We start from the raw sequence: 57,671 nt of genomic DNA, 5'->3' as shown, positions 1-57,671 counted from the left end.
TCAGTCGGAAGGGCGGGGAGCACGGCGTTCTCGGGCATCGTTACCCGCGACAGATCGATTGCGTCCTTCAGGTCCTCGTCGGTCGCGATGAGCTCGGAGAGCGTCACGATCTCATACCCCTCGGCAAGCAGGCGGTCCACGAGCTCGGAGACCGCTGCAGCGGTCTGCCCGGCCGTAGCCTCGTTATCGGTCAGAAGCACGATGTCGCCCGTGCCCACCGAATCCACCACGGTACTTGCCACTTCGCTCGAACCGGGCAGCAGCCAGTCGCCGGAGTCGACGTTCCACGAGACCACCGCGCTCACCAAATCCATCGCCTGCGTCCAGTTCTCGAGTGAGAACGAGGCGAAGGGTGCCCGCACCAAGCTCGTGCGCTTGCCCGTCGCCTGCTCGATGGCGTCGGCACCGCGCGTGATCTGGCTGCGTACCTCATCTGCCGAAAGCGTGGTCAAATCGGTATCACTATAGGTGTTGGAACCAATTTCGCAACCGGCGTCAACGATGGCTTTAGCCGCGGCGGGGTTCGCCTCGACGGCATCGCCTTCCAAAAAGAACGTCGCGCGCACGCTCTTCTCGGCCAGCACCGCTAAGATGTCCTGCGTGGCAGAGCTCGGCCCCTCGTCAAACGTCAGCGCGACGACCTTCTTGTTATCTGCGGGATAGACCGATGCGCGGGCGATTTCGCAGTTGACGACCTCCTGAACCACGCCTCGATCGGCCGTGATACCCGAGACCTTGCCCGTCCACACCTCGGAACGGCCGGGTATGCCCCATGTCTTGACGTACTCGATGGCACCGGTGCCGTCAATCGTGACGGTGGGGGCGATCTCGGTCGCCTGAACCTCGTGCTCCTCATAGACGTCGGCGCCATCAGCCACCGCGAGCGTCTCGCCGCCCGTGAGAAGCGTCGTTCCCCAAGCGTCCTCCGCAACCTCCTCGCCGTTCAGGGTCACGGTATAGCGCGCACCGCCCCCGCGCTCGAGCACGGAGTCGTCCACGGCGAGCAAATCGCCCGCATCGTAGGTATCGGCAAGCTCGTTGTCCTCGATAAACTGCGTGATGGAGGAGTTGATGCGCACGCTCGTCGGCTCATCGTTATAGGTAATCTCCACCGAGCGGTTGAGGTACCAGATGATGCTCGCCACAAAAAAGAGAAACGCGCAGCCGACCGCCAGAATCGCATAGGGCTTGCGTGTGTTGGGACCGCCCGCACGGAAACCCTGGCGTCGGCGGCCAAAGCCCTGGGAATGATTGAGGTAGGTAGCCCCCGGACGCCGCTGCGAGCGCGCGCGGCCGCGGGGCAGCTGGTAGCCGCCCTTGCCGGTGCGCATGGTGGGCCGGGGCGCTGAGTAGGAGGTTCGACGTTTAGGCAATGATTCTCCCCCTCGCCAACGTATGACGAGCCGTCTATGTCAGATGGGGAGGCCGCGCTCGCCAACCGACTTCCCCACCGGCGGATCAGGCGCCCTTCTTCTTTTTGGGGGGCGTTCCCGCCGCCTTCTTGAACTCCGTCGTAAAGGCCTTGAACATGCCCTTCGTTTTGCCGAGCTGCCGCCCGACGGCGCGCGTGCCCTTCTCGACGGCAACCGATCCGCGGTCATCGAGCACCTTCGCGCCCTCTTTGACCTTGGAGCTCACGGCGACCGTGACCTCGGCCGCCTTGGCAGCCGCGCCGCCCGAGACGTCGAGGTCCACCACGGCGTCGTCCACGATCATGCACCCCTCGCGATATCCCACGAGGTAGCGCGCGGGCATCTCAACGTTGCCCAGCAGCATGCTCGCGGTGGCGCTGCGGGTAAGGGCGTAGCTCTCCACCGCACCCGTTTTGGGGTTGAAGGCGGCATCGGCGCAATAGCCGAGGGCTTCGCCCGAGCGGGTGCGCACATCCATACCCGTCCAGATGAGGCAGTGGTCGATGTCGACACCCAGGCGCTTGCCCGCAGCCTTATCGAACGAGCCCTTCTCGTCCACGGCGCACAGCACGCCCTCAAACGGCTCGAGGGCATCGTAGGCAACAAAGACGTCGGGCAGCTTGACCATACCGGCGATCTCGGGGGGCGTCACCATAAAGCCCACAAGACGCGTGCCGTCCGGCGTGAACACGGGAAAATGAATCTTCCCCATCTTCTTGGGCCGAACGGGCACGCCATCCTTGTCGGTGCGCTTGCCTTGCGGCGGCACCCGGTAGAGCTTGACGCCCTGAAAGTCCTGAGCGCGCATTACGCCTCGGCAGCAGCCTCTGCCGCGGGAGCGACCTCGACCTCAACGTCCATCGCGGGCGTGACCGTACCCGAGGAGACGGCCTCGTTCAGGGTCTCGCGGAGCTGGTCCATGCGCTCGCGCGCAAGATCGACCTTGGCGCGAAGCTCATCGGTCTTGGCGTCGACCATGGGGCCGAAGTCGCTCATGGCCGTGCGAACCTGCTCGGTGCCCTGCTCGTAGAAATCACGCGCGTTATCCCACGCGTCGTTGGCCATATCGCTTGCCATCGCACGGGTCTCGGCGCCCGAGCGCGGCGCGACGAGAATGCCGATGATCGCGCCCGTCGCAGCACCGAGCGCCGCACCGACCACAAAGCTGAACGTCTTACCCATGTCGATCCCCTCCAGTGAGATTCTATGTACAGGTGGGCATCATTATACCCAGATTGCCGGCACCGCCGGAACGGCAGGCCCGTCTATTGCCAAGACAATTCGCGCAGACAAATCGCGCGCCTCGCAGCACGCCGAGCGGATCCGGGGGCGCTTCCAAGCCCCTATGCCGAATGCGATGCCGCGGCGGCGCCGCCAAACACCGCATCAGACGCCTCGTTGCCGGCCGCCTGCTCCATCGCCGCCTCGGTATCCACGACCGCACCGTCATCATCTGCCGGCGCGGCGTCGGAAACCTCCTCCGCGGCGGCGGGAACATCCGCCTCGCCGCGCAGGTTGCGGACAAGCTGGGTCAGCGCGCCGACCGTGCCCGCAAAATCGGGCGCCGGGGTGTCGGGATGCACAAACGCCCACTGCATCATAAACGCCGCCGACGAGAGCGCGCCCACCGTCAGGGCGTCGTCGGGGCAGCTGAGCTCGATATCGAAAAGCCGCGGGTCCTCCGCCACGCCCTTCGTGCGCCCGCACGAGATGGCGCCGGCGAGCCCGGTCTCGTTCATGATCTCCACCGTGAGGTGCTCGAGCAGATGGGCGATCTCGGTGTCGCCCATGCAATCCTGGAACTTCTCCCCCGCATCCCCATAGCAGGCATGCTGAGCGATGGCGGGCGCCAGATAGTACACGCGCGCCGTGGCCTCGATATCCTCAGACGTCCGCACGGGCATGCCGGGGTTCACCAGCACACGGGCGCGCAACTTGTCAGCGCTGACGTGGATCTTCATGATGTTGAACAGATCTGCCATGGCTCTCCGATCTATCGGCACCGGTTCGGGCGGCTGCGCGCGCGCCTCTTTCTCGTATTCTAACGGTCCCGCGAGCGCGCGTCGCCCTCGGCGGTACCCTCAACTTTCTCGTGAGCGTCACGCTGCTCCCGCTCGCCCTCTTTCGCCGTCTCGCCCGACGCGGGGGTGCGCTCTTCCTCTTCGGGCGCGATGACGCGAATGAGCGAGATGCGCTGGCCGCGCATGGACTGGACCTTGAACTTATAGCCCTCGACCGAGAAAATCTCGCCGATATCCGGCACCGAATCGCAGAAATCCATAATCCAGCCGGCGATGGTCTCGTAATCGTCGCTCTCCTCGATGGGCCAGCCCAGGTCGATGGCGTCGTCGCAGCTAAAGCGTCCGTCGACAAGCCACTCGCGGCGCGAGAGGCGCGTCAGGTACTTGTTGTCGGGGTCAAACTCGTCTTCGATCTCGCCCACGATCTCCTCGACGATATCCTCGACCGTGATGACACCCGCCGTGCCGCCGTACTCGTCCACCACGACGACCATCTGCTCGTGAGCGGTCTGCATCTCGGAGAGAAGCGGCAGGATGTCCTTCGTGTCCGGCACGAAGGTTGCGTCGCGCAGGCTCGTTGCCACCGGGCGCTTGCCCTCGCCGGAAAGCGCGATCTCGATCAGGTCCTTGATGTGCGCGATGCCCACCACGTTGTCGGGGTCCTCATGGAAGACGGGCACGCGCGAGAAGCCGGTCTTGCGCATGACGTCCATCACCGCCTCGATGGAGTCGGTGTCCTCGACCATCTCGACGTCCACGCGCGGGACCATGACCTCGCGCGCCACGGCGTCGCCGAGGTCGAAGATCTCGTGGATCATGCGCTTCTCCTCGTCGCGCATGCCGTCCTGCTCGGAGACCATGTACTTGATCTCCTCTTCAGAGACGTTCTGGCGGTCGTCGGCGCTCTTGATGCCGAGCACGGCGGAGATGCCGTTAGCCGATGCCTGCGTGAGCCAGACCAAGGGCTTCGCGATCTTGCGGAAGAACATGATGGGTCCGGCAACCGACTTCGCCATTCCCTCGGCGTCGGAGAGACCGATGCGCTTGGGCACCAGCTCACCGATCACAATCGAGAGGTAGGAGACGATTAGCGTGATGACGATGGGAGATGCCACGGGCGCGATGGCGCTCAGAGGGGCGATGCCAAACGACTCGACCCAACTGGTCAACGGATCGGAAAGCGTGTTGGACGAGACCGTTGCCGAGAAGAAGCCGACGAGGGTGATGGCGACCTGGATGGTGGCGAGAAAATCGGTAGAGTCGGCCGCGAGCTCCAGCGCCGCCGTCGCCCGTTTGTCGCCCTCCTCGGCGTCGTGCTCGAGGCTCGCGCGCTTCGCGGTGGTGAGGGCCATCTCCGACATGGAGAAATACCCGTTCATTACGGTGAGAAGGAGCGTGGCTACGATAGATATGGCAATGCCCATATGGCGAAATCAAACCTCCCAGGTTAGATGACAAGGATGCGCGCCGGTGGGCGCACGAAGCGGGTGGCGGGCAGCCACGGGATGCGGCGACCCGCGAGACTCGGATCAGATCACGTACAGAATCACCGCCATGAACTGAAATATGCTGCCCGCAAGCACCCAGAGGTGCCATACGCTGTGCATATAGCGGATGTGCTTCATGACGTAGAACGCGCAGCCGACGGTGTAGCAAAGACCGCCCACCGCGAGGAGGGCGAGCGCCACCGGATCGAGCACGGCGATAAGCTGCGGCAGGCGAAATACCACGAGCCAACCCATGAAGAGATAGATGAGGATGGTCACCCACCGCGGCTGACGCTGGCGTCCGATGATCTCGAACGAGATGCCCACGATGGCGAGGGCCCACACCACCACGAAGAGCGGAACACCGCCCACACGGGCGAGCGTGATGAGGCAAAACGGGGTGTAGGAGCCCGCAATGAGCAGGTAGATGCTACTGTGATCGATGATGCGGAACACGCGCTTGGCCGCCGGCACCTGGATGGCGTGGTACAGCGTCGATGCAAGGTACTCGAGAATGAGCGTCACGCCGAAGACGATGGCCGATGCGATGTGCGTCGGCTCCGCGCCGCCCAACGCCGCCTTTACGATAAGAAGGACGAGGCCGGCGATGGCGAGCAAAACGCCGATGCCGTGGGTGATGGCGTTGGCGATCTCCTCCCCCAGGGTGTAGAGAGGCAGCCCCGATGACGCCTCGTCCTTTGCCGGACGCGGGTACTTGGGGCAGGAGCGGCGACGTTTGCGGCACGTGGCGCAAACGTCATCTTCGGCAGGTGCGGGGGCGTCTCCCGCCACCGCCGCGGATGCGGGCGCGTCTGCCGCGCCCGAGGTACTTCGCGGTAAGGAGCTGTCGCCTGATGCGGACATATCGGTAAGCAATCCTCCCAAATTAGACTGCTCATAACTATAGCAGATAGCCGCCCGCTCCGCAGCAGGTCTCTATTCCGACCCGTGCGTCACGTTGCGAGCCGGACACACCAGACGGGTGGGCCGACAAACATACCGGGGCACGACGCATGCAAGCGGCGTCGTGCCCCGGCTCTTCAGCGCAAGAAGAAACGAACGTTATGCGTGGCGACGGAGGAACTCGGCGCCGGCGGCAAGCGTTGCCGCACCGGCGGCCGCAAAGGCCACCATACCGAGCGTCGCTGGGTCGCCGGTCTGGGGCGACCCGTTCTTGTCGGCCCCTTCGGCCCCTTTGGCCTTGGTGCCGGAACCCCCACGGTTACCATCGGTCTGAGAGGTTCCGCCCTGCGCGTTCCCGTCACCGGGCTGCACATCGCCCGGCTTCGCATCGGGGCCAGTCGTGTCGCCAGGCTGCTCGCCGTCGCCGCCCGGCTGCTCGCCGGTATCACCCGTCTGCTCCACGAACACGAGGTTGGCCCGGTCGGCGCCGCTGCAGTACCACGTGGTCCCGTCCGCCCTCAGCGTGCGGAACGTCAGGGTGAGGTCGGAGGCCGCGGCGTCGAGCGCCCACGCGCCGTCCCTGAGCGCCCAGTCGGGCACTTGGTAGGCGTCGGGCGTCGCGGTGTCCTTGAGGGTCACGTCGACCGCCCAGCAGCCATCCGCGGTCTGGTAGGGCGTGTCCACGCTTACGATGTTGTCGTCGGAAACGAGGTAGGTTTTGTTCTCGTACGCGGTGCCGTCGGCGTACTTCAGGTCGTAGGTCACGGTGCCGTAGACGAGCAGCTCGCTCTTGATGTCGAACGCGGGCGCGACGACGGGATCGAAGACGAGCGTTGCGGTGTCGAGGGGATCGGCGGTCCACGTGCCCTCCGCGCTGCGCGTCATCGTGAACGTGAGCGTCGAATCCTCCGTATTGAGACGGTACTCGTCATCGTACCAACCCGGCAGGGTGATGCCGTAGTCCTCGGGCGCGGTGAGAGCGTCGACCGTGAGATCGGCCTTCCAAGCACCATCCTTCAGGTAGGGGGTGCCCACAGAGAGGTTCCCGGGCTTGACCAGCGTGGTCACCGTGTAGCCTTCGCTGCCGTCGGCGTTGCGTAGCGTGTAGTACACGGTGCCCCACAGGCCGGCGACCTCATCCACCGCCGGTGCGGCGACCTCGTCGAACACGAGCTTCGCCTGGTTGCCGCCATCGCACCGCCACGAGTAATCGCCCAGCACGTTTTTCGTCCACACAAACGTTGCGACGAGCTTGGAGTCCTTGACGCTGAGCTCGCACGGCTTACCCTGGGTGGCGTAGTCGGGGATGTTGTACGCGCTCGGCTGGGCATCCGCCCTCAGCGCAAAAGCGGCGGGCGCCCGCAGACGCCCGCCGCAACGAAGGTCCTGCTTGGCAGCAGCCCCCTTATTTCACCTCGACGAGCTCGTACCGGCTCGTACCAAGACCGATCTTCTCGCCGTGCTCGATCATTGAGCGCCAGTTGGTGTCCGGATGCGTCAGGTTGAAGTGATCGTGCACGCAGCGCTCCGGCACGCCGCCCGCCCCCTCCAGCTTGGCGCGCATATCGGTGAGCTCGCTGTTGGGCAGCGCCGGCTGCGCGAGCGCCGCATCGATGCACGCCTGGTCGAGCGCCACCGGATCGAAGCTCGCGAACATACCGATGTCGCCCACGATGGGCGTATCGTTCTCGGGATGGCAGTCGCAATTGGGCGAGACATCGATGGCGAGTGAGATGTGGAACGCCGGTCTCCCCTGCACCACCGCCTTGGTGTATTCGGCGATCTTGTAGTTGAGGACCTCGACCGCCTGGTCGTAATCGGGCTCGATGGCATCTTGGTTGCACGCACCGATGCACCGGCCGCAGCCGACGCAGCGGTCGTGGTCGATAGAGGCCACGTGCACGGACCGGGTCCCGCCGTTGGCAAGCGTGCGCTCGCGCGTGCCCTCGAACGAAACGGCCCCGTGGGCACAGATGCGCTCGCATGCGCGGCAGCCGACGCACGCCTCCGTCTTCACGCTCGGCTTGCCCGCCGCGTGCTGCTCCATCTTGCCCGCGCGGCTACCGCCGCCCATGCCGATGTTCTTCATGCAGCCGCCGAAGCCCGCTTGCTCATGGCCCTTGAAATGCGTGAGCGAGATGACGATATCGGCGTCCATAAGGGCGCGGCCGATTTTGGCCTCCTGGACGTACTCGCCGCCCTCGACCGGCACCAGCGCCTCGTCGGTGCCCTTGAGGCCGTCGGCGATGATCACGTGGCATCCCGTGGCATACGGGGTGAACCCGTTCTGGTAGGCGCAATCGATGTGCTCGAGCGCGTTTTTGCGGCTGCCCACGTAGAGCGTGTTGCAGTCGGTAAGAAACGGCTTGCCTCCCAGCTCCTTCACCACGTCAGCCACCGCCCGCGCATAGTTCGGCCGCAAAAAGGATAGGTTGCCGAGCTCGCCGAAGTGGATCTTGATGGCAACGAACTTGTTCTCAAAATCGATCTGGCCGATACCGGCGCGGCGTATAAGCCGCTTCAGCTTATCGAGCTGGCTCTCGCGCGCGTACGTACGGAGATTCGTAAAGTAAACAGCAGACGGGGTCATCTCGCTCACCGTCGCTCCTTCCCCTCGGATTGGCGTCCCATAGATGGAAAGTATGACCGAATAGCGCACTCCAAAGAACGACAAGTCTCATTCAGGGCAGCACAGGATGCGTTCCTTCCGCAGCTCAGAGACATATGCACGCCAGGTTCTCCACAATCTCGCAAAAGTTTTCAAAAAAGTTCTTGACGAGCATCCCCCTACGTGCGAATATATCCCTTGCGCTGCGGCATTAGCTCAGCTGGATAGAGCGTTTGACTACGAATCAAAAGGTCGTAGGTTCGAATCCTACATGCCGCACCACAACGCATTTGAGGGAGGGCCGGTAAGGCCCTCTTTTCGTATCCATACCCCATCATCTGCACCGTTGCAACCCAAACCGGCTTATCGCACCACCGGATGCTCGTGCACCTCGTACGCGAGCTCGAGCCGCTTCAGGAGTCTGCGCACGCGCACCGCGGCATCGTAGCCGCAGAACTCCATTACGAGCACCTCGACGAGCTGCTCGGTCGTATCGACATGGAAATACTCCGCGAGGCCGCGCACCGCCTCGTGCCCCAGCACCGTATCGACGCGGTGCGGAGACTCCTCGAAGCACCATAGCGTCAGGTCTCCCTCGCTCTCTTGATGGATGACCATGCCCCCGTCTGTCAGCATGCGCGCCTCGATGCACAGCCGCTCCTCATCCGGTTCGCTCTCAAACAAGAGGGCACCTACCCCGATATCCTGCCGTCGCTCTCCCATCAATACCTCCTTTGATCTGCTGGCAACTGGTATAGGACTACCGTACCCGAAATACAAACATGTGTTCGTGTTTTTTTTGTTGACATTTCGTTTCTTTGTCCGCACGCCGTGGTAGGGACAGACGAGTACCATGGGATGCGCACGACCGCCCTCGTATGCAAAGGAACGCTTGGTATGACCTACCCCGTTTTCGACCTTCACTGCGACACCGCCGACCGGCTTGCCTGGCAGACGCTACCTGCCGCGCTACGCGAACAGTTGGGCAGCGATACGTACGGTCCCGGGGATGAGGCTGAGCCGGAGCGGATACGGGAGCTCGCCGAAAACCGCGGCCACCTCTCCCTCAGGGCCATAGGGGACCTTTCGTGGGCTCAGTGCTTCGCCTGCTACATCCCCGATGAGCTGACACCCGAGCAAGCGTGTGCGTTCTACCGCCATGTACGGGCCTACCTTGACGGTGAGCTCGCGCGCAACGACGGGCGCGCAACCGAGGCGCGGCGAGCCCAAGATATACGGCCCCGCCTCGCACCCGGGCGTATCGTGGCCGTCCGCACCATTGAGAACGCGACGCTTTTTGCGCACGATCTTTCCCTCATCGAGGAGCTCGCATGCTCCGGCGTCCTCATGGCATCGCTCAGCTGGAATGCGCCCGGTCCGCTCGCAAGCGGCCATGACGCCCCTGAGCGGGGGCTCACACCCCTCGGGCGCGCCGCGCTCGCCGAAATGGAGCGCGTGCATATGATCGTCGACGTGTCGCACCTCAACGACCGGTGCTTCGATGAAGTTGCCGCCCTTACAGAGCGCCCCTTCGTTGCCAGCCACTCCAACAGCCGCGCCGTCTGCGGGCACCGCCGCAACCTCACCGACGCGCAGTTTGGCGAGATACGCGATCGCGGCGGGCTCGTGGGCCTCAACTTCGCCGACATCTTCCTGGGTGACCGGGCACCGGACATCAAGCCGACCTTCGACGACATCTCGCGCCACATCGATCATTGGCTCGAGCTCGGAGGCGAGCACATCATCGCCCTCGGCAGTGACTTCGATGGATGCGACACCCCGCCCGTCATCGAGACGGCGGCGCAGATGCCCGCGTTCCAGCAGCGCCTCGAGAAGCGCTTTGGCGAGCGCGTGACCGCTCGCCTGTGCAGCGAGAACGCTCTCGCCTTCTTTGAGCGCTGGGGTCGCTAGGCGCGCTTCGGTAACAGCACCCTTCAACAGGAAAGGCCCCGGCGCCCTCCCTCCGAGACGATTGTGTAACGAGCGAAGCGCTCGTCTCGGAGGGAGGGCGCCGGGGCCCATCTGACCGATAGCGGGGCGCCTATGCGCCGATAACCTCCATGCCGCCCATATACGGACGCAGGACCTCGGGCACCGTGATGGTGCCGTCGGCATTCTGGTAGTTCTCCATGATGGCGGCCATGGTGCGCCCGGTGGGAAGACCCGAGCCGTTCAGCGTGTGCACGTAGCGCGTGCCCTTGAAGCTCTCGGGTTCGCGGTAGCGGATGTTGGCGCGACGTGCCTGGAAGTCACCGCAGTTGGAGCAGCTCGAGATCTCCTTGTAGCTGTTGTAACTCGGCAGCCACACCTCGATATCGTACGTCTGGCGCGCCGAGAAGCCGAGGTCGCCTGTGCAAAGGCTGATGACACGGTACGGCAGCCCCAGCTGCTGGAGGAGGTACTCGGCCTCAGCCGTCATGCTCTCGAGCTCGGCGTCGGACTCCTCCGGGCGCGCGAACTTGACCATCTCGACCTTGGTGAACTGGTGCTGGCGAATGATGCCGCGCGTATCGCGACCCGCCGAGCCCGCCTCCTCGCGGAAGCACGGGGTGCCGGCGGTGTAGCGCAGCGGCAGGTCGGCGCCGTCGAGAATCTCGCCCGCATGCAGGTTGGTGAGCGCGACCTCGGCCGTGGGGATGAGGAACTGGTCCTCACCCGTGTGGTAGGCGTCGTCCTCAAACTTGGGGAGCTGGCCGGTGCCGTACATGATCTCACGATTGACGATGACGGGCGGCGTGAACTCCGTAAAGCCGCGGGAGATATGGGTGTTCAAGAAGAAGTTCTCGAGCGCGCGGTCGAGCAGGGCGCCCGCGCCGGCGAGCACGGTAAAGCGCGCGCCGGAGAGCTTGGAACCGCGGTCGAAGTCGAGGATACCGAGGTCCGTCCCCAGATCCCAGTGCGCCTTGGGCTCAAAGCCCTCGGCGGCAAAGTCGCGGGGGACGCCCCAGCGACGGCGCTCGGGGTTCTCGGACTCATCCACACCCACCGGCGTAGCGGAGCCGGGGATGTTGGGCAGGTGCGCCATGAAGTCGGTGAGCTCGGCCTCCAGCGCGCTCCGGCGCTCGGCCAGGCCATCGATCTCGTCGTTGACCTTGCGGACGGCCTCCTTGGCGGCCTCCGCCTCGTCGCGCTTGCCCTCGCGCATGAGGGCGCCGATCTTCTTTGACTCGGCATTGCGCGTGGCCTGCAGCTCCTCAACCTGGGTGATGACAGAGCGGCGCTCCTCGTCGAGGGCGAAGAAGCGCTCCCGGTCCCACGAGGTCTGACGGTTTGCCATGGCCTCATCGACGGCATCGGGGTTCTCGCGAACAAATTTGATATCGAGCATGGTTCCTCCCGGTCATATGCTCCGAATTTCAGGCGGTACTTGCACGGAGCTTACGCACCATGCGCTCAGGCAAGTATATACTTATTGCATCGAGACCCCTAGGGAGAAGGCGAGAAGCAGACAAGACATGGACGGTATTTTTACCTTTCTCTTTTCCACTCGTGCCGGCCTGGCCGTGCTGTTCTTTGGCGGCATCGTCATCATCGGCATCATCGCGTTCGTAACCGAGAGGCGCACGCACCAGATGTACGTCGACCGCGGCCCGGCGAGCGAAGACGAGGACGGCTGGACCCTGTAGCCTCGCGCCGACGGGCGCCTCGGGCGCCCCGTTGCAGACGTTTGCCTTCGGGAGGGTGATCTTATGGCTTGGAAACCGCACTTCACAGACCCCGAACCTAACATCGACCCCTTTAACGCCCCCGACCCGGTCATGCCGGGTGGCGAGCCTGATTTTGAGATGTCGCGCGAGCAGCCTGACGCCGATGACGGCATCGGGCGCATGGCGCGTCGCAACGAGCGCAAGGAGCCCGGACACGGCAAGCACCGGCCCCAGCGGGCAAGACACGACCGAAGCAGCGATAGCGGCAGCGCCAAGCCCGCAGACGCGCCCGTCTCCCCCGTGCGGGAGGAAACGCCCCCCGAGCCGAAGGCGGCATCGACCGGACGAAGGGAACGCGGACAGCGAAAGCGTCGCATAGTCGAGCGCGGGGCACGCAAGACCGTGACCGGCGGAGGGCCGGAAAAGCGGCGGAACAGCTTTGGCTGCCTTATCGTCTTCATCCTCTTCTTCACGCTGAGCGGAGCCATCGGCGCCCTCTTTGAAGGCTGCTCGAGCTGCGTGGACAGCCTCTTTTCTGAAGACGATTACACCTACGAAGAGGACTACACCTACGAGGATTCCTACGACTACGACGGCGCGGCGTATGACACGGCGCGCGATGCACTGGATGAGGCTACCGAGAGCGCCACGATTGAGGAGCTCGAGTTCGCCCTCTCGGGCGGCGAACCCTATGTGGAGCGCGTTATGGCCGGCTTCTCGTACGGCTTCACCAACATCATGGGCTTTACCCCCGAGGAAGCCGGCATTGACGTGCGCCCCATCGCCGAGCGGGTGCTGGCGCGGGGAACCTACGACGTCGACAGCGTGTATGCCTTTGGCGACGCCACAGCGGACGGCTTTGCCTTTGAGTGCTCGTCGTACTTCTACATCACCATGCCCGACCTGATGGAGCTCGGCTACGATGCGGCCGACTTTTTGCGCGGCCTGAACGACGGCATCGAGGCAGCGGCAGACGTGACCGACAGCGACCGCGCGGAGCTCGAGACCTTCCTCACACAGGAGGTGGAGACGCTCACGCCGACGGAGATGTACGAATCCATGGAGTTTACGGCAACGGCCGATGCCGAGGGCGTGGTGACTGACGGTCCCGTGCTCGACTCCGACACGTGGCTCGCCAGCTTTGCCTCGCGCGTGGGCGCCTACGAGTATACGGATTAGCGGTCACTGACGTGGCGCGCCCCCTGCGGCAGGGCGCGCGCCACGGCACGGGCGACAACCACGCCGACCGCCATCTTAATCGCGTCGGGCACCACAAACGGCACCACGGCCACCGCAAGCGCCGCAGGCAGCGTGAGCGACCCCACGATCATAAGCTGCACCGTACCGAGCGCATATGAGATGAGCAGCAAGACGCCCCGCGAGAGCGTATCGCACACCGCCTGCGGCAGGCGCTCGATGCGGACGATGGCGGTTGCCGCCACCATGCCGATCAAGAAGCCCCAGAGAAAGCCTCCCGTAGGGCCCAAGATGACACCGAGCCCGCCCATCATGTTGGAGAAGACCGGCAGCCCCACAACGCCGAGTACGAGATAGGTCGCCACAGTGAGCACCGCCTCGCGCGGGGCGAGCACGCCGGGCAGCATGGCAAGCACCAAAGTCTGCAGCGTAAAGGGCACCGGCCCCAAGGGGATGCTCACCCAAGCGCTAACCGCGAGCAGGGCACAGCACAGACCGCACCGGGCAATACGTTGAGCCGACATGGCATCTCTCCTCATACAGCAAGCGGACCGGGCTTCGCCGGTCCGCTCAACGGATACACGTTACCGAGGGGCGCGCGCCTAGCGTTATGCCTGCGGCGGCACCGGCGGGACGTTCGCCTGGTCACCCGCCTCGCCCGCGGTAAGCATCTGCTCGAACATCGAGGCGCTCGCCTTGAAATCGGCCGGCAGCACCACCGTCGAGCTCTTACCCGTACGGGCGAACTCCGTCATCATCTCGCTCCACTGCGTGAACATGAAGAGCTGGTTGGCCTCGTCGTTGGAAACGCCCGTCTCCTGAATGGTCTCGAGCGAGTCCTTGATACCGACCGCGATGGCCTTGCGCTGGTTGGCGATGCCCTCGCCGGCCTTCTCCATGGCCTCGGCCTCGGCCTTCGCCTCGGTGACGCGACGGATGCGGTCCGCCTCGGCGAGGTCCTGCGCCGCCGCCTTGGTACGCTGCGCGGCGTTGATCTGGTTCATGGAGTCCTCGACCTCTGCCGGCAGCGCGATGCGAGTGATGAGGGTCGAGACCAGCGTGAAGCCGTAGGCCGCCATCTGCTCGGACACGGTGGCGTTCACGTCTTTGGCGATGTCGTCCTTCTTGGCAAAGACCTCATCGAGCGTATAGACCGGAATGGAGGAGCGCAGCGCGTCGGTGATGAAGTCGCGCATCTGGGCAACGGGCTGCTGCAGCATGTAGTAGCTCTTGTAGACGCCCGAGTCCGCCGGGCCGGTGCCCATGTCGTACGAGACGTGGTACTGAGCGGAAACCTCGAGCCCGATGGTCACGTTGTCCTCGGTCTTGGCGTCGATGTCAAAACCGTTCTTCATGGTGCGCAGGGAGACGGTAGCCGCCTTGCGGTCGATCACGGGAATCTTGGCGTGAAAGCCCGCACCCACGATCTTGTTGAACTTACCGAGTCGCTCGATGATGACGGCGTGCTGCTGCTTCACCACAAAGAGCGTATCGGTGAGCAGCGCGATGATCACCACAAGAACGATGATCAAACCAATCAACGTACCCAACATGATGACCTCCTCTGGGCCTGGGAATCGTTGCCGATAGCATAGCAGGTTTGCCCCTGCGCGTTGTTAACGGCGCGCAAGGAGCCGGTGAACGGAACGGCGAGGGCCCGGGGCGCTAGCCCTCGATGGCATCGATGGCCTGGATGAAGGCCGAGCGCAGGCCCGCGCGCTCGAGCGCGGCGACGCCCCGGATGGTCGTACCGCCCGGCGAGCATACGGCGTCCTTCATGGCACCCGGATGGTCGCCCGTCGCGAGCTGCAGCTTGGCGGTGCCGGCGATCATCTGGCTCACCATGCGGTACGCATCGGCGCGCGGGATACCGTATTTGACGGCGGCATCGCCCAGCGCCTCGATGACCATGGCGATGAACGCGGGGCCGCACCCACCCACCGTTCCGGCAACGGAGAGCAGGCGGCTCTCAACCGTGACAACGGTGCCGAGTGCCCCGAGCAGCTCCCAGACCAGCTCGTGCTCGGCAGGCGCGAGCGTATGGAGGCGCTCGCAGGCGATGACGCCCTCGCCGATGGCGACGGGCGTGTTGGGCACGGTCGAAAGATGGCGCGAACCCGGGAGCAGCGCCTCGTAGCGCGCGCAGTCCCACCCGGCGGCGACGGAGAGCACGGGCTTTGCGGCGAGGGCGTCGGCAAGGGGGCCGAGCACCTCCTCGATGAGATGCGGCTTGATGGCGACGACCACGAGGTCGACCGCGCCTATCAGCGACGCCGCGTCGGGCAGGGCGTGCATACCGCGCGCGGCGCAGCGCTCGCAGAGCGCCTCATAGCGGCTGGCGCACGCATACAGGCCGTCTACCGCCACCGCCCCTGTGGCGATCCACCCGTCTGCCATAGCGCTCGCCATGTTACCGAACCCAACAAATCCAATCTTGATGGCGTCCATGCGCAATTGCCCGCCTTTCCCCTATCTCATATCTGTTTTACAAACGCGCCTCGGCGCGCCGCCGCGGCGCGGGGTCACGACAAAAGCCACACCGTCAGCACTAAGGCCACGATGCCCGAGAGGGCAAAGTAGGCGACAGCCGCCCACAGCAGCCATTTACCCGCGAGCGCCGCGTAGCGCCGCCAAGTATCGTCCTCAGCATACCGCGAGAATATTCCATCTGCCGCAAGGCGCCGGGCCACCAACACAAGCACGATGCAGGCGATGAGCGCAAACACCGCGTAGACCGGCAACGCGAAGAGCAGCGCAAAGAACAGCGCCGCCCCCACCAAGAAAATCGGTAGCAACAAAACGAAGCAGCCGCCCATAATCCTCCCCTTTCCAATCCGAGCACGCGGTCAGCCATCGCTGCGGACGCGCGCCCCCTCACCCCAAGACGCGCTACCGCTCCGGATAGAGCGGATGCGCTGCCAGAAGCTCATCCACCCGCGCGGCGACATCGCGCCGCGCGAGCTCGTCATCTGCGTGGAACACCACCTGCGCGATGAGCTCGCCGATCTCACGGAACTCGTCGGCGCCAAACCCGCGCGTCGTGCCCGCAGCGGAGCCGACGCGAATACCGCTCGTCTGGCGCGGCGGCAGCGGGTCGCTCGGGATGGCGTTCTTGTTGACGGTAAGGCCCGCCGCATCGAGCAGAAGCTCGGCGTCGTGCCCCGTGACGCCCGCCGCTGTGAGGTCGACCAAACAGAGGTGGTTATCCGTCCCGCCCGAAACGAGGCGCAAGCCGCCCGCCACAAGCCCCTCGCCCAGCGCCGCCGCATTCTCGACCACATGCGCGATGTAGGAGGAGAACGCCGGCGTCGCCGCCTCGGCAAAACACGCCGCCTTGCCGGCGATGACGTGCATAAGGGGACCGCCCTGCGTGCCGGGGAACACCGCCTTGTCGATGGCGCGGGCGAGTGCGGGGTCGTTGGTGAGAATGAGGCCGCCGCGCGGGCCGCGGAGCGTCTTGTGCGTCGTCGAGGTCACCACGTCCGCGTGCGGGAACGGCGAGGGGTGCGCGCCGGTCGCCACCAGGCCCGCGATATGCGCCATATCGATCATGAGAAGCGCACCCACGCCGTGCGCTATCTGGGCGAGCCGCTCGAAATCGATGACACGCGGGTACGCCGAGGCGCCGCCCACGATAAGGCGCGGGCGCTCGGCGCGGGCGAGCGCCTCCAGGGCATCGTAGTCGATGGTCTCGGTCGCCGGGTCGAGCCCGTAGGGGACAAAGCGATAGAGCTTGCCCGAGAAGTTGACCGGAGAGCCGTGCGTAAGGTGGCCGCCCTGGTCGAGCCGCATACCGAGCACGGTATCCCCCGGCTCGAGCAGCGCGGCGTAGGCGGCGAGGTTGGCGTTGGCGCCCGAATGCGGCTGCACGTTGACATACGTGCAGCCGAAGAGCGCGCAGGCGCGGCGCCGCGCGAGGTCCTCGACCACATCCACGCGCTCGCACCCGCCGTAGTAGCGGTGCCCGGGGTAGCCCTCGGCATACTTATTGGTGAGCACGCTCCCCACGGCCTCAAGCACCGACGGCGAGACGAAGTTCTCCGATGCGATGAGCTCGATGGTCGACCGCTGGCGCGCAAGCTCGGCCTTAAGCGCGCCGGCAAGATCGGGGTCGGTCTCCGTAAGATGTTCGAGCGCCATGGGGTACCCCTTTCGCATAAGTCGCCGTGCGCAATGCTAGTCTTCAAACCAACGGTTGCGCCTGCCGTCGCCACGCGTGATGCTGATGCGGACCTTGCCCATCAGCACGAGCACCAGCAGCACGATGAACACGATGGGCAGCAGGCGCAGCGCGCCGACCAGAAGGATTCCCAAAAACGAGAAGACCAGCGAGATGATCGCCGCGATGGCGAGCAAGATGATGACAAGCGTGAGAAACGGCATGGACACCCCTTCGTTTTTGTTCAGCATACCAAAAGCGCCCCTACCGAACGGCGGGGGCGCGAAGGAAACCGAAGGCGGTCAGCGCATGCACTACGAGACGAGGCTCACCTCATACGCCGGCTCGTCATAGGCACCGCCCATGACGATGCGCGCCGTGAGGTCATCCAGGTTATATACGACCGACCACTGCGTGGCGCTCTCCTCGCCACGGCTATTGAGGTGCGGCTCCTGCGCGACGGCTGCGAGCAGGTCCATCGCCTCGTCCTCGGCAAGCACGCCCGACGCGGCGCTGAGCGTGCTCATGAGCGTCTCGTAGCGGTCCTGGCCGTGGCCGAAGTCGTACTCGCCCGGCGTGAGCAGGAAGTTCGTCGCCGCCTGGTACGTCACGCCCGCCGCGCCGGAAAGCGCCCCCATAGTGGTCGCGTCGCCGGGCTCGAGCACGCTCATCTCGTTGCCGATGTACTCAACGACCACCGACGCACCCGAGGCGTCCGCGATCTGGAAGTGGTAGCAGCTGTTGGCGCTCGAGTGCATGTCGTACTGCTCCAGCAGCGCCACGGCCTCATCCACGGTCGCGCAGCTGTCGAGCATCATGCGGATGGCCGTCGTCGTGGTGATGTCGACCTTATCGGTCTGCTGGTCGGTCGGGTCGGTGTCGATAAGGAGTACGCCCACGGCAAGCCCCGCCTCATTCATGCCGTCGAGCGGCGCGTACGGCGCGGCGAGCGTCGTCAAACTCGAGACGAGGTCCTCGGGTAGCTTGTCCTCGCCGTAGCCCAGAAAGCCCAGGTTCACCATGGATACGCTCGCGTACCCGTCCGCAGGGTCGGTGCGCACGAGCATGCCCGGCGAGAAGGACAGGTCGAAGTTGCGCCCAAAGAGCGCGTCACCCTCCGACGTCGTCGCGTTGAACGTCGAGCACGCCAGATCGGGCAGGTCAATGGTGATGGGCAGGCCCTTCATGATGCGGTTCACCACAAACTGGATGAGCTCGCCGTCGTTGGAGGCGCCGCCCTGGGCGATAAACTCGTCGATACCGTAATCGCCATCGTACGTCATGGTGTAGAGCGGGTAGTCGTTGACCTTCTCGATGGACCCGAGCGTGGCAAGCTCGTGTCCAAAGAGGGCGAAGACGGCCACGGCGGCCACGATGACCAGCGCCACCAGTACGCCGACAACGCCCAGAACGACTTTCTTCACCCTGCTCATGGGCCTCTTTTCCATGTGCGCTCTCTTTCTCCCGTTGCACAAACGGGCATCATGCTACCAGAGAGAGGCACATTGTTGACGCTATCTACAATATCGTCAATGTATCGCATCACCCCCTGGCGGGGATGCGCCCGTTTCGCGCCGACACGCAGGGACCTGCCTACCCGTGCCGGCGCGCCGCGGTATCGGGCGTGCGCTCTTGGGTATGCTATCGAGCGGATATCGACTGGGGCCGCCGCCCCAACCGTCCCCACAAAGGAGTTGCCATGAGCGAAACCTCCCGCATCGACGCGTTCAAACAGCTGCAGCGCACCCTCCAGCAGAAGTACTACCTCATGAGCGTGCTCGAGTTCGACGGAGAGACCGTCGCGCCCGAGAACGGCGCCGCCGCGCGCGCCGAGGCCATGGGCGCCCTCGCCGGCGAGATGCACGAACTCACGACCTCTGACGCATCGGTGAGGCTCGTCGCCGAGCTTGAGGCCGACGCCGCCGCCGGCACTCTTGACGCCCAAACGGCCACCGAGCTCCATGTCTTTAGCCGCGACCAGCGCGAGGCGCGCGCCATCCCCACCGAGGAGGAGATCGCCTGGAGCAAGCTCACCAGCGAGGCGAACGCCGTGTGGCACCACGCCAAGCTCGCCGACGACTGGGCGTCCTTTGAGCCCTATGTCGAGCGCATCGTAGACGCCTGCCGCCGCCGCGCGGAGGCGCTCGACCCTGCGCGCGACGCCTATGACGTGCTGCTCGACCAGTACGAGCGCGGCATGGACACCGCCGCCTACGACGCGTTCTTCGCCCAGGTGAAAGAGACGGTGGTGCCGCTTGTCCGCGAGATCGCTCCCCAACCGGCGCCCGACCTCCCCTTTAGGAGCGCCCGCGTCGACCGCGCGGCACAGCTCGCCATCGCGCGCGACCTGCTCGAGCTCGAGGGGCTCGTTATGGACGGCTGCGCCGTGGCGGAGGTGGAGCATCCCTTCTCCGACGGCTTTGCCCCCGGAGACGTGCGCGTGACGACCCACATCTATGAGACGGACGCGCTCTCCAACGTCTTCTCCATCCTGCATGAGGGCGGTCACGCCATATACGAGCAGAATGTCGACCCCGCCTACGCGTGGACGTGCCTCGACGGGGGCACCTCGATGGGCATCCACGAGAGCCAGAGCCGCTTTTTCGAGAACATCGTCGGTCGGTCGCGCGCCTTTGCGGAGCCCCTGCTTGCCGTGCTCCGCAAGCACGCACCCGAGGTGTACAGCAGCGTGAGCGCCGACGATCTCTACCGCGCCGCCAACCTCGCCCACCCGCAGCTGATCCGCATGGAGGCCGACGAGCTCACCTACCCGCTCCACATCATGATCCGCTACGACATCGAGCGGGCGCTCTTTGCCGGCGAGGCGCGCGTCGCCGACATCCCGACGCTCTGGCGCGAGCTCACCCGGCGCTATCTGGGGCTCGACGTCCCCAACGACACCCTCGGCTGCCTGCAGGACACGCACTGGTCGGGCGGCAGCTTCGGGTATTTCCCGAGCTACGCGCTCGGCAGCGCTTACGGCGCGCAATACGTGGACGCCATGGAACGCGCAGGCATAGATGTGGACGGCGCCAGCGCCTCCGGCGACCTGGCCCCGGTGCGCGACTGGCTGCGCGACCGCATCTGGCGCTGGGGTCGCGGCAAGGACGCCCCCGAGCTCATCGCAGGCGCGTGCGGTGCCCCGTTTGACGCGACGTATTACTGCGATTATCTGGTCAAGAAGTTCTCTGCCCTCTACAACCTGTAGAGGCGGCGTCCGCCGCGGCGCGCACAGCGAACCGTGGCCGCGTAAGCTGATACAATGGCCAGGTGATCCCGTCCGCTGCGCCTCCCGCGCGCTACGGGACGCGAAAAAGAAAGCACGAGGGCGCCGCGCCCACACGCGGCGCCCCGCATCGGCACCGGGGAGAGCGCCATGAGCGTACGCAGCACCGCCGCCGCCACCGCGGCATCCATCGCCCGCTTTGGGATCCAGCGCGTGCTCCACCGGCGCGGAGGCAGCATCCCCGGTATCATCGCCCTGCGCCTTGACCCCGGGATCTTGCGCGAGATGGCGCCCCTTTTCGCAGCATCCGTGGTGGTAACCGGCACCAACGGCAAGACCACCACCACCAACCTGCTGGCCGACTGCCTCGCCGCAGACGGTACCTGCGTCATCACCAACCGCGCCGGCAACAACATGGAGGCCGGCATCGCAGGGGCCATCTTGGAGGATCGGCGCCGGGCAAGGGCCGCCCGCGGAGCCTCGGGCCCCGCGGCGATCGGGTGCTTTGAGTGCGACGAGCTCTACACGGCGCGGGTGCTCCCCAAGCTCAAGCCCACGTATCTTGTGCTGCTGAATCTCTTCCGCGACCAACTCGACCGCTACGGCGAGATCGACCACACCCAAGATGTCATCGCGGGGGCGCTCGCCTCCTCGCCGGCCACGACCCTTATCTACAACGCCGACGACCCGCTCTGCGCCGCCATCGCGCGGCGGGTGGAGAACCCCACCATCGCCTTTGGCTTTGCGGCGACGGCGGCGGGCGATGAGGAGCCCGACAAAGTCTCCGACAGCCGCTTCTGCGCGGTGTGCAACGCGCCCCTCACCTATGAGTACGTGCTGTACGGCCAGCTCGGCTCCTACCGGTGCCCCACGTGCGGCTGGCAGCGCCCCGACCTCGCCTTTGCCGTCACGTCCGTCGAGACGACCGAGGATGGCCAGCGCTTCACCCTGGAGGCGCGCGATGCGGCGCGCGCGGGCTTCCCCTGCACGGCGCACATCGCCTACCACGGCCTCTACATGGTCTACAACGCCATGGCGGCGCTCACCGCGGCGACCCTCATGGGCGCCGACGGCGCGCGCTTCCAGCAAACCCTCGACCGCTACCAGCCCGCGCGCGGCCGCATGCAGAAGCTCACCGTCAAGGGGCGCAAGCTCCTCGTCAACCTTGCGAAGAACCCGGTCGGGTTCGACCGCATCATCCAGATCATCCAAGCGACCGAAGCGCGTGCCTGCGCCTTCTACATCAACGATAAGGACGCCGACGGTCACGACATCTCATGGATCTACGACGTCGACTTCGAGCGGCTCGCCCGCATGCGCGGCCTCACCGTATACGCCGGCGGCACGCGCGCCGAGGACCTGCAGGTGCGCCTCAAGTACGCCGGCGTGCCCTCCACGGTGGTGCGCAGCGCCGAGGAGGCCATCAACCGCGCGGCGAGCGCGGGGATAGGCGCGGCGGACACCCTCTACATCGTGGGCAACTACACCGCGACGCTCGAGCTGTGCGACGAGCTCGACCGCCTGCCCGCCGGCGAGACGCCCCAAGGCGTGCGCACCCATGCCGCCGCGGACGCGCTTTGCGCGGACGACGCCGCCTGGGCGCGCTGGTCGCTCGTAGGTCGCGGCACCATAGCCCCCCTCTACCGCGAGCTCGCCGCACGGCCGCTCACCATCTGCCACCTCTACCCGCAGGAGCTCAACCTCTACGGCGACACGGGCAACGTCGCCATCCTCGCGGCGCGCTGCGCGTGGCGCGGCATCCCCGTGCGCGTAACGACCCTCAACCGCGGTGAGGCGGCCGACCTCTCGGGCGTGGACATTGCCGTCATCGGCGGCGGCGCCGATCGCGACCAGCTGGCCGTCCAGCACGAGCTCATGCGGCACCGCGAGGCCGTCGACCGCTACCTCAACCACGACAAGGGCGCCATGCTCGCCATCTGCGGCGGCTACCAGCTGCTGGGTCGCCACTACTTCCTCGGAGACGAGAAGATCGAGGGTCTCGGCGTCATCGGCATCGAGACGCGCCGCGCCGACAACCCCACGGACCGCCTCATCGGCAACGTCGCCGTGCGCGCAGACATCGTCGATGCGGACATCCTGGGCTTTGAGAACCACGGCGGCCGCACCTACCTCGATGCGGACGAGGCGCCGCTCGGGACGAGCGTGGTGGCCGGCACCGGCAACAACGGCACCGATGGGTACGAGGGCATCGTGCACCATGGCTTGGTGGGCACGTATTTCCACGGGCCGGTGCTTTCCAAGAACCCCGCGCTTGCGGACTGGCTCATCGCCTGGGCGCTCCGCCGGCGCGGTATCGAGAAGCCGCTCGAGGCGCTCACCGACACCGAGGAGGCAGGCGCCCGTCGCGCCTTCGAGAAGAAGCTCCCCCATCGCGCCTAACTTCTAAAAGATATTAGAAGCTTTCCGCAAAGCTTCTCACGCCCCCTATGAAATAAGGGGGCTCGTCTCCCCCTACGTGACGAGGAGACCGTCGCTATCGATGCGGGCGGCATCACGGTGGTGACCGCCTGGAAATGGCACCTCACTCCCAACGCATGCAAAAAGGCGTCCGACCCTTGTGGGGGCCGGACGCCTTCACGGCGCACTTCTGGATAGATGGCCGAAAGACGGCTACTCGTTGTCGCCCGCGGTCATCTGCGTGGCCGAGAGGCCGGCAGCCGCATCTGCCTCGGTCGCGGCGCGCGCGTCGGGCCAGACCCAGTCGGTGAAGGCCGGGTGATCGTAGCCCTCCTCCACGGCGAAGCGGAAGGCCTCGTCGCGGAAGGCGTCCCAGGCCTCGGCCTGCTCGGCGTGCGTGGCGGTACCGGCGGCGCCGTCCACGAGGCGCAGGGCCTCGGCGGCCAGCGCCCAGCGGTCCATATTGTTCAGGCGCAGCATGTCGAACGGCGTGGTCGTGGAGCCCTTCTCCTCGTAGCCGTGCACGCACCAGGCGTCGTGGCCGGGGCGCGCCCAGACGAGACGACGGATGGTGCCCGCGTAGGCGTGGAAGCAGAAGAGCACCGGCTTCTCGCCCGCGCCGAAGAACTCGGCGAAGCGCTCGTCGGACAGCGCCTGGTCGTTCTCGCAGGCGTTCTGGATCTTGAGCAGGTCGACCACGTTCACGAACCAGACCTTGACACCCTGCTCGCGCAGCAGGTCGACGGCCGCGAGCGCCTCGAGTGTGGGCACGTCGCCGCAGGTCGCGATAACCACGTCGGCATCGACGAGCGACTCCGCCGTGGACGCCCAGTTCCACACGGCCAGGCCCTCGGCGAGCTCAGCCTTAGCCTCATCGACCGAGATGAAGGTCGGCGCGGGCTGCTTGCCGCAGAAGATGGCGTTGACGCAGTCGGTCGAGGTGTAGGCGCGCTCCGCTACGGCGAGCGCCATGTTGGCGTCGCAGGGGTAGTAGGCGTTCACGATGTGCGTGTCGTTCGCCTTGTTGAGTAGAAGGTCGATGAAGCCGGGATCCTGATGGCTGAAGCCGTTGTGGTCCTGGCGCCACACATGGCTCGACAGCAGGATGTTGAGGCCGGCGATGGGCTTGCGCCACGGGATCTCGCGCTTGGTGGCCTCGAGCCACTTGCAGTGCTGGTTCACCATGGAGTCGACCACGTGCACGAAGCTCTCGTAGCTCGACCACACACCGTGGCGGCCGGTGAGCACGTACGCCTCGAGGAAGCCCTCGCACTGGTGCTCGGACAGCTGCTCGATGACCTTGCCCAAGGGGGCGAGCAGGTCGTCGTTCGCCTCGTCGGCGTAGTGGCCCGCCTCCCACTGCTTCTTGGTGACCTGATAGGCGTCCTGCAGACGGTTGGATGCGGTCTCATCCGGCCCGAAGATGCGGAAGTTCTCGGGGTTGGCAGCGAGCACGTCCGCCGTGTAGGCACCGAAGACGCGCGCCGCCTCGGTCTGGCCGTACCCGTGCCCGCGCTCGGCAACCGGCACCTCGTGAGCATGAAGGTCGGGGAGCACGAGGTCCTCGCGTACGGTGCCGCCGTTGGCGTTGGGATTTGCGCCGATGCGCAGGTCGCCGGTAGGCATCCAGCCGTTGACCTCGGGGCGAATCTGCCCCTCCGGCGTGAAGAGCTCATCGGGCTGGTAGGACTCGAGCCAGCCGCGCAGCACGCGGAAGTGCTCGTGAGTGTCCTTGGCACTTGCCAGCGGCACCTGATGCGCGCGCCACGAATCCTCGGTCTTCTTGCCGTCGATAACCTTGGGGCAGGTCCAGCCCTTGGGCGTGCGGAAGACAATCATGGGGTAGACCGGGCGCGTGACCTCCTCGCCCGCGGCCGCCTGGGCAACCGCGCGCTCCTTGATGGCGCAGATCTTACCGAAGACCTCTTCGAGCAGGGCGGCGAAGCGGGCGTGGATGCTCTCGTGGCTCTCGTCGTCAAAGCCCGCGACGAAGAAATGCGGCTCGTAACCCATGCCCTCGAAGAACTTCTGGAGCTCCTCGTCGGAGATGCGCGCGAGGATTGTGGGGTTGGCGATCTTATAGCCATTGAGGTGCAGGACCGGCAAGACGATGCCGTCGGTCGCGGGGTTCACGAGCTTATTGGACTGCCAGCTCGTGGCGAGCGGGCCGGTCTCCGCCTCGCCGTCGCCCACCACGGCGACCGCGAGCAGACTCGGGTTGTCGAGCACCGCGCCGTACGCATGGGAGAGCGTGTAGCCGAGCTCGCCGCCCTCGTGGATGGAGCCGGGGGTTTCGGGCGCGAAGTGGCTCGGGATGCCGCCCGGGTAGGAGAACTGGCGGAAGAACTTCTCGAGGCCCGCCTCATCATCGGTGATGTCGGGGCGAATCTCGCGGTACGTACCGTCGAGCAGCGACTGCGCCGTGCCCGCCGGACCGCCGTGCCCGGGGCCCATGAGGAAGATGGCGTTCTGCCCATGGTCGGCGATAAGGCGGTTTACGTGCGCGAACAGGAAGTTGATGCCCGGCGTGGTGCCCCAGTGGCCCACGAGGCGGTGCTTGACGTCGACACGTCCGAAGGCGCGGGGCTCACCGGTCTTGGCATCCGGGTAATCGGAGCGCATGAGCGGGTTGCTCCGGACGTAGATCTGACCGACGGAGAGGTAGTTGGCGCAGCGCCAGTAACGCTCGACGCCGGCGAGCTCGTCGGCGGACACGGTGCCCGTGCCCGCATGCCAGGGCGTGCCAAGAACAGGATGAGACATGCGATGCTCCTTTGCCAGATGGGTTATGCTGCTGAGCAGTATAGATGATAAAACGTTTTATCATTGTTAGCAAAACGTTTTCTTTCAAAACTGCGCTGTTTACGTTGGTTATTATCGGTGAACGGCAGTTTAATGGTGGTGGACGGTGTTTACTCTTTGCAGTAAAGGCACGATAACGCTCGCCTAGCTTCGGGCTATCGGCCGTCCCGCCGCGCCGCCGCGGCCATCCTGCCGCTGGCCTCATACCTCTTCATGCAAGCCATGGGATTTCGACGGTTCAGCACCTCAACGATGAGGCGGGGGCTATCAAAACGTTAGCGAGCCGCAGAGCGCAGCCTCGCGATACCCGCCTCAAACGAGCTCCTCATGCGCTCGATCGAAGCCTCGGAAATGCCGCACGATCGCGCAACAGAGCGCCAACCCTTGAGCACCTCCGCCATCGCAAGCGCTCGCCTTTTTGCCTCCGGTGCGCCCAATCTGAAATACTCGCACGCGCTGAGCGCCACCCGCGGATCTGCCTCGCGCACGTCAAAATCAAGACCTGTGTTGAGATACTTCGCCTCATCTCCCGGCGTTGGGTTCACATCGAAAGCGGGAGATAGCGCCCAACCGGTGCCTTCACGCAAGAAACCGTAGTTGCGCAAATGATTATCCGTATTGCCTATCGCGCACGAGAATAGCGCCCGCAGCCAAAGCTCGGGAAGGTCAGCATGGGGACGAGCACCCCAAGCTTCCAGAAACTCCACGAGCTCGAGATAGCTATAGCGTCCGCCGTCGACGCCTTGCACCGCCGTCAATCCACTCAGATATGGAGTCCTGCTATCGCCTTCTCGGTCAAATCGCCTCATCAACAGCACGGAGCGCCCACCGATGCGCATCAGACGAGAAGAGGGCACGTTAATTCCGCACCTACTCATGAGCTGCAGCGCAACGTATTCCCAAGCTCCGACATCATCAACAGAATCTTCGCCTACCTTGGGAAGCTTTGCGATGCAAAGACACCCCGCCTCATCGCGTACGGAGGCTTTCGGCCGCGCTCCACCCAAGCTCGAATCCGCCGCGAGCAGATCCTTAATATCGGCATCCATATCGACCGCCGCCCTATCCGCAGAACGAGCAGAGACGGAATAGCCACCTCCTTAGGGACGCCAGAGGAACGCGAAGACAGCGCCTCCCCATCGGAACCCCACACACGCAACGCGCCCTGCCGTGCCTCGTCGCTGACGCCAGTAAGCATGTCCGCCTCAAAGAGCGTACGCGCCGCCCTACCCTCAGCGCGAGCTGCCGACCGCTCTGAACGAAGCAACAGGTTTCTTCCCCACCGATTCGGCATGACGTCTTCCAGAGCGCCGAACGATCGCAGTCCGAGAGAATGGAAGGAACCGTCACCTAAGGCATGTCGGGGGCCAAACTGAACGCACGAGCGTCATCTAGATATGAGGGGGCGTACCTGAAACTCGCGGTCTCTTCGCCGTGCCGAATGTTCTGATACAAGCGGCCCGCAAGAACATCTTCCCCTGCGATCTGCACGGTCACGTCATACTCCATACGACTGCCTCCTCACACGCTGCGGGGTGTCCTGTTCTGCTCGAATACGACCGATCGGTGTGCGCAACGGATCGGTCGCGTCCTCAATTTCCTGAAGAAAGCCCAAGATTCGTGCCACACGTAGGAAATTCTCGAGAGACCCTGCGTCTTCATTCAGAAGCTTCCGAACGGTCGGAACCGAGAGATTCGCTCGCTCGGCAAGCAGGTCGACTGTGATGCGCTGCTGGCGACGTGCCAGGTCGAGATGGGAGGCGGAGGGAGCAGGCCCCATCCCGAATGCAGGGTGCAACGATGTTTGGAAAAGCCTCCGTTAAGCCACCGTGGATACGGCAGGGATGCCTCCGCGCGTTCCCGTGTGCGGATACGCCACTTATGGGCCCCCGCAGAGGCGCAAAAGTGGCGAACACGCACACGGGAACGCCGGGGGTCGACGCGGGCAGGACGGCGGCGTGCGGGCGGGGTGCCGGCGGCGCAGGGACCGTGGGACACCGCGGAGCGCACACCGGAGGGCGCGGGCTGGCAAATCGGCGTACTTAGAGCGCACGCACGCTGTCGCGCTCCACAAGACGGGGCTCGAGCAGGCGCACCACGGGCTCGACGTCACCGGGTGCATCGCTCTCCAGGCGGCGGAGCATGAGCGCCAGGGCCTCGTCCGCAAGCACCGCAACATCTTGATCGATGGCGGTAAGCGCCGGCTCAAAGAGCGAGTCGGCCGCAGAGTTGTCGTAACTCACCACCGAGTAGTCGCGCGGAACGCGGCGCCCTTGCTCGTACAGGCGCTTGAGCAAACCGAGCGCAATGTTGTCGGAACTCGCAAACACCGCGGTCGCATCGGTTGCGGCAAGACCGGCCGCCGCCTCGTACGCATCGGGGATGTAATAGTCGCTATCGAACACCAGCGCCTCGTCAAACGGCGCCCCATACTCGGCAAGCGCCCGACGATACCCGTCGAGACGGTGGCTGCCGGTGTTGGAGCGCGATGCGTTGACGATACAGGCAATGCGTCGGTGGCCATGCTCCAGCAGGTGCCGCGTCGCCATGTATCCGCCGAGCTCGTTATCGAACAGCACCTTGTCGCACGCGAGGTCATCGAGAACGCGGTCGACCATCACGTAGGGCACGGGGCACTCGGCGATGCGCTGCGGGAGCTCCTCGCCACCCGCTGTCTGGTTGCCCATCACGATAAAGAGCCCCTCGACACCGCGGTTCACGAGCGTGGAGAGGAGCTCGACATCGTTGACGGCAAGGTCGTCCGACGTGGTGATAAACAGCGCGAACCCCCGAGCGCGGCACCGTTGCTCGAGGTTTTTGGCGAGACGCGAGAAGAAACGGCTCTCGATGTTGGGAACGATGAGGCCGAGGGTCTTGGAGCGCTGCGTCACCAAGCTGCGCGCTATCTGGTTGGGCACGTATTGTTTGGCGGCGGCGATGGCCTTGATGCGGCGACGGTTTTCCTCCGAGATGCGGCACGGCCGGTCGTTGAGGACGAGCGACACCGTCGAGACGGAGAGCCCCGCCTCGCGCGCGATCTCTTTAAGCGTCACCTTGGGCACGACGCACCTCTCCCCTCGCCTTAACCTCACTCCACGGTAGCACGATTGGGACGCGGGGACGCGGAAAACATACGGGCGGACCCCGGCGAGGGTGCCTCCCGTTCTAGGTAATCCGATTGTTTCCAGAGGGCCTACTGGTAGCGGCCCCTGCACGAGACGATGAGCAGCGCGCCACCCTCGATTTTGTAGACCAGCCTGTTCGCGGCATCTATGCGCACGCTGGACAGTCCGAAGCGGCTGTGCTTCAGGCGCTCCGCCTTGCCCATGGGAGCGGAGCCGGGCTCGCCGGCGCTTCGCTCAATGTCCTTGATGAGCCTGTCGATGCGCTTCAGGGTCTTTCTGTCCTGGGACTGCCACCATACGTAGTCATCCCAGGCGGGATCGCTCCAGATCTTCCTCATCTACGCCTCGACCAGCTCGTGCTCGGACGCGTTGCCCTCGAGCATGGACAGGTAGATCGCGTCCATCTTGGCCGCGAACTCGCGCTCGGTGGGCACGGGTGCGGTCACGTCGAAGGGGAACCCGCGGTGCGCCACGAACTGCCGCGCGAACACGTTGAACACCGCCGTGGGCGTGAGGCCGATGTCGGAGGACACCTCTTCCAGCTCGCGCTTGAGGCCGGAGTCGAGCCTGATGTTGAGCGTGCTTGTCGCCATGATGCCTCCCCGTGAGAACTTTTCTTTCCGATAATAATATACCGATAGCTATACAATATGCACCTGATTTGCACCTTATGTGGCGCATTGTGATTATCTATCTCCACAAGAGCCTCCTTCTCGACGGACCTTCCGCCTTCGTCGCCCCCGCAGAGCAGCTCGGGGCCTCCCTTGCCCGTAAGCCGTACGTCCGACCCCAACGATCTCTCGGTATCAGGCGCCCTCCCCCAGAAACTTGCTCGGGTCGAAGCCCCAGTACAGCCATACCCGACCCTCGTCTACCAAAACGCCCGGGTCAAAGGGGCTGCCGTCGGCAAGCGGCTCTCCGTCCGCAGTGCGCACGATATCCAGATAGGCAAACGGCCCCTCGGGAGCGTCGGAGACCGCCACCCCTATGGCCGTCATGTCGTCGCAGTAGTACAGGTAGTATCTGCCATCGGGCCCTTGGGCAACATCGGGCGCCATAAGGTCGGCGCCTCCCGTTGCGGCGTGGCGCGGGTCGTCCGTGCGATGGTAGCTCACGCCCTCGCAGCGCCACTGGGACAGGTCGTCCACCTGGGCAGACCACACCACGTAGTCCTCCTGGCAGCACGACGTTCCATCGCGACGGTCGTGGCTGCCGTACACGTAAAGGCGGTCCCCAAAAACGTGCGGCTCGCCGTCGGGCACGTACTCCCAAGAGGGGAGATATGGGTTAAAAGCCAAGTCCTGCATGCGCATCCTCTCACTCGGCAAGAGATGCGGCCTCATAATCCATATCCGCAACTCCCGTCCCCTCATCAACCGCGAAACAAAAAGGGCGGGCGCCCGCAGTTCACAGCTGCAGGTGCCCGCCCCCCACCAAAACGTGCAAGGCGCGATTGTGCGGTGAGCCTATGCGCGCGGCTCCAGCACGATAAGCGCGTCTCCTGTAAAGGGATGTTGCACCACACGGGTCGCACCCTCCTCGACCGTCACCGGCAGATGCGCGACGTGCTTCTGCTCGAGGTCGATGGCCCGCGCGGTGTAGTCCTCAAGCGCAACCGAGAGCTTGAGCACCGTTGCGCGGGGCATGTAGACCACATACGTCGGGCGCTCGGCGGTGTTATGCGCCACGCGAATCTGCTCGCGATCGTCGGCGAGCTCGTCTTGCGCCGGTACGAGGCTGCGGCATCCAAGCGCATCGAGAAGCTGCGGAATCATGCCGAAGTCCCACACGCCGGGAAGCTGCAAGGCCTCCTGCCAGCGGAAGGGCGCGTCAAAGCCCTCGCCGAGCGCTGAGCCGCGGCTCAGCGACGTCTGCCAATTCCAGATGCCGTGCGCACCGTAGGTAACGCCCGCGCACGCACCCGCCAACATGCCGGCCCACGCCGAGGCGCGGCAGTTCTCCGCGTTGAAGCGCACATACACGTGACGGCTCGCACCCATCATCTCGTAGCACGGCTCCGAGTTGATCATCGGCTTCTTGGGGTAGGCGGCCGCGATGTCCTGCGGCAGCTTCCACGCCTCGTCCTGCGCGAGTGCGTTGTGGCCCGGCTGGTACATATAGAAGTCCAGACGATCGACAAACGGCTCGGGGATGGTGCGGTTCGCGCGGTTGATGTGCATGGTCCTGAGGCGCGTGGGCGCGAGCTCGCACACCGCGGCAAGCGCCGCCTCGTAATAGGGCAGGCACTCCTCGCTCTTCCAGTCGGTATCGCCCGTCACCACGTAGACCGGCTCAAACTCATCGAGATACGAAACGACGCGCTCCACGTGCCGGCGCACCTCGTCGAGGGGCATCGTCGGCGCCCCGAAGCGCTCGGCGATGGCGCTCCCCCACGTGCCGGGCACGTAGTTGCACCACATGAGCACGAGCGCCGGACGAATGCCGTGCGCCACCGCCGTGCGGCACATCTCGCGCGCACGCTCCCAATACGCCGGATTGGGGCTCTCCCAGTCAAACGTCGTCCCATCCTCGCTCGCATACGGGTAGATGCCGAGGTCGGGACGGCAGCGGTCCCACTGCGGCAGCGTGTTGATCTGCAGCGTGTTGATGCCCTGTTCCGCGCGGCGGGTCAGGTAGTAGTCCCAATCCTCGAGCGTGATGCTCGTAAACGCGCTCCAGCAGGTGTCGGCCAGCCAGAACCAGGGCTTGCCGTCGCACAGAAAGCCGTCGCGCGCCTCGTTAACCGTCAGTGTCCCCAGTGCCATATCCATCCTTTCTCAGTGCGCCGCCAGCCGGCGCCGCTGCTGCTACCGTACCCTAGACGCGCCCAAACGGCGCCCGAGGGCAGCGGGCCCCGTCGCCCTCCATGGCGCGACGGGGCCCGCAGGCTGCGGGCGGCGCGGTCAGGACGTCCCGCGCGCTACCCGTTCTTCACTCATGAGGCACGAGGCCAAAGCCCCCGCCTTACGCACCCATGAGGGCGCTCTCGTCCTCTTCCTCCATCTCGGCGAGCTCTTCCTTGGAGAAGCCCGTGAGGAAGACCACGACGGCGGCGATCACGAAGGAGATCGCCATGCCCACGATCGCCAGGACCGTGTTCATCTGGCCGCCCTGGAGGTAGTTGGTGAACACCAGGAAGTTGGACGCGCCGCCAGCCATATAGTAGGTCACGCCGACGATGCCGGAGAACACCGCGCCGATAGCGCCGCCGATGAACATGCCGAGCATGGTGCGGCGGAAGCGCATGAGGATACCGAAGAGCGCGGGCTCGGTCACGCCGCCGGCGATGGCGGAGATGACGTAGCCGATTGCGAGGCCCTTCTCATCCTTGCTCTTCATACGCAGGAAGGCACCGAAGGCGCAGCCCCACACCGCGGTCATGGCGCAGTTGGTGGACACGAAGACGAAGGGGTCGTAACCGGCGGCGATAATCTGGACCTGAGCGAGCAGGATGACGGGCATGTGCATACCGGCCACCACGAAGAGCTGCCAGAAGGCGCCGAGGATCGCCATAACGATGAACACCGCGATGCCGCCCATGTCCGCCAGGCCAAACAGCGCGTTGGCGATGACGTTGCCGATCTCGTTACCGATCGGCGCAAGAACGATGAACGCGATGGGGATGGTCACAATCATGGTGCAGAACGGCGTGAACACCGTGGAGAGCACGTCGGGCATGACCTTGCGGAAGAACTTCTCGATCATGTAGAGCACCGGCACCGACAGGATAATGGGCAGCACGGTCTGCTGGTAGTTGGCCGCAGCAATCTGGATGCCGTAGACCGAAATGATACCGCTGCCACCCTCGGCCGCCGCGCTCACCACGGACGGGGCCATGAGCGCACCGCCGAGCAGCATGCCGAGCACCGGGCTGGCGCCGATCTTCTTAGCGGCCGCATAACCCAAATAGATGGGGATGAACGTAAACGTTGCCTCATAGAGCGTGGTGTAGAGGAACGTATAGGCGGGATCGGTATCGGAGAGCACGCCCGCCATGGTGGGGCCGAGCACCGCTGCGATGGTACGGAACAGACCGCCGGCCATGAGGAGCGGGATGAGCTGCGTCATGGAGCCGGAGAGGTAGTCGAGCACGATGCCCGGGATGGCCTTGAGGGTGAGCTTCTCCTTGGGCGCGTCGAGGTTCTCCTTCACCTCGGCGCCGCGGGCGACACCGGAGATGGCGATGAACTCGTCGAGCACCTTGGGCACGTTCTGGCCGATGATGACCTGGAGCTGGGTGCCGGCGAACTGCGCGCCCAGCACGCCCTTGACCTTCTTGATCTTCTCAACGTCTGCAAGGTTGTTATCCTTGAGCGTGAGGCGCAGGCGCGTCATGCAGTTGGTCGCGGTGGTAACGTTGCTTGCACCTCCCACCAACTCTAAGACGCTTTGCGCGATTTGCTTGTTGTCTACTGCCATGGGGGTCCCCTTTCCCCTATCGGGGCCGGACGTCGTCCTGTCCATCCGACCAACCTTTTCAGTAAACGCTTGTTTACTGAATGTTTATAGTTGCAGCTTACCTTGTTTTTATTTTCGACCTGCATGGATTCCGGTGAACGGTAGGATTTTCCAGATAAACGTACGATTATTCGCATGAAGCGCGGATTCTTAGCATTTACTGAAGTTCATGCAGCTAAATTGACGCAACACTAGGCGTGTGGATTGGCATGTCTGGCACTCGTCGATACTCCCCAGCTCTCGATACCTGCCGTTTAACAGCTAATACACTACGTTCACCGGCTGCTGAACCGTTATGGCATCCACACTTCCGTATACTAAACATGTTTATATTCTGTCTTGGAAAGGATTGCTATGGCAGAGACAGATGTCACCCTCGAACCCATGTACCGCACCGTCACCACCTTGGGCGACTTCGGCCCTTGGATTTCGCGTCTGGTGCTCGAGCTCCCCGACGAGATCGGCGTGAACGACGTCACGACCGCCACGTTCAACGTCTTCTGCACACGCCGCGAGCGCACCGGTGCGGCGCTCATGCGCAAAGAGCGCGGCGCCGACCATGCCGCCCCGTCGATGGGTTACGTCCCGGTGCTCGCCGCCTATCCCGCGACGCCCGAGGGCAAGCGCGCCGAACACGGATCTCACGTCGCTCTCGAGCTGCCCGAAGTGCGCCTCACCAAGCGCGTCGAGGGCGGCGTCATGGGCTCGCGTAAGATCGACAACTGCTTCCGTATCACCCAGACTACCGCCATCCCCACCGCCGCCGATCCGCTCGTGGGCTTGGTATATGATGCCTGCGCCGGCGATATCTGCCCCGCACTCGACCGCTGGCATGAGGCCGAGATGACCGAGGCTGTCGACGGCATCAAGATGGAATATGGCTACTTCGAGCCAGATTTTGAACCTGCAGCCCCCGCGATCTCGGGGCACTTTACCAGCACCAAGCCCAAGCCCGAGAAAGCGGCGCTCATCATCTACCTGCACGGCGCAGGCGAGGGTAAGGGAGAGAGCGAGGACGGCGGCATCCCCGGCGGCCCGCTCGTGCCCGAGGGCCCGGCGCGCGCCTATACCGGCAACCGCGTGACCGCTCTCTCGCAGAGCAAGATTCAGGGCTACTTCGACGGGGCGGCTTGGGTGCTCGTCCCGCAATGCCCGACGTTTTGGATGGACAACGGGGTCGAGCAGCTCGGCCATAGCAACCAGAGCATCTACGCACGCGCACTCAAGGCCCTCATCGACGAGTTCATCGCCGCGCACGCCGACCGTATCGACACGAGCCGCATCGTTGTGGGCGGTCTTTCCAACGGCGGCTTTATGACGCTGCGCGTGTGCCTCGATTACCCCGGCTTCTTCGCTGCCGGCCTGCCCTGCTGCGCCCCTTGGTTTAACGCGACCGCCGAGGATGTCTCCGGCCTGGCCCAAACGCCGCTGTGGTTCACCCATAGCAAGGGCGACGAGCTCGTCGACCCCAAGGAGACCGTGCTGCCGCTCCGCCGCGCCCTCGCTGCCGCCGGCGCCACGGTGCACTGCACGTACTTCGACCACGTCGAAGACCTTACCGGCGTCTATCGCGAGGCCGACGGCTCGCCCAAGAAGACCTTTAACCACGGCGTCTGGATCCACGTGTTCAACGACTTCTGCCGCACCGACATCGACGGCACGAACGTCATGATCGACGGCGAGCCCGTAGGCATGTGGGAGTGGGCGGCGCGCCAGCGGGCGTAGCGACCAGACGCACCGTACACCTGGAGATGAAAGGGCTCAGATGACCTCGTCCGAAACCAAGCCGCGGGTAATCGTGACAACCGACCTTGAGGTTGATGACATGAACTCGCTCATCCACCTCGCCCTCTACCTCAACCTGCTCGACGTCGAGGCGGTGGTGACCACTGCGTCGCAGTACCATTTCTTGGGCGACGGCGCGCATACGCTCGGCGAGGTCACGCCGCATTGGCGCACCAAGGGCATGCGCTCCTGCACGTGGAAGGTCGTTCCCCACGAGCCCGACCCCGAGGCCGGCGCGCTCACCAGCTACCGCCCCTTCCCGCGCACATGGGTCCAGGACCTTTGGACGCACGAGTATGCCGCCGCCTGGCCCTATCTCAGCGAGAATGCCGCGGCGGCGGGCGAGCCGCCCTTCCCCACTCCCGAGCAGATGCTCGCGCGCACCTATGAGGGAAACATCGCCTTCGAGGGCGACGTGCGCGCCGACACCGTCGGCTCCAACGTCATCAAGCAGGCCATACTCGACAACGACCCGCGCACGCTCTGGCTTCTCTCTTGGGGCGGCATGAACACCATCGTGCGCGCCCTTATGTCGATCGCCGAGGATTACCAGGCAACCGACGCCTGGGACGAGGTTCGCTCGCGTATCTATGCCAAGGTCCGCGTGCTGGGCGTTACCAACGGTATCGGGCAAGATAACTCCTGGCTCGATCACGGCCAGCCGCTCTTTCCCGACCTCGTCTTTCTGCGCGTACCCTTCATGTACGGCGGCTACGTGGACGCCGTGGCGGCGCAACCCGACAGCATCGATCTCTTCCGCGCGCCCTGGCCGGAGGAGCACCTCACGCAAAACAACGGCCCACTCATGGCGCGCTACATGCTCTATGGCGACGGCAAGGTGTACGAGAACGAGCCCGAGCGCTTCCAATTTGGCCGCCATGCGACGCTCGACTGGGGACTCGACGGTATGCAGCCCATCCACTTCACGCCCGGCGACTTTATGGCTGAGGGCGACTCGATGACCTACATCCCGCTTATCCCCTTCGGCCTGCGGGGCGCCACGGAAGAGGGCTTCTCGACCGTACTGGGTCCCCTCTTCTGCGATAGCGTCGAGAGCATGGGCGACGGCATGAGCTTTGCCGACCTCGGGCGCGCTCCAGAAGACAACCCCAACCCGTATCTGCGCGCCTACCAGGAGGACTTCGCCGCACGCGCTCAGTGGTGCGCGCATAAGCCCGCCGCCTGCAACCACGCCCCCGTGATCGAGGGCGTCACGCCAGACATGGCCGCCGCCCCCGGTGAAATCGTTGAGGTCGGCGCTTGGGCGTCAGACCCCGATGGCGACGTACTTACCTGCCGTTGGGCGGTCGATGCGCTCTCGAGCACCTATAGCGGGGCGCACAGCCTCGCCTCATGGCGCGCCGAGGGAGCGACCGTGCACTTCACCGTACCTGCCAATGCCGCCCCGGAGGACCGCATCGTCCTCACCCTGCGTGTCCAAGATGCCGCCAAGCGGCCTTGCACGCGCTATGCGCAGGTTGCCGTAACAGTGGAATAAGCGGGAGCAGACCAAAACAACAAGGCGGTGCGGGGCGCTTTACGTGGCGCCCCACACCGCCTACTTGTACAGGTTTGACACTCCCCCAAAGGAGAGCGCGGCCTTACGCCTCTGCCAGGCGCTTGGCCTCCAGCACGGCGCCGTAGATGTTGGCGTCGTTGCCGAGCTCCGCGCGCTTGATGACCGGACGCGGGAAGCCGGGGAGCATGTGCTCGAGGGCCTTGTCCATCATGCGCTCGAACGCGTCGAAGAGCTCCGGGTGGCAGCTGATGCCGCCCGCGATGGCAAAGACCTCGGGGTCGAGCACGGCCTGCAGGTTGATGAGCCAGTTGTCAAAGGCAAGCGCATACCGGTCGAGGCCGCGGATGGCCGCCTCGTCGCCCGCCTCGATCCACTTGAAGAAGATGCGACCGTCCACCGCGGGATCAACCGGCTCGCCCTTCTCCTCGAAGATGCGCTTGCGCAGCGCCATCCAGCCGGCTGTCTCGGCAAACCAATTGCCCGGCGTCACGGGGTCGGCCGTGTTGTTGTTAAGGAAGCTGAACTCGCCGGCGAAACAGTGCGCGCCGCGCAGGGCCTTGCCGTCGATGACGATGCCACCAGCGATGCCGGTGCCGATGCCGATGGTCACGCCAAAGCGCGTACCCTTGAGGGCGCCAGCGGCGTACTCGCCGAGGCCGGCGCACTTGCCGTCGTTGTTAACGGCAACGGGCACGCCAAAGCGCTCGCGCATGAGCTTGGCGAGCGGGCACTGGTCCATGTAGGTGAGGGCGCCGCCGCGGTGGATGGTGCCATCCGGGTCGTCCTCCATGACGGAACCGGGAACGCTCATGCCAATTGCCACGACTTGGTCGCGATACGGTTCGACGAGCGAAGCGAACGCCTCAACCGCCTCCTCGGCAGAGGAGAAGTCCGTCTTGATGGAGCCGCGGTCGCCGACGAAGTTGAAGTCCTCGTCCATGATGGCCCACTTGACCTCGGTGCCGCCCACGTCAATGCCAAAGTACTGCTTCATTGTTCGCTCCTCAAGAATCGTAGATTAGATGGTGCCGCGCGGCAGGGGCGCCGCACACTTCTATTCAGCTTACGTCAACCCGCCCTAGCTTCAGCCCGTAAAAAGAGAAGCGGGCAGGTTAATCGGGGAACGGCGTTAACAAACGAACTGCTTGCTAACGCCGTTTGAACAACAGACGGACACGTCGTAGCGCGCTGTCACCAGGCTTATCCTACGCAGCGCAGCCGAAGCGGTGCGTGCCACCCGCCACCTCGAGCGTCGTGCCATCGGGCAGCGCTACGTCGGCCATGACGCCGTCCGGTACGGTGCATTCGAGGTCAAAGCGACCGTCCTCGCAGCGCCAAAAGACCTCGATGCGCCCCCGCATCGACTCGTAGGCGCAACGCGCCCACGTGATGCCCTCGCCGGGACGCGGGGCGATGCGCACGCGCGCATACCCCGGCGCCGCCGGCGAGATGCCGCCGATAACCTGGTAGATCCAGTCGCACACCGCACCGAGCGCGTAGTGGTTGAAGCTCGTCATATCGCCGGGGTTGATGGAGCCGTCGGGCAGCATTGAGTCCCAGCGCTCCCACGTGGTGGTTGCGCCCATGCGCACCGGGTAGAGCCAGCTGGGGCACTCGTCCTCCAGAAGCAGGCGGTACGCCTCCTCCACGTGGCCGTTTTCAGAAAGCGCCCACGTTACGTACGGCGTGCCGGCAAAGCCCGTCGCAACCTTGTAGTCACCCTCACGCACAAGCTCGGCCAAGCGGTCTGCCGCGGGTGCCACCTCATCGCCCTCAAGCAGGCCAAAGTGGAGAGCCAGCGCATAGGCCGCCACGGCGTCGGAGGTAAGGCGCCCGCCCTCGAGCACATACGTACGACGGAACGCCGCGCGCGAGCGCTCTGCGAGCTCCTCCCAATGCGCGCGGTCCTCGGCAAGACCCAGAATCTCCGCGGTATCGGCGGCGATACGGGTACTGCGGCAAAGGCACGCCTGCGCGATGAGGTACTTGTCGGTCTTGCCGTCCATGGGGGCCTCGGGCGGAGCCGCCGGATCGAGCCAATCGCCAAGCTGCAGGCCCGTGTCCCACAAGCCCGTATCAGAGAGGCGCTCCTCCACGGCGCGCAGATGCATCCCCATGGCGGGGTACTGCGAGGCAAGCGCGTCCTTGTCGCCGTAGACCTGCCAGAGCGTCCAGGGCACCCAGCAGCACGCGTCGCCCCAAAGCGCCAGCTCGCCCACCGTCTTCCAGAAGTGGTCGCTGTACTTCACCACGTCGGGCGCCACCACAGGCACGCAGCCGAGCTCGTTGTGCGCCGTCTCGGCCATGAGCGTCTGCATCCAGTCGCCCAAAAACGCCGAGCAGTCGTACTGGAACGCCGCCGTGGGCGCAAAGACCGCAATATCGCCCGTCCAGCCCATGCGCTCGTCGCGCTGCGGGCAGTCGGTGGGAATGCTCACAAAGTTGTCGCGCTGGCTCCAGAGCGTGTTCGAAACGAGCTTGTTCACGTCATCATTCGAGCATGTGAACCAGCCCGTGCGCGGCAGGTCGGAGCTGATGGCCACGGCCTCGATATCGTCCGCGCCAAGCTCGCCCGGCCAACCGGTGACCTCGGCATAGCGGAAGCCGTGGAACGTCATCGTGGGCTCAAACACGTCGTCGCCACCGGAGAGGATAAAGGTATCGGTCGCTTTGGCCGCGCGCAGGGGGCGCACACCGAGCTCGTCCGCCTCGAGCACCTCGGCATGGCGGACGACCACCTCGGTGCCCGCGGGGCCCGAGACATGCACGCGCGTCCAGCCCACGATGTTCTGCCCAAAATCGACAAGGGTCTTGCCCGCCGGGCTCGTCCAGATGCGCACCGGGCGGAGCGTCTCGACGCGCCGCACCGGAGGCATTGCCCGAGCGTAGAGCGTCGAGTGGTCGAGGGCGACCTCGCGCACCGAGAGCTGCTCGGCGCGCGGCGCGATTCGGGCATCGATGGTCTCACCGTTGTAGAGCGAGTTTTCCACCACGGGCGTCGCGTAGGCCTGCGCCGTGCCATCGGCCGCCGTCAGGGCCACCTGCCGCGAGCCATCGGCGTACGCGATCTCGAGCGCTCCGATAAAGCCGAGCTCCTGCCCGTAATCGATCTTCATGAGGTCGAAGCCGAGCGCGCCGCGCCACCAGCCGTTGCCCACGACGACCGAGATCTGCGCCGCACGGCCGCCCGCGCGCACGAGGTCGGTGACGTCCGCCTCCTGCACGGCAAGACGCCACTCGTACGCGGTCCAACCGGGGTTCAGCACCGCGTCATCCACCGAGACGCCGTTCACGCGTGCCTCGTAGATGCCGTGCGCTGTCGACACCAGGCGTGCCGACGTCACAGCGCTGGCCGGCCCCTCAAGCTCAACATCGCAGGTGAGCCCAATTGCCTGGCCGCGCGGGGCATCCGCCCCGATCATATGCGCACCGGCGAGCAGCTCAACTGCAGAAAGTGTTTCCGTCATGATCCCTCCCCTGCTTTGGCGGCATCACGCCGCCAGATTGCGCCTCAAATCCATGCATACCCGCGCACGTTGGGCGCCTTTCTCTGGGCTATGGAGATTGCTTTCTTGAAAAACGACGGAGGGGCAGCCGCCTCGCGCCGACCGCCCCTCCAAAAACTGGCTTACGCAGTCTTGTCGACTGCCTTGATATGCAGCAGCATGTACTGGCGGCTCGGCAGGTCCACACGCACCTGGCCCTCGTAGGTGCCCGGCAGGGTCTCGACCGTCATGTTCCACGTGTCCACCACGTCGATCGTATAGGTCTTGCCCTCGGGCAGGGTAAGGTCGCGGTACGCCGGACGGAAGAAGCCAAAGTACATGACCACGTCGTCGGTGCCTTCGCTCCAGTCGTTGGCCATGCAGGCAATATCCCAGTTCATGGTGCCCAGGCAGAAGCCCTTCTCATACGGCACCAAGTCCATGTCCTCCGGCAGGCTCTCCATGAACTGACGGCAAAACGCGATGCGCTCGGGGCTCTCGCCGTACAGCTTGCCGCCGTGCGCCCACCAGATCTTGGGGCCGCGGTCCACGTAGGTCTCGCCATGGGTGACGTACCCGCCGCGCAGGCACCCCTCCCAGAAGCGGCGCACCTCCTCCTGAGCGGTCAGGTTGCCCCAACCCCAGGTGACGTTGCCCTCGTAGCCGACCTCGTCCACCAGCACTGGCTTGTGGTACTGCTCGCGCAGCTCCGTCACGCACTCTGCCGTCTTCTGCAGGTCGCAGCGCTGCCAGCTCACGTGCGTAATCCACGGGTGACTGTGGTCAAAGAGCGTGCGGCAGTTGTGGATGCTCCGCAGGTGACCATACGGGTCGTTTGCCATAACGATGCGGGCGTAGCTGTCCCAGTCCTCCACCGACTTCCACGGCATGAGGTCGAACTCGTTGGCGAGGCTCCACCAGACGTTGCGGAAGGCGCTGTAGCGCCGCGCCACGTACGCGAGATAGAACGCATCCTCCTCGCGCGTCATCTTCGAGAAGCCCCACTCCGGTTTGTCGTAGGGGTGGAGCAAGATGATGTCCGCCTGGATGCCGAGCTCGTCGAGCTGAGCGAGGCGATGGTCGAGGTTCTCCCAAAACGGCTCGTAGAACCGCGTGTGGTCAAAGCCGTCCTCCAGCGAGCCCTCAAAGGCGTACATGGCCGGGTCATCGGTGTTGAAGTCGTAGAACTTGGGGAAGATGCACATGCGGATCTTGTTGAAGGGCGCCGCCGCGAGGGTCTCGACCGTCTCGTCCTGGCACTCCGGCTCCTGGTTGGTCCAGGCGTAGGCCGTCGTGCCAAACGGCAGGAAGCGCGTGCCATCCTCGTAGGAGAACGTGTTGTCGCCGCGCGTGTCAAAGGGCACGTCGCTCCGCTTGACATCCTTCGCCAGCAGCACGCGGCCGTGGTTGCCCTCGGATGCCGGGGTGACCTCGACCTCGCCCGCGGTACCCGCGAGCGCCGGGTCGTTGGAGGAGGTGCGGTAGGTCCAGGTTCCGGCGGAGCGGGGCATGAAGCGGATGCCGTAGCGACCCGCACCGCGGTAAAAGCCGCGCACCTCGACGGCGTCCGTGCCATCGGCGCGCTCAAACTGCGCCGTCAGCGCGATATCGACATAGGGGTTGCCCTCAGAGGTTCCCTCAAGCACCAGATCGAGCACGCGGTACTGTTCAACAGTCTGCATGGATGGGCTCCTTTCTTTGCACATCCGGTATGACAAGCGGGCACGTCGGCACGTCCGAAACCCGGAGCAACCGGCGTGCCCGCAACACCTGCGCCAAGCGCGGCGGAACTTACTTGACCTTCTTCACCATCATAATGAAGATGACGCCGCCCAAGATGAGCGCGATGGCGACCGGGAACGTCAGGAAGTACGAACCGGTCGAGGCGACGATCGCCGAGGTGACGGCGGGGGCGATGGCCTGGCCCAAGGTGTTGGCGAGGTTCTGGATGCCCATGTCCTTGCCGGCCTCCTCCTTGGAGGGCAGGACGTCGACGTTGAGCGCCTGGTCGACGGCGGAGTAGATGCCGTAGCCAAAGCCGGAGAGCGCGGCGAAGACGTACATGCTCTCGGCGGTGCGCATGAGCCACGGGGCCGCGAAGGCGATGCAGATGATAAGGGAGGACACGGCGATGAGCGGCTTGCGGCGACCGATCTTGTCGGAGATGACGCCCGAGATGAGCGAGGTCACGAGCGACACGACCATGATGATGACCGACATGGTGGAGAGCACCGCGGCGGCGTTGACGTCGTCAAGACCGATGTAGCGCTGCAGGATGTAGAGCTGGTGGCCGGCGATGACGAAGTAACCGAAGATGAAGAGCAGGCGGCCGACGAGGGCAACATAGAAGTCGCGGCAGTTCTTGGTGGGCGGCACGAAGCTCTTGAGCAGGCGCACGATGCTGAAGGCCTCACCCGAGGTCTCGTCCTTAGCGGACTTCTCGCGCGGCCAGATAAGGAGCACGATGATGCCCGTGAAAAGCCAGGAGACGGTGCCAAAGAGGAAGCCGGGGATGGGGTTGGTGATGAAGGCGGAACCGATGATGGTGCCGAGGGACTGACCGCAGGTGGCGCCGGCGCCGTAGAAGGCGGAGATGGTGCCGCGGCGGTTCAGGGGCACGCGGTCGGAAAGGACGGCCACGGCGGGCGCGAGCATGCAGTTCAGACCGACTTGGAGCGCGGACCAGCCGATGACGATACCCGAGACGGTCGTCTGCACCGAGGTGAACCAGAAGGCCGCACCGGTAAAGATGCCGCCGATGGCGATCCAGGGCGAGCGGCGGCCAAAACGCGAGTGGCACGCATCGGAGAGGGCGCCGAAGACAAGGTTGGAGATGAGTGCGAAGATGCTGCCCGCAGCCTGCATGGAGCCGAGGACGGCCTCGGAGTTGCCGGGGAACAGGTCGTTGAAGCGCTGCGGAAGCAGGACCGCAGAGCCGATGGTACCGGACATCATCCACATAACGCCGAAGATGATGAAGCCGATGCAGAACCGGTAGAACGTGGACTTGGGCATCGGTTTGCCGGTGTCAGGTGCGATGGTGTTGGGATCCACCGCTGCTGTGGCGTTGGCCATAGCTCTCCCTCCTTCGGGCGGGCGCGCGGCCCGCGTTGCGCGAGAGACGGGTGGGACGGCACGCGGCGAGGGGACGCGCTGCGGGCCGTCCCGCCCTCTCTCACAGGAATACTGACTACTTACTAACTAGTAAGTAATTTCGTCTGCGATTATGCGCCGCAAAGAGCAGGCCGTCCGCCCCTACACGGCGAACGGTCGCGATATATCGGTTAATGGTTAGTAACCAGTAATAACTTGGGGAGGTGCTACCCTCTTCATAAACGGTTCTTAACCGTACTCAAGCAACCTTAAGGACTGACGCCTATGGCAGACCTGAAAAAACAACCGGTAATCGCGGCGAAGAAGCGCAGCCAGGCAGCCGAAGACCGCCTGCACGAGATCGTGCTCGCCGCTGTCGACATCATCAACGAGCGCGGCTACAACGGCATGTCGCTGCAAGCCGTCGCCAACCGCGTGGGCATCACGCAGGCAGGCGTGCTGCATTATGTGGGCAACAAGGAGGGCCTGCTCTTTGAGGTCATCGAGCACTATTACGACCGCTCGAGCACGGCGGAGGATTATCTGTCGCTCTTTAACGCGGGCGGGCCGTTTGCCGGCAAGCGCCCCAAAATCCCCGAGTACCTACGCCTTCTGGTGGCCGAAAACGCGCACCAACCCGAGATGGTCATGCTCTTTCAGATGCTCAACACCGAGGCCATCTCCAAGACGCACCCCGCACACGCCTACTTTACGGACCGCACCCGACGGGCCACTGAGCGCAACAAGCATGTTTGGAGCGTGCCTGCGGGCGTCGACCCACAGCTCACGCTCTCGGTGGCACTTGCCGCGATGTACGGCCTCGAGGGCCGCTGGCTTGCACGCCCCGACGAGATCGACTACGAAGCCGAGTGGGCGCGTTTTGAGGACGTGCTCTTTCCCCTACCGCTGTGGGAGGGGTACCGCTAGGAGCAACCCGAACAGTACGCGCCCGCGATAATCGCAGGGCTGCCGCGCCGCTCCGTTTCATGCCAAGCTATAAGAACTGTTCGCAAGGTAAGGAATTCGCGCCCAACTCGCAAAGTAGACCCATTGCAGGCACGCTTTTTACCTGCAGGCTTGACGCGGACGAACCCGCACTGCTTGCCAAGATCGCTGGAATTCCTTACCTTGGTGCATGCTTCACCACGGTACTATGCCACTAGCGCCGAAAATGAACAGATGCGGCACATTCCGTCGCCAGATCAGGCGAATCGCCGTAATCTGACGACAAGCCCGCTACCCTGCGAAGGCGATAGCCGCCTTGACGGCTCGGCGCCAACCCTTGATGCGCGCGGTGCGATCATTCTCATGCATCTTGGCGTCCCAGCCAGCACGCGGCGCCACGCTGCGCGCGACGTCTGCCGGATAGATCCCCAGTGCGATGCCCGCCGCCCATGCGGCACCGAGCCCGCTCATCTCGTCGTTGCCGGCAGCCACGATGGGCACCCGCAGCATATCGGCCAAGAATTGCATGAGGTAAGGGTCGCGCGTAGGACCGCCGTCGACGCGCAGCTCGGCCAGGCTCACGCCTGAATCGCGCTGCATGGCATCTGCCACGTCGAAGATCTGGAAGGCGATGCTCTCGACGGTCGCCCGCACAAACTCGGCGCGGCCGGTCGTGCGCGTCATACCAAACACGGCCGCGCGCGCCTCGGAATTCCAATGCGGCGCACCAAGCCCGGTGAAGGCGGGCACGACATACACGCGGCTCGCCGGGTTGGCGGCATATGAGAGGTCGGTGGTCTCCGCCGGGCTCTCGATCATCTCCATGTCGTCGCGCAGCCACGTCTTGACGGCGCCGGCGTAGTTGATGTTGCCCTCGAGCACGTAGACCGTCTCGCCGCCCATGCGCCAGCCGAGCGAGTTGGAAAGACCCGTCTGCGAACGCGAGAGCTCGTGGCCGACGTTCATCATCACGCTGGAGCCCGTGCCGAGCGTCGCCTTGGCCTGGCCGGGCGCGTAGCAACCCTGGCCAAAGAGCGCGGCGTGGCTGTCACCGAGCACGCCGTGGATGGGCACGGGCGCCGGCAAGAAGCCGTCGAGGTCCGTCATGCCAAAGCACGCATCGGAGTCCGTCACCTCGGGCAACCATGCGGGGTCGATGCCAAACAGACGGCAGCAGCGCGTGGACCAGTTGAGCTTCTCGATATCGAAGAGCTGCGTGCGGCTCGCGTTGGAGTAATCGCAGCGGAACTCGGCACCATGGGTGAGCGTCCAGACGACCCAGGAGTCCACGGTGCCGAGGTGCAGGTCGCCGGCACGGGCGATATCGCGCGCCTCGGGCACGTTCTCCATGATCCACGTCATCTTGGCAGCCGGGTAGTACGGCGAAAGCGTGAGGCCCGTGCGCTCGCGGATGACCTCGGGCGCGCCCTCGCGCTGCGCGATGCGGTCGCAGACCTCCTGGGCACGCGAGCACTGCCACACGATGGCGTCGCACAGCGGCTCACCGGTGCGCGCGTTCCACGCCACCGTGGTCTCGCGCTGGTTGGATATACCGATACCCGCGATATCCGCAGGATCGACCCCCTGCTCCTCCACGACGGCGCGCGCGACGGCCAGAACGTTCGCGGCGATCTCGGCGGGGTCATGGCTTACCCACCCCTCCTCGTTCACCTTCTGCTCATGAGCGCGGTCTGCACGGTGGATAAGCCGGCCCGCCTCGTCGACAAGCAGGGCTTTGGTGCCCTGGGTGGACTGGTCGATGCCGATGATGTAGCGAGCCATGGGAACTCCTCGATTGCAGCCCGATACGATGCGCCGCGGCGTGCGAGCTGCCGGCGCGGGCGGCGTGACGGGCGATTGTGGTCGAAACCGCGTTCTGGGCAGATATGACGGTCGAAATCGGACGTTAGCGCGACTTCGTCCGAGCCTGCCCAGAACGCGTGGGCGATGGAGCGGGTCCGGCCGCCAAGGCGGCGGGGAGATGCGGGCCCGCTCCTTTTGCTCTCGGGTTACTTGCGGGCGATCACCGCGTGCGCAGCGTCCGCGATGCCGGCGGCATCGAGCCCGTAATGGGCAAAGACCTCAGGCGACGTACCGGTGATGACGGGCGCATCCGGAAGCGACAGGCATGTAAGCGGGCACGGGCACTGGGCTCCCAGCACCTGGGCGACCATGGAGCCAAGGCCTCCGAAGGGCGAGGCCTCCTCAACGGTCACAACGGCACCGGTGCGCTCCGCGGCGCGCACAACGGCGTCCGCGTCGAGCGGCTTCACGCAGTACATGTCGATTACGGTCGCCTCGACGCCCTCGGCCGCGAGCGCCTCGGCGGCGTCGAGGGCGGGACGCACCATCTCGCCGCAGGCGATAATCGCAACGTCGGAGCCCTCGCGCACCCAGGTGGCGCGGTCCATCTCAAAGGGGCACACGTCCTCAGTGTAGACGTCCGCCACGGCGTTGCGGCCCACGCGGATGTATGCCGGCTTGTCGTCGGCGAGAAGCGCGGTGGCGAGCTTGCCGGACTGCCACTCATCGGAGGGCAGGTAGACGCGCATGTTGGGAATCGCAGCCATGGCGGCGATGTCCTGCGCGGAATGGTGGCTCATGCCGAGTGCGCCGTAGGAGACGCCGCCGGAGACGCCGAGCAGCTTGACGTTGGTGTTGGAGTAGGCGCAGTCGACCTTGGCCTGCTCGTAGCTGCGGGTCGAGAGGAAGCACGCCGGGGATGCGACCCACGGCTTCTTGCCGCACGCCGCCATGCCGGCCGCCATGCTGACGGCATCCTGCTCGGCGATGCCGGCCTCGACGGCCTGCTCGGGATACGTATCGAAAAACGGCGTCATGGACGCGGAGCCACGGGAGTCGGAGCACACGACCACCACGTCACGGTCGCCCGCAGCGGCGGCCTCCATCAACACCTCGCAGATAACCTGCTTGTTCGCTTTCGTCTTCGCCATGGCGCTTAGGCCTCCTTAGCTTGAGGATTGACCGGGCAGTCGGCCGCGGGCGCAGGCGCGGTGGCACCGGCGCGACCCGCGAGCGCGGCGACGGGCGCCGTGGCCTCGGCGCGGCCGCAGGCAAAGTCGAGCACGGGCACATAGGCCTCACCCTGAGCGGCGGCCTGCGCATGCGCGGTAAGGTCCGCCGTGATCTGCGCGTACTCCTCGTCGTTGGGCAGATGATGATGCCAGCCCGCCTTGTTCTCCATCACGGGGCTGCCGAGGCCCTTGACCGTATCCATGATGATGGCGGTCGGGCGGCCCTTGGTGGCGGCCGCCTCGGCGAATGCCGCCTCGAGCGCCGCGAGGTCGTTGCCGTTCACGCACACGGTGTGCCACCCAAAGGCCTGCCAGCGCGCCTCTTGGCTGTCGGCGCGCATAACGTCCTCGGTGTTGCCCGAGATCTGCAGGTGGTTGCGGTCGATGATGGCGCAGAGGTTGTCGAGCCCGTACGTGCCGCCGGCCATGGCCGCCTCCCAGATGGAGCCCTCGGCAAGCTCGCCGTCGCCCATCACGACATACGTGCGGTACGCACGCCCGTCCATCTTGCCGGCAAGCGCCATACCGGTACCCACGGGAAGACCGTGGCCGAGCGAGCCGGAGTTCATCTCGATACCGGGGAGCTTGTTGTTGGGGTGACCGATGTAGGGGCTGCCGAACTTGGAGAAGCGTGCCTTGACGTCGGCAAGCTCGAGGTAGCCGTAATGGCAGAGCACCGCGTAGTACGCCTCCATGGCGTGGCCCTTGGAAAGGAGGAAGCGGTCGCGGTCCGGGTCATCGGTGCGGTCGGCCGCCACGTTCATGACCTTGCCGTACAGGAGCATGAGGGCGTCCATCACGCTCATGTCGCCACCGATGTGCCCGCCGCCGCCCGCCACGATGATGTCGACGGCATCCTGGCGCAGCTGCCAGCGCAACTGCTCGAGATTCTCAGTCATTATGCCTTCCCCTTTCTCACTCGCCGCGCAGGTAGGCGCGCACGTCTTCCTCAATGGGATCGTAGAAGTCGGGCGTAACGCCGATGTACTTGCATGCCTCGTAGAGCACCGGCACCACGTTCTTGTGGATGCCCACCACGTGATGGATGTAGGGGCCCTCGACGATCTTGGCCTCGAGGCGCTTCAGGTTCTCGACCTCGATCCAGAGATAGGTGCCCATGCCCTTGGGGCCGTCGATGCCGCGGGCGTTGCCCAGAAGCAGCGAGTACTCGCCGTTATCGCCGTCAAAGCGGGCGAGGGTGAGCTCGCCGTGCTTTGCCTCGGCCGTCAGCGCGCCGGGGTAATCGAACGCGAGCGGGTAGGTGAGGCGCGGCGTCTCGCACGCCACCGAGCACGGCCAGGGGCCGCAGTGCTGCAAAAGCTCGCCGTTCTCGTTGTCGGGATGGCGGACGGTCCAGTCGGCAAAGAAGCTGCGCGTCTCCCCCATGCCGGCCGCCTCGACCATAAGAGCCGAGATGGCGCCGTGGATGTCGGTCTCGCAGACGACGGGGATTCCCATCTCGTTCAGGATGGCGTTGGCGGCGCAGGGCATGATGCCGAGCTCGTCTTGGAGCGCGTTCCAGCACTGGACGGCGCCGGCGTTGCAGCCGTACTTGTCGATCAGCGCCTTCATGCCGTTCGCAAGCGCCGCGACGGTGCGGGTCTGCTCCGTGGTGGTCTCGATCTTAAAGTGATCGGCCATCCAGGCGAGCGTGTCGTCGAGGTTGGCCTCGTCGGCCTCGGCGGCGCGCACGGCCTGGATGAGCTCGGTCATGGGCACCGGCGCGAGCTGGATGTTGAACTTCTCGAGCAGCTCGCCCTCGTTCACCATCGTCGTCCAGAAATCGAAGGGACGGGTGGACATCTGCAGGACGCGGATGTGGCGGAACGTCTTGACGACGTTGCAGACCGCGAGGAAGTCGCGGACGCCGCGCTCGAACTCCGGGTCGGTAAGGCGGCAGTTGGTCATATAGGTAAACGGCACCTGGAAACGGCGCAGGACCTTGCCCGTGGCGAACAGGCCGCACTGCGTGTCGCGCAGACGCGTGCCATCCGGCTCAGGGCGCTCGTCGCGCGGGCCCCAGAGGAGCACGGGCAGGCCCATCTCGCGCGCAAGGCGGGCGCAGAGGTACTCGGTGCCAAAGTTGGCGTGGCAGAGCATGATGCCGTCGACGCCCGCAGCGCGGAACTTGTCGACGATGGGCTGGACGTGGCTGTCGTCGAAGAGCAGGCCCTCCTCGTTGATGTCGTCGATATCCACGAAGTCGACGCCGAGCTCACGCAGGCGATCGGCCGTGAGCCCGCGGAACTTGATGGCGTCGGGAGCGGAGAAGATGCTCCGGCGCGTGGGCACATAGCCCAGCTTGATGTGCGGTTTGGCTGCGGTAACGTTCATGACGCTCCCCTTCTGACACGGGCCGTGCGCACGCGCGCGGCCCACCGGTCCCATCGTCGTCTATACTGTCTACTAAACGTTTTACACGTTTCACTGACTATTATGCCAATAATTAAGGTAAACGGTCGTATAAACAGGATGAACGGTAAAAGAAATAGCGGATGGTACCCAGACGATACCATCCGCTTACTTTGTGCACATCAACGCGCCTCCACGGAGCAGGCGCCCGCCTCATGTGTTCGCCCACTGCAGCAGCAGGGAGCGTCTCGCCCGTCTTGCGAGCGCACCGCCTGCGGAGGCGCAGGCGGCCCTGCGCGCCCTATCGGTCGCACACGCTCTTGCGCTCCACAAAGTAGGTGCTCACCAGCGTCTTGCAGGTATAGTTCTTGGGGTTGTTGACGTTGCCGATCAGACGCCGCACGGCGATCTCCCCCACCTCGTGCTTGAGCACGTGCACCGTGGTCAGCGGCGGTGTGGAGAACGCACCGAGCGACAGGTCGTCGAAGCCCACGATCGAGACGTCCTCGGGAACACGAATGCCCGCCTCCGTCAGCGCGCGCATGGCGCCTACAGCCAGCACGTCGTTATCAGCGAAAAACGCCGTCGGCAGGCTATCGCGCGACACACGGGAAAGCCATGCGGCCATATCCCCGTACGCGCGCTCTAGCGTCGTCCCCAGCTCCACGCGCCACCTCGGATCGAAACCGAGGCCCCCTTCGTCCAAGCCGCGGAAGAAGCCCCGCTCGCGCGCGCGGAAATTCTGGATGCGGAAGTCGCCCGACAGATAGCCGATGCTGCGATGGCCGCGCTCGACGAGATACTGCACCACGCGCAGCACCGACCCCTCGTTTGCCATGACCACGGCGTCGAAGTCGAAGCGGTCGCTCCAACCGTCGAGCACCACCATGCGGGCCGGGCAGGAGCGGAAGAGCTCGTAATCCTCCTCGCCGAGCTCGGTGCCCAAAAGCACCACCGCCGACGAAGGGTCGCCCACCAGCTCCGCCACCTGCGGGCGCACGGCATCGAGATCGGAGAAATCGAGCGAGACAAAGGCGGTGCCCATGCCGTGGCGGCGCGCCTGACGCTCCACGCCCTCGATGACGGAGGGATGGAACGTGCTGTCGTCCACGATGGCGCCCGTCTTGCGCGCAACCACGAATTTAATGGCATCGAGCTGCGAGGGGTGCTGGTACCCAAGGGATTTTGCCACCGAGCGAATCTTCTCGGCGGTCTCCTCGCTCACGTTGCGCTTATGGTTGAGCGCGTTGGAAACCGTCGCCGGGGAGAAGCCGGTCACCCGGCTGATCTCACGAACACTGACCTTGTGCATAGGGCACCTCGCACCTAAACAGATTGCTAGAATGTTTACCTATTCGTTTATACCATGGCGTGACGGGCTGTATACGCGCCCGGGGTATCGGCGAACGGCCGATTAAGGTATGCGAACGGTCGTGTACGGCGCACACCGCCGATGCCGGGCGTGGCGCCAACGGGCACATGGGCCGGGGCACCGCCCGGCCCTGCCCCGTTAACGGCGCAGATGACAGCGGCAGGTGGCCTTAGAGGGCGCGGCGTGCTTCGATGGCGCGACCCAGTGTGAGCTCGTCGGCGTATTCGAGGTCGCCGCCCACGGGCAGGCCGCTCGCCAGACGGCTCACGGCAATGCCCAGCGGCTTGATGGTGAGGGCGAGGTAGCTCGCCGTGGCCTCCCCCTCCACATTGGGATTCGTGGCAAGGATGACCTCTTGGGTCCCCTCTTCTGCCAAGCGCGCCAGCAGCTCGCGCACATGCAGCTGATCGGGGCCGATCTTGTCCATGGGGCTGATGACGCCGCCCAGCACGTGGTAAAGCCCCCGATACGAGCCCGTGCGCTCGATGGCGGACACGTCGCGCGGCTCGGATACCACGCAGATGCGCGTGCTGTCGCGCGTCGAGTCCTGGCAGATGGGGCATTCATCGGCCGTAGCGTAATTGAAGCAGCGGCGGCAGAAGTGGACCTCCTCTTTGACCTCGAGGATGGCCTCGGCCAAACGCCGCGCCTCCTCGGCGTCGGCCTCCAGAAGATGATAGGCGATGCGCTGGGCGCTCTTGGGGCCGATGCCCGGCAAGCGCCCCAGCTCGTCGAGGAGTTTCTGCAGACTCTGGTTTGCCACGGCGCAACCGTCCCGTCTTAGAACGGCATGCCGGGGATGTTGAGGCCGCCGGTGATGGCGCTCATCTGGCGGTTCGCCTGCTCGGCAACGCTGCGGTGCGCCTCGTTAACGGCGGCGACGATCATGTCCTCGAGCATCTCGACGTCGGCGGGATCGAGCGCCTCGGGGTCGATCTTGATGGAGGTGAGCTGCATCTCGCCGTTCATGGTCACCTTGACCATGCCGCCGCCCGCAGAGGCGTCGACGCTTACTTGGGCGAGGCTCTCCTGCGCGGCGGCAAGCTGCTCCTGCATCTTGCGGGCCTGCTTCATCATCTGCTGCATGTTCATATTGGGCATGGGAGCTCCTTGTAGGTAGGGGACGCGCATACGGCGCCCTATGCGGTGCCCGTGCATCGTACCACGAGCGCGGGCTACTCCTTATGAACGATGACACCGGACCCAAAAACGCTATCGAGCAGCTTCACGGCGTCTTCCGAAGTCTCCGGAACCTCCGCGGGCGGCGCATCATGGTTGAAGACCGCCGCCGGGTCGAAGGAGGGGGACTTCGCCACCGCGGGCGAAGCGGCCGGGCGCGGGGCGGCAGGGGTAGCAGCGCCCTCGACTGCCGAAGCATCCGAACCGCCGGCAGCAGCGGGCGCGGACGCCGCCGGGGGCTCGACGGGCATATCGAACGGAGGCAGATCCTCCTCCGCCTCGTATCCCGCGATGAAGGCGTCGTCGTACGGGACGACCTCGTCCTCCCACGCGCGGCGGTCCTCCTCGACCGAGGGCTCCGAGATCACCGTGGGGCCGCTCGTCTGATCGGCTGCCGGCGCCGCCGGAACGGAAGCCGCGGGCGAAGCGGGGGTCGCGGGTGCCGATGCCTCGCTCGTAAACGGCACGAAGCCGGGCGACACCTGCGCAGGGGCGGGGGCCGCGGGTTTTACCGCGGTCGCCGGAGCGGGTGCCGGGGTTTCGCCGGACCGGGGTGCCGGCTCGGGCGCGGGGGCGGTAACCGGGCGCGGCGCGGGGGCGGCCGGTGCGGGCGACGCGGGCGCAGCAGCCTCAGGCGCAGGTGCCGCCGGGGAGGGCGCGGGATCGGGCTGCGGCCGGGGAGCCTGCGACACCTGTGAGGGGGAGGCGGGCGCGGGGGCGGCAGGGCGCGCGGGGGCGTCGCCCATCACGTAGTGCACCTTACGAGTACCGAAGACCTCGGCGACGACCGGATGGATAGCCGCCTCGGAATCGGCGCGCCCCAGCATCTTGATGGCAAACCCCGACCCCGCCGGGAAGGCGACCGTCAGCGTGTCGCCGTCGTCCGTGCGGGCGCGCGAGCTCTGCAGAAGCGCTCCGCGTGAGGGCTGGGCAACCGTGACGCGGTGCACGACCTCGGCCCACCGGCGCTGCAGGTCGCCCTCGTCAGTCACGGGAGCAGCCGCGGGAGCGGGGGCGCCGGAGGGCGCGGCCTCGTTCTTCTGCGGTACGGGCGCACAGGCGGGCTCCTGCGGAGCAGGCTCCTGAACGTGCGCGACGGCAGGCGCGGGGGCCGGAGCAGCGGCAGCCTCAGAAACGGGAGCGCGCCCGGGCGCCGGGGAGACGGACCTCTCCGGAGAGGCCGGGGCCGGTGACGGGACCGGCGACGGGACAGCATCTTGCACGGGTGCCGGGGCGGAAGCGGCGGCGGATCGTGCCGGGCCGGGCACCGCGCTCGGGGCGGGCGCCTTGCGCTGCGGCGCAGGCGAGGCGGGCGCATCCCACGGCGCCGCCGCATGCGGACGGGCGGCGACTGCGCGCGCGGGGGCAGAGACCGGTGCCGCGGACGGTGCCGCCTCCTGCCGTGCCGCGGGCGCCGCGGCAGGTCTGCCCATCAGGCTCGACGCCGCGTCCGCGTCAAGCGGGGCAGACGGCACGCCGGCGGCAAGCTGTGCCTCGATGCGGTCCAGCCGGTCCGCCAGAGCCTCGAGCGTAAGGTCTGACGCGGGGCGCGCCAGGCGCGTGAGCGCGATCTCGAGCACTAGGCGCGTGTCCGCGGCGTTGCGCATCTCCAGCGCTGCGTCGTCAAGCACGGTCAACATCCGCGCCACGCGGTCGTTCCCCTCAAACAGGGCGGCCTCGGCAGAGAGCGCCTCGAGCTCCTCGGGCGTCGCATCCACCACCTCGCGCGCCGCACCCGCGACGCGCACCATATAGACATCGCGCAGGTGCGCGATGAGGTCCCGGGTAAGCTCCATCAGGTCGTTGCCCTCGTCGACCTGCGCGCGCACCAGCGAGAAGAGCGTCGCGACGTCGCGCGCGGCGAGGGCGCGGGCAAACTCGGCGAGCACCGAGCTCGCCACCTCGCCCAGCAGGGCGCGGGCGTCGTCGGCGCGCACCGCCCCGCCGCCAAAGACCGAGAGCTGCTCCAGCGTCGACAAGGCGTCGCGCATGCCGCCGCGCGCGTGCTTGGCAACGATCTCGAGCGCCTCGGCATCGTAGGCAAAGCCCTCTTGCTCGCAGATGTAGGCGAGGCGGCCCTCGATATCCTCGTTGCCGATGCGATGGAAGTCGAAGCGCTGGCAGCGCGAGAGAATGGTCTCGGGAATCTTCTGCGGGTCGGTGGTGCACATCACGAAGACCACGTGCGCCGGCGGCTCCTCGAGCGTCTTGAGCAGCGCGTTGAAGGCCGCCACGGTGAGCATGTGGACCTCGTCGATGATGTAGACCTTGTAGGCCCCGCGCACGGGGGCGAAGTTGACCGATCCGATGATCTCCTCGCGCACGTTGTCCACGCCGGTGCGGCTCGCGGCGTCGAGCTCGTACACGTCCGGGTGGATGCCCTCGGCGATCTGCGTGCACTCAGGGCACGTGCCGTCCGGCATGCAGCCGCTCGCCCCCTCCGCGCGCGCCGCCTCGGCCTTCTGGCAGAGCAGCGCCTTGGCGAGGATGCGCGCCATCGTGGTCTTGCCCGTGCCGCGCGGCCCGCAGAAGAGGTACGCATGGGAGAGGCGCCCCTCGGTGACGGCGTGCTCGAGCGTCGAGACGATGTGCTGCTGGCCCACAACGCTCTCAAAGGTGAGCGGGCGATATTTACGGTACAGCGACTCCATGGGGAATCTCCTATCTATGCACTCGGTCGGGCGGAGCGGGTCTCGGCGAAACGGGCCTACAGCCCGTGCGCGGTCAGGCGCCGATCGATGTCTTTGAGCGTGATGCGCGTCGCGAAGAGCTGGCGGTACGTGGCGGTCTTGACCTTGTTCTCGGCACGCAGGGCCTCCATGCGCCGAGAAACATCCCCGAGCTCCGCCCGTGCCTCGGCGGCAAAGGCCTCGTACGCGGCCAAGCGCTCAGCATCGCTCATCGTCCATCCCCTCACTTTTGCCCGCAGGCGTCGCATCGACGGTCCTACCATCATACCCGCCGGCGCGGACGAAGCGGCGGGGCGTGGTATGATGACGAAAAACCATGGCCCACACGAACCAGAACCGCACCAGGATCCGCCATGACACGCTTCTCATCCCATAGGCGCCCCGCGCCCGACGCCGCGGCGCGCCCGCACGCGCCCTCGCCCGCCGAGACGGGAGCCGCCATGCTCGCCGACGCCCCCGCCCCCGGCGCGGCCGCCACCGCGCTCCTCAAGCGCTATCGCCCGCTCGAGACGCGCGGGGGCGGTACGTTCGGCACCGTCGAGATCTGCCTCGACGTCCGCCTGAAGCGGCGCGTCGCCATCAAGCGCATGCCGCTCGCCGACGAGGGGGCCGCCGCCGACGTTCCGCTCGAGACCTACGCCACGGCGCTTGCCGAGGCGCGCACGGCGAGCATGCTCGCGGCCAGCCACATCGTCCAAGTCATCGATTTCACCTACGACCGCGGCTACGCCTACCTGGTGATGGAATACGTAGACGGCATGTCGCTCGAGGAGCTTCTCGCCGCCGTGGACGGGCACTCCCTCACCTACGACGAGACCGCCGCCGTTGCCGACGCGCTCGTGCAGGCGCTCGCCTTCGCGCACGACAACGGCGTGCTCCACCTGGACGTCAAGCCCGCCAACGTGCTGATCGACCGCACCGGCAACGTCAAGCTTGCCGACTTCGGCATGGCGAAGCTCTCGCGCGCGACCGGCTACGGCGACGCTCGGGGCGGCACCATCGGCTATATGCCGCCCGAGCAGCTCATCGGCGCCGATGTGGACGGGCGGGCGGACCTCTTTGCCCTGGCCGCCGTCCTCTACGAGGCGCTGTGCGCTGAGGCCCCCTTCCGTGCCGAGTCGGCCGCCGCGTCCATCGAGCGCATCCGCGAGGGCGCCGAGGACCCGGCGGAGGTGCTGCCCGGCATCCCTGAGCTTGCGGACGAGGTCCTGCTCGCGGCGCTCTCCTCCGCTCCCGAGGACCGACCGGAAAGCGTCGAGGCCTTCGGGGAGCGCTTCCTCGCCGACCTGGGCAACCCGCGCGCCGGGCGCCGCAGCCTCGCGAACCTCATCGCCGAGCTCACCGCCGACGAGGACGATGCCGACCTCGCCCCCGAGGCCGCCAAGCCCGCGGTGGAGGTCGACCCGGCCGAGGGCTGGCTCGGCAGCCGTACGCCGCGCGCCCGCGCCCTCGTCACCGGCGGCATCGCGGGCGCGGGCGTCGCCGTCGCCGCCGCATACGTGCTGGGCATGACGGGGGTTGCGAGCCCGGTGGCGACGCTTGCCGTCGCGCTCGCCACGGGCGGGGCCTCGGTGGCCGCGCCGCAGCTGGGAAGCGCCCTGGTGGCTGCGGGCCTCATCTGCGCCGTCGCCCCCGCCACGCCGCTTCTGGCGCTTCTGCCCGTGCTGCTGCCGCTGATAGCGCTCCTCACCAGCTGGTGGTACGTCTGGGGCCGCACGCAGCCCGCCGCCTCGGCCGCCTTTGCCGCCATCCTCGCCGCCGGCGCGCTCACGGGCAACCCGTGGCTTCTCGCCGGACCTATCGCCGTGTGGTGCGGCTACCTCAGCGCGCCCGGCGTCGCCGCGGCGACGGTCGGCCTCGGCGTCCTCACCTCCGCGCTGTTCAACACCGCCCTGGGGACGGCGGGGGCGCTGCCGGCAAGCGCTGCGTGGGCCGCCATCGCCGATGGGCACCTCATCGCCGGCGCCGCCGGGGCCGCCGCGACCGCTGCCGTCGTGTCGGCGGTGGGCTCGCGCCTATGGGAGCGCTTCTCCGCCGGCGGGGGCACGGGGCTCGACATCGTCTGTGCGGCCTCCGGCGGAATTATGGTTGTTTTGCAGCTCTGCCTTGCAAACCCTGTGGAAAATACCAGCTCGCAGACCCTACCCTTTGCCGTTGCTTTAGGGATGGGCGCGCTTTCCTCTATAATCTGGCTCATCTGTACCTATGGGCTCGGCTATCGAAAAGAAACGGCGGAGGGTGATCGTCCGTGAACTTCCTGAACATCTTCGAGGACCACGTGGCGGGTATCTTTGGCGCCAGCCGGGCACCGTTCTCCTTTAAAAAGCTCGCCAAGCAGGCAGTGCGCGAGATGGAGGACCAGACACTCGTCATCAACGGCGTCAACACGGCGCCCGCGCTCTACACCATTCTCATCGCCGCCGACGACGACCCGCTTATGGCGCCGTACTATCCGCAGCTCACGCGGGAGGTCGCCGAGTTTGTGAAGGCGCATGCGGAGAAGAAGGCCTATATCTTTGTGGGCGAGCCGCTCGTCCGCTTCATGATCGACCCGCAGCTCCGCGCCGGCAAGTTCTCCGTCTTTGCCGAGAACGTCGACGCCCCCACCCTGGGCCGCCTTTACGAGGAGGAGCGCGCCTACCAGCAGGGGCTCTCGCAGAGCCTCACCGGCCCCGCGGCCCCGCGGCCGAGCGAGCCCGCACCGGCGCCCGCCGCACCGCAGACGCCGACGCCCCGCACCCGCCGCGAGCCCC

General features: G+C 65.6%; 48 protein-coding genes and 1 tRNA gene (1 of these 49 running past the window's edge). 11 read left to right on the top strand and 38 right to left on the bottom strand.

The genetic code is table 11. The features are described 5' to 3' along the window. The 8 genes from B5F70_RS07910 to B5F70_RS07870 form a co-directional block, all read right to left on the bottom strand. Positions 1-1,373, bottom strand: the 5' portion of a protein-coding gene (locus B5F70_RS07910; protein ID WP_241145945.1) for a polysaccharide deacetylase family protein. The gene continues 13 nt to the left of window position 1, outside the view; the window shows 1,373 of its 1,386 coding nt (coding positions 1-1,373); the start codon lies at positions 1,371-1,373; the stop codon falls past the left edge of the window. Positions 1,374-1,458: 85 nt separating this feature from the next. Then, positions 1,459-2,220 carry a hypothetical protein gene (locus B5F70_RS07905; RefSeq protein ID WP_087205034.1) on the bottom strand — a complete coding sequence of 254 codons (762 nt, stop codon included), beginning with the start codon at positions 2,218-2,220 and terminating at the stop codon, positions 1,459-1,461. After that, a complete protein-coding gene (locus B5F70_RS07900) occupies positions 2,220-2,594 on the bottom strand; it encodes a YtxH domain-containing protein (protein ID WP_087205033.1) in 375 nt (124 codons plus the stop codon). The genes B5F70_RS07905 and B5F70_RS07900 overlap by 1 nt, the downstream gene beginning before the upstream one ends. 161 nt (positions 2,595-2,755) lie before the next feature. After that, positions 2,756-3,394: a hypothetical protein gene (locus B5F70_RS07895; RefSeq protein WP_087205032.1), complete on the bottom strand. Its 639-nt coding sequence runs from the start codon at positions 3,392-3,394 to the stop codon at positions 2,756-2,758. Positions 3,395-3,453: 59 nt separating this feature from the next. Next, positions 3,454-4,857, bottom strand: coding sequence for a hemolysin family protein (locus B5F70_RS07890; RefSeq protein WP_087205031.1), 1,404 nt, complete (start codon positions 4,855-4,857; stop codon positions 3,454-3,456). A gap of 105 nt (positions 4,858-4,962) precedes the next feature. Further along, positions 4,963-5,784 carry a hemolysin III family protein gene (locus tag B5F70_RS07885; protein ID WP_241145944.1) on the bottom strand — a complete coding sequence of 274 codons (822 nt, stop codon included), beginning with the start codon at positions 5,782-5,784 and terminating at the stop codon, positions 4,963-4,965. Between the two features lie 198 nt (positions 5,785-5,982). Next, positions 5,983-7,044 carry a hypothetical protein gene (locus B5F70_RS10780; RefSeq protein WP_206383526.1) on the bottom strand — a complete coding sequence of 354 codons (1,062 nt, stop codon included), beginning with the start codon at positions 7,042-7,044 and terminating at the stop codon, positions 5,983-5,985. 184 nt (positions 7,045-7,228) lie between these two features. After that, positions 7,229-8,413, bottom strand: coding sequence for a DUF362 domain-containing protein (locus B5F70_RS07870; RefSeq protein ID WP_087205078.1), 1,185 nt, complete (start codon positions 8,411-8,413; stop codon positions 7,229-7,231). A 223-nt stretch (positions 8,414-8,636) separates the two neighbouring features. Between B5F70_RS07870 and B5F70_RS07865 the strand changes: the two genes are divergently transcribed. Further along, positions 8,637-8,713 (top strand) — tRNA-Arg (locus B5F70_RS07865). 81 nt (positions 8,714-8,794) lie between these two features. Here the strand turns inward: B5F70_RS07865 and B5F70_RS07860 are convergent. Then, positions 8,795-9,154 (bottom strand): hypothetical protein, encoded by a 360-nt coding sequence (locus tag B5F70_RS07860; RefSeq protein WP_087205030.1) that lies wholly within the window; start codon positions 9,152-9,154, stop codon positions 8,795-8,797. A 174-nt stretch (positions 9,155-9,328) separates the two neighbouring features. Between B5F70_RS07860 and B5F70_RS07855 the strand changes: the two genes are divergently transcribed. Continuing rightward, entirely contained in the window at positions 9,329-10,342 is a 1,014-nt protein-coding gene (locus B5F70_RS07855; protein WP_087205029.1) for a membrane dipeptidase, read from the top strand. Positions 10,343-10,472: 130 nt separating this feature from the next. Here the strand turns inward: B5F70_RS07855 and serS are convergent, their stop codons facing one another. Next, entirely contained in the window at positions 10,473-11,759 is a 1,287-nt protein-coding gene (serS, locus tag B5F70_RS07850) for a serine--tRNA ligase (RefSeq protein ID WP_087205028.1), read from the bottom strand. 127 nt (positions 11,760-11,886) lie between these two features. Here serS and B5F70_RS10705 point away from each other — a divergent pair, with 127 nt between their 5' ends. Together B5F70_RS10705 and B5F70_RS07845 are read left to right on the top strand one after the other, a co-directional pair. Next, positions 11,887-12,057 carry a DUF6724 family protein gene (locus B5F70_RS10705; RefSeq protein ID WP_164476599.1) on the top strand — a complete coding sequence of 57 codons (171 nt, stop codon included), beginning with the start codon at positions 11,887-11,889 and terminating at the stop codon, positions 12,055-12,057. A 63-nt stretch (positions 12,058-12,120) separates the two neighbouring features. Then, positions 12,121-13,257 carry a hypothetical protein gene (locus B5F70_RS07845; RefSeq protein ID WP_087205027.1) on the top strand — a complete coding sequence of 379 codons (1,137 nt, stop codon included), beginning with the start codon at positions 12,121-12,123 and terminating at the stop codon, positions 13,255-13,257. On the opposite strand, the gene B5F70_RS07840 is transcribed toward B5F70_RS07845, so the two are convergent. The 7 genes from B5F70_RS07840 to B5F70_RS07810 all read right to left on the bottom strand — a co-directional run bounded on the left by B5F70_RS07840 (position 13,254) and on the right by B5F70_RS07810 (position 18,867). Next, a complete protein-coding gene (locus tag B5F70_RS07840; protein ID WP_087205026.1) occupies positions 13,254-13,799 on the bottom strand; it encodes a biotin transporter BioY in 546 nt (181 codons plus the stop codon). The two genes, B5F70_RS07845 and B5F70_RS07840, sit on opposite strands and share 4 nt — an antisense overlap. Before the next feature lie 84 nt (positions 13,800-13,883). Next, positions 13,884-14,828 carry an SPFH domain-containing protein gene (locus B5F70_RS07835; RefSeq protein WP_087205025.1) on the bottom strand — a complete coding sequence of 315 codons (945 nt, stop codon included), beginning with the start codon at positions 14,826-14,828 and terminating at the stop codon, positions 13,884-13,886. Positions 14,829-14,940: 112 nt separating this feature from the next. Then, a complete protein-coding gene (gene proC, locus B5F70_RS07830) occupies positions 14,941-15,723 on the bottom strand; it encodes a pyrroline-5-carboxylate reductase (RefSeq protein ID WP_087205024.1) in 783 nt (260 codons plus the stop codon). Positions 15,724-15,797: 74 nt separating this feature from the next. After that, entirely contained in the window at positions 15,798-16,091 is a 294-nt protein-coding gene (locus tag B5F70_RS07825) for a hypothetical protein (RefSeq protein ID WP_087205023.1), read from the bottom strand. 73 nt (positions 16,092-16,164) lie between these two features. Next, positions 16,165-17,415 carry a serine hydroxymethyltransferase gene (gene glyA / locus B5F70_RS07820; RefSeq protein WP_087205022.1) on the bottom strand — a complete coding sequence of 417 codons (1,251 nt, stop codon included), beginning with the start codon at positions 17,413-17,415 and terminating at the stop codon, positions 16,165-16,167. 36 nt (positions 17,416-17,451) lie between these two features. Further along, on the bottom strand, positions 17,452-17,658 hold the full coding sequence (locus B5F70_RS07815; RefSeq protein ID WP_087205021.1) for a hypothetical protein: 207 nt from the start codon (positions 17,656-17,658) through the stop codon (positions 17,452-17,454). Between the two features lie 90 nt (positions 17,659-17,748). Next, a complete protein-coding gene (locus B5F70_RS07810; RefSeq protein WP_087205077.1) occupies positions 17,749-18,867 on the bottom strand; it encodes a C45 family peptidase in 1,119 nt (372 codons plus the stop codon). A 266-nt stretch (positions 18,868-19,133) separates the two neighbouring features. Here B5F70_RS07810 and B5F70_RS07805 point away from each other — a divergent pair, with 266 nt between their 5' ends. Both B5F70_RS07805 and B5F70_RS07800 read left to right on the top strand, forming a co-directional pair. Then, positions 19,134-20,642 carry a carboxypeptidase M32 gene (locus B5F70_RS07805; RefSeq protein ID WP_087205020.1) on the top strand — a complete coding sequence of 503 codons (1,509 nt, stop codon included), beginning with the start codon at positions 19,134-19,136 and terminating at the stop codon, positions 20,640-20,642. A 168-nt stretch (positions 20,643-20,810) separates the two neighbouring features. Continuing rightward, the gene (locus B5F70_RS07800; protein ID WP_087205019.1) at positions 20,811-23,060 is read left to right on the top strand and encodes a MurT ligase domain-containing protein; all 2,250 of its coding nucleotides are present in this window, start codon (positions 20,811-20,813) and stop codon (positions 23,058-23,060) included. Between the two features lie 231 nt (positions 23,061-23,291). Here B5F70_RS07800 and B5F70_RS07795 read toward each other — a convergent pair whose 3' ends face one another. The 8 genes from B5F70_RS07795 to B5F70_RS07750 form a co-directional block, all read right to left on the bottom strand. Then, positions 23,292-25,841, bottom strand: a complete 2,550-nt coding sequence (locus B5F70_RS07795) for a phosphoketolase family protein (protein WP_087205018.1) — start codon at positions 25,839-25,841, stop codon at positions 23,292-23,294. 314 nt (positions 25,842-26,155) lie between these two features. Then, a complete protein-coding gene (locus B5F70_RS07790) occupies positions 26,156-26,929 on the bottom strand; it encodes a HipA domain-containing protein (RefSeq protein ID WP_087205017.1) in 774 nt (257 codons plus the stop codon). 993 nt (positions 26,930-27,922) lie between these two features. Then, positions 27,923-28,942, bottom strand: a complete 1,020-nt coding sequence (locus B5F70_RS07775) for a LacI family DNA-binding transcriptional regulator (protein ID WP_241145943.1) — start codon at positions 28,940-28,942, stop codon at positions 27,923-27,925. 131 nt (positions 28,943-29,073) lie between these two features. Further along, positions 29,074-29,343 carry a Txe/YoeB family addiction module toxin gene (locus tag B5F70_RS07770; protein ID WP_087205014.1) on the bottom strand — a complete coding sequence of 90 codons (270 nt, stop codon included), beginning with the start codon at positions 29,341-29,343 and terminating at the stop codon, positions 29,074-29,076. Then, positions 29,344-29,598, bottom strand: a complete 255-nt coding sequence (locus B5F70_RS07765; protein ID WP_087205013.1) for a type II toxin-antitoxin system RelB/DinJ family antitoxin — start codon at positions 29,596-29,598, stop codon at positions 29,344-29,346. It lies immediately after the preceding gene. A gap of 213 nt (positions 29,599-29,811) precedes the next feature. After that, complete coding sequence (locus B5F70_RS07760; protein ID WP_087205012.1) at positions 29,812-30,312, bottom strand: family 43 glycosylhydrolase; 501 nt, start codon at positions 30,310-30,312, stop codon at positions 29,812-29,814. Positions 30,313-30,471: 159 nt separating this feature from the next. Further along, the gene (locus B5F70_RS07755; protein ID WP_087205011.1) at positions 30,472-31,770 is read right to left on the bottom strand and encodes a DUF4038 domain-containing protein; all 1,299 of its coding nucleotides are present in this window, start codon (positions 31,768-31,770) and stop codon (positions 30,472-30,474) included. Between the two features lie 199 nt (positions 31,771-31,969). Further along, complete coding sequence (locus B5F70_RS07750) at positions 31,970-33,424, bottom strand: PTS transporter subunit EIIC (RefSeq protein ID WP_087205010.1); 1,455 nt, start codon at positions 33,422-33,424, stop codon at positions 31,970-31,972. A 393-nt stretch (positions 33,425-33,817) separates the two neighbouring features. Here B5F70_RS07750 and B5F70_RS07745 point away from each other — a divergent pair, with 393 nt between their 5' ends. After that, entirely contained in the window at positions 33,818-35,188 is a 1,371-nt protein-coding gene (locus tag B5F70_RS07745; RefSeq protein WP_241145942.1) for a hypothetical protein, read from the top strand. 40 nt (positions 35,189-35,228) lie between these two features. After that, entirely contained in the window at positions 35,229-36,746 is a 1,518-nt protein-coding gene (locus tag B5F70_RS07740; protein WP_087205009.1) for a nucleoside hydrolase-like domain-containing protein, read from the top strand. Between the two features lie 103 nt (positions 36,747-36,849). On the opposite strand, the gene B5F70_RS07735 is transcribed toward B5F70_RS07740, so the two are convergent. From B5F70_RS07735 to B5F70_RS07720, 4 genes are all read right to left on the bottom strand, one after another. Continuing rightward, the gene (locus B5F70_RS07735) at positions 36,850-37,761 is read right to left on the bottom strand and encodes an ROK family protein (RefSeq protein ID WP_087205008.1); all 912 of its coding nucleotides are present in this window, start codon (positions 37,759-37,761) and stop codon (positions 36,850-36,852) included. Between the two features lie 211 nt (positions 37,762-37,972). Further along, complete coding sequence (locus B5F70_RS07730) at positions 37,973-40,234, bottom strand: family 78 glycoside hydrolase catalytic domain (protein ID WP_087205007.1); 2,262 nt, start codon at positions 40,232-40,234, stop codon at positions 37,973-37,975. Between the two features lie 161 nt (positions 40,235-40,395). Next, the gene (locus B5F70_RS07725) at positions 40,396-41,934 is read right to left on the bottom strand and encodes a DUF5605 domain-containing protein (protein WP_087205006.1); all 1,539 of its coding nucleotides are present in this window, start codon (positions 41,932-41,934) and stop codon (positions 40,396-40,398) included. 109 nt (positions 41,935-42,043) lie between these two features. Continuing rightward, positions 42,044-43,327, bottom strand: a complete 1,284-nt coding sequence (locus tag B5F70_RS07720) for an MFS transporter (protein ID WP_087205005.1) — start codon at positions 43,325-43,327, stop codon at positions 42,044-42,046. Between the two features lie 303 nt (positions 43,328-43,630). Between B5F70_RS07720 and B5F70_RS07715 the strand changes: the two genes are divergently transcribed. Then, on the top strand, positions 43,631-44,272 hold the full coding sequence (locus B5F70_RS07715; protein ID WP_087205004.1) for a TetR/AcrR family transcriptional regulator: 642 nt from the start codon (positions 43,631-43,633) through the stop codon (positions 44,270-44,272). A 309-nt stretch (positions 44,273-44,581) separates the two neighbouring features. Here the strand turns inward: B5F70_RS07715 and B5F70_RS07710 are convergent, their stop codons facing one another. From B5F70_RS07710 to B5F70_RS07670, 9 genes are all read right to left on the bottom strand, one after another. After that, positions 44,582-46,072 carry a glycerol kinase gene (locus B5F70_RS07710; protein WP_087205003.1) on the bottom strand — a complete coding sequence of 497 codons (1,491 nt, stop codon included), beginning with the start codon at positions 46,070-46,072 and terminating at the stop codon, positions 44,582-44,584. Positions 46,073-46,299: 227 nt separating this feature from the next. After that, positions 46,300-47,244 (bottom strand): transketolase C-terminal domain-containing protein, encoded by a 945-nt coding sequence (locus B5F70_RS07705; protein ID WP_087205002.1) that lies wholly within the window; start codon positions 47,242-47,244, stop codon positions 46,300-46,302. A 5-nt stretch (positions 47,245-47,249) separates the two neighbouring features. Continuing rightward, positions 47,250-48,224 carry a transketolase gene (locus B5F70_RS07700; RefSeq protein ID WP_087205001.1) on the bottom strand — a complete coding sequence of 325 codons (975 nt, stop codon included), beginning with the start codon at positions 48,222-48,224 and terminating at the stop codon, positions 47,250-47,252. Positions 48,225-48,240: 16 nt separating this feature from the next. After that, positions 48,241-49,659 (bottom strand): L-fucose/L-arabinose isomerase family protein, encoded by a 1,419-nt coding sequence (locus B5F70_RS07695; protein ID WP_087205000.1) that lies wholly within the window; start codon positions 49,657-49,659, stop codon positions 48,241-48,243. Positions 49,660-49,978: 319 nt separating this feature from the next. Next, positions 49,979-50,989, bottom strand: a complete 1,011-nt coding sequence (locus tag B5F70_RS07690; protein ID WP_087204999.1) for a LacI family DNA-binding transcriptional regulator — start codon at positions 50,987-50,989, stop codon at positions 49,979-49,981. 229 nt (positions 50,990-51,218) lie between these two features. Beyond that, positions 51,219-51,812 (bottom strand): recombination mediator RecR, encoded by a 594-nt coding sequence (recR, locus tag B5F70_RS07685; RefSeq protein WP_087204998.1) that lies wholly within the window; start codon positions 51,810-51,812, stop codon positions 51,219-51,221. A gap of 17 nt (positions 51,813-51,829) precedes the next feature. Then, positions 51,830-52,150 (bottom strand): YbaB/EbfC family nucleoid-associated protein, encoded by a 321-nt coding sequence (locus B5F70_RS07680; protein ID WP_087204997.1) that lies wholly within the window; start codon positions 52,148-52,150, stop codon positions 51,830-51,832. Positions 52,151-52,224: 74 nt separating this feature from the next. Beyond that, positions 52,225-54,879, bottom strand: coding sequence for a DNA polymerase III subunit gamma/tau (gene dnaX, locus B5F70_RS07675; RefSeq protein WP_087204996.1), 2,655 nt, complete (start codon positions 54,877-54,879; stop codon positions 52,225-52,227). 56 nt (positions 54,880-54,935) lie between these two features. Then, positions 54,936-55,130: a hypothetical protein gene (locus B5F70_RS07670; RefSeq protein ID WP_087204995.1), complete on the bottom strand. Its 195-nt coding sequence runs from the start codon at positions 55,128-55,130 to the stop codon at positions 54,936-54,938. A 141-nt stretch (positions 55,131-55,271) separates the two neighbouring features. On the opposite strand from B5F70_RS07670, the gene B5F70_RS10675 reads away from it, so the two are divergent. Then, on the top strand, positions 55,272-57,170 hold the full coding sequence (locus tag B5F70_RS10675; protein ID WP_087204994.1) for a serine/threonine-protein kinase: 1,899 nt from the start codon (positions 55,272-55,274) through the stop codon (positions 57,168-57,170). Then, on the top strand, positions 57,167-57,671 hold a 505-nt coding region (locus B5F70_RS07660; RefSeq protein ID WP_143753943.1), incomplete at its 3' end, for a DUF3662 domain-containing protein. The genes B5F70_RS10675 and B5F70_RS07660, both read left to right, overlap by 4 nt.

Source organism: Collinsella sp. An268 (assembly GCF_002159765.1).
Taxonomy (GTDB): domain Bacteria; phylum Actinomycetota; class Coriobacteriia; order Coriobacteriales; family Coriobacteriaceae; genus Coprousia.
Note: the sequence above shows the minus strand (reverse complement) of the source record. Positions and strands in the feature narration are given on the sequence as shown.

Excerpts from the sequence above, each read along its gene's own strand:
- glyA (WP_087205022.1), bottom strand. The coding sequence starts at position 17,415 with ATGGCGCTCGAACATCTTACGGAGACCGACCCCGATCTTGCCGGCGCG.
- B5F70_RS07765 (WP_087205013.1), bottom strand. The coding sequence starts at position 29,598 with ATGGCGACAAGCACGCTCAACATCAGGCTCGACTCCGGCCTCAAGCGC.
- B5F70_RS07825 (WP_087205023.1), bottom strand. The coding sequence starts at position 16,091 with ATGGGCGGCTGCTTCGTTTTGTTGCTACCGATTTTCTTGGTGGGGGCG.
- B5F70_RS07690 (WP_087204999.1), bottom strand. The coding sequence starts at position 50,989 with ATGCACAAGGTCAGTGTTCGTGAGATCAGCCGGGTGACCGGCTTCTCC.
- B5F70_RS07680 (WP_087204997.1), bottom strand. The coding sequence starts at position 52,150 with ATGCCCAATATGAACATGCAGCAGATGATGAAGCAGGCCCGCAAGATG.
- B5F70_RS07720 (WP_087205005.1), bottom strand. The coding sequence starts at position 43,327 with ATGGCCAACGCCACAGCAGCGGTGGATCCCAACACCATCGCACCTGAC.
- B5F70_RS07755 (WP_087205011.1), bottom strand. The coding sequence starts at position 31,770 with ATGGCACTGGGGACACTGACGGTTAACGAGGCGCGCGACGGCTTTCTG.
- B5F70_RS07905 (WP_087205034.1), bottom strand. The coding sequence starts at position 2,220 with ATGCGCGCTCAGGACTTTCAGGGCGTCAAGCTCTACCGGGTGCCGCCG.
- B5F70_RS07735 (WP_087205008.1), bottom strand. The coding sequence starts at position 37,761 with ATGAAGCAGTACTTTGGCATTGACGTGGGCGGCACCGAGGTCAAGTGG.
- dnaX (WP_087204996.1), bottom strand. The coding sequence starts at position 54,879 with ATGGAGTCGCTGTACCGTAAATATCGCCCGCTCACCTTTGAGAGCGTT.
- B5F70_RS07870 (WP_087205078.1), bottom strand. The coding sequence starts at position 8,413 with ATGACCCCGTCTGCTGTTTACTTTACGAATCTCCGTACGTACGCGCGC.
- B5F70_RS07670 (WP_087204995.1), bottom strand. The coding sequence starts at position 55,130 with ATGAGCGATGCTGAGCGCTTGGCCGCGTACGAGGCCTTTGCCGCCGAG.
- B5F70_RS07705 (WP_087205002.1), bottom strand. The coding sequence starts at position 47,244 with ATGGCGAAGACGAAAGCGAACAAGCAGGTTATCTGCGAGGTGTTGATG.
- B5F70_RS07715 (WP_087205004.1), top strand. The coding sequence starts at position 43,631 with ATGGCAGACCTGAAAAAACAACCGGTAATCGCGGCGAAGAAGCGCAGC.
- proC (WP_087205024.1), bottom strand. The coding sequence starts at position 15,723 with ATGGACGCCATCAAGATTGGATTTGTTGGGTTCGGTAACATGGCGAGC.
- B5F70_RS07730 (WP_087205007.1), bottom strand. The coding sequence starts at position 40,234 with ATGACGGAAACACTTTCTGCAGTTGAGCTGCTCGCCGGTGCGCATATG.
- B5F70_RS07860 (WP_087205030.1), bottom strand. The coding sequence starts at position 9,154 with ATGGGAGAGCGACGGCAGGATATCGGGGTAGGTGCCCTCTTGTTTGAG.
- B5F70_RS07770 (WP_087205014.1), bottom strand. The coding sequence starts at position 29,343 with ATGAGGAAGATCTGGAGCGATCCCGCCTGGGATGACTACGTATGGTGG.
- B5F70_RS07840 (WP_087205026.1), bottom strand. The coding sequence starts at position 13,799 with ATGTCGGCTCAACGTATTGCCCGGTGCGGTCTGTGCTGTGCCCTGCTC.
- B5F70_RS07895 (WP_087205032.1), bottom strand. The coding sequence starts at position 3,394 with ATGGCAGATCTGTTCAACATCATGAAGATCCACGTCAGCGCTGACAAG.
- B5F70_RS07890 (WP_087205031.1), bottom strand. The coding sequence starts at position 4,857 with ATGGGCATTGCCATATCTATCGTAGCCACGCTCCTTCTCACCGTAATG.
- B5F70_RS07900 (WP_087205033.1), bottom strand. The coding sequence starts at position 2,594 with ATGGGTAAGACGTTCAGCTTTGTGGTCGGTGCGGCGCTCGGTGCTGCG.
- B5F70_RS07815 (WP_087205021.1), bottom strand. The coding sequence starts at position 17,658 with ATGCCGTTTCTCACGCTTGTCATCATCTTGCTCGCCATCGCGGCGATC.
- B5F70_RS07845 (WP_087205027.1), top strand. The coding sequence starts at position 12,121 with ATGGCTTGGAAACCGCACTTCACAGACCCCGAACCTAACATCGACCCC.
- B5F70_RS07710 (WP_087205003.1), bottom strand. The coding sequence starts at position 46,072 with ATGGCTCGCTACATCATCGGCATCGACCAGTCCACCCAGGGCACCAAA.
- B5F70_RS07855 (WP_087205029.1), top strand. The coding sequence starts at position 9,329 with ATGACCTACCCCGTTTTCGACCTTCACTGCGACACCGCCGACCGGCTT.
- B5F70_RS07805 (WP_087205020.1), top strand. The coding sequence starts at position 19,134 with ATGAGCGAAACCTCCCGCATCGACGCGTTCAAACAGCTGCAGCGCACC.
- B5F70_RS07790 (WP_087205017.1), bottom strand. The coding sequence starts at position 26,929 with ATGGATGCCGATATTAAGGATCTGCTCGCGGCGGATTCGAGCTTGGGT.
- B5F70_RS07810 (WP_087205077.1), bottom strand. The coding sequence starts at position 18,867 with ATGAGCAGGGTGAAGAAAGTCGTTCTGGGCGTTGTCGGCGTACTGGTG.
- B5F70_RS10675 (WP_087204994.1), top strand. The coding sequence starts at position 55,272 with ATGACACGCTTCTCATCCCATAGGCGCCCCGCGCCCGACGCCGCGGCG.
- B5F70_RS10705 (WP_164476599.1), top strand. The coding sequence starts at position 11,887 with ATGGACGGTATTTTTACCTTTCTCTTTTCCACTCGTGCCGGCCTGGCC.
- B5F70_RS07885 (WP_241145944.1), bottom strand. The coding sequence starts at position 5,784 with ATGTCCGCATCAGGCGACAGCTCCTTACCGCGAAGTACCTCGGGCGCG.
- B5F70_RS07750 (WP_087205010.1), bottom strand. The coding sequence starts at position 33,424 with ATGGCAGTAGACAACAAGCAAATCGCGCAAAGCGTCTTAGAGTTGGTG.
- B5F70_RS07740 (WP_087205009.1), top strand. The coding sequence starts at position 35,229 with ATGACCTCGTCCGAAACCAAGCCGCGGGTAATCGTGACAACCGACCTT.
- B5F70_RS07725 (WP_087205006.1), bottom strand. The coding sequence starts at position 41,934 with ATGCAGACTGTTGAACAGTACCGCGTGCTCGATCTGGTGCTTGAGGGA.
- B5F70_RS07700 (WP_087205001.1), bottom strand. The coding sequence starts at position 48,224 with ATGACTGAGAATCTCGAGCAGTTGCGCTGGCAGCTGCGCCAGGATGCC.
- serS (WP_087205028.1), bottom strand. The coding sequence starts at position 11,759 with ATGCTCGATATCAAATTTGTTCGCGAGAACCCCGATGCCGTCGATGAG.
- B5F70_RS07795 (WP_087205018.1), bottom strand. The coding sequence starts at position 25,841 with ATGTCTCATCCTGTTCTTGGCACGCCCTGGCATGCGGGCACGGGCACC.
- B5F70_RS07800 (WP_087205019.1), top strand. The coding sequence starts at position 20,811 with ATGAGCGTACGCAGCACCGCCGCCGCCACCGCGGCATCCATCGCCCGC.
- B5F70_RS07745 (WP_241145942.1), top strand. The coding sequence starts at position 33,818 with ATGGCAGAGACAGATGTCACCCTCGAACCCATGTACCGCACCGTCACC.
- B5F70_RS07695 (WP_087205000.1), bottom strand. The coding sequence starts at position 49,659 with ATGAACGTTACCGCAGCCAAACCGCACATCAAGCTGGGCTATGTGCCC.
- B5F70_RS07835 (WP_087205025.1), bottom strand. The coding sequence starts at position 14,828 with ATGTTGGGTACGTTGATTGGTTTGATCATCGTTCTTGTGGTGATCATC.
- B5F70_RS07760 (WP_087205012.1), bottom strand. The coding sequence starts at position 30,312 with ATGCAGGACTTGGCTTTTAACCCATATCTCCCCTCTTGGGAGTACGTG.